Source organism: Actinomycetota bacterium, assembly GCA_028698215.1.
Lineage (GTDB): Bacteria > Actinomycetota > Humimicrobiia > Humimicrobiales > Humimicrobiaceae > Halolacustris.
On the sequence record JAQVDY010000003.1, the window covers coordinates 1 to 57,671 of the forward strand.

Consider the following 57,671-nt stretch of genomic DNA (forward strand, 5'->3'; position numbering starts at 1 on the left):
GATGGCACCGCAGCCTTGACAGCGACATAGCAAAAGAAAAGCGGACTTAATTATACCAAAGATTTTATAGTTATTATAATTTGCTTCTTGTTTTTTTGGCTAAAATTTCATATAGTATAAAAGAAATTTTATAAACCTTTAAAATAGTCCAGAGAGACTAAAAGGGAAGACGTGAAAAAAAGATTACATATAATTCAATCAGTAATACCTTCTTGCTCCTTTGGCGGGAAGGTTTTTTTATGTCTCCAGAGGTGCATATGAAGGAAAAAGCATTAATATTAGGATCCCAGGATATTGAGAGGGTACTAAAAAGAATTTCTCATGAAATCCTGGAAAGGAATAAAGGCTGCCAGAATTTAGTGCTAGTGGGGATACAAAAAAGGGGTATCCCCATAGCTTACAGGATAGCAGAAAATGTAAAAAACTTTGAAAAAACGACCATACCAGTGGGCAAATTGGATATTACTTTTTACAGGGATGATATAGGGCAAACCCTAAAACCAGATATAAGTATAACGGATATACCGTTTGACTTAAAAGATAAAGACATAATACTGGTCGACGATGTATTATTTACAGGGAGAACTATCAGGGCCGCCATGGACGCCATCATAGATTTGGGCCGGCCGCGAACCATCCAGCTGGTAGTGCTTATAGATAGGGGACACAGGGAGCTGCCTATAAGAGCTGATTATGTAGGTAAAAACATACCTACTTCTATCCATGAATTGATAGAGGTTAGGTTAGAGGAAACTGATGGCGTGGACAAAGTAACCATATGTGATAACCAATAGAAAAGGTGTTTTGTGCTAACAGGGAGAAGTTTACTCAGTATAGAAGATTTGAATAAAGGGGATATAGAGCTGGTCCTAAAAAACGCCAGCTCTTTTATGGAAGTATTGGACCGGAAAGTTAAAAAGGTACCGGCATTGAGGGGTAAAACCATAGCTACCGTCTTTTTTGAACCAAGTACCAGGACCAAGAATTCCTTTGAGATAGCAGCTAAAAGGCTGAGTGCGGACCTTATTACTTTTACTTCTTCTACCAGCAGCTTAAAAAAGGGAGAATCCATAACTGACACCATAAACACTATTACTGCTATGAAGGTAAACCTATTAATTATCAGGCATGCCCATAGCGGAGTACTTAATTTTCTGGCTCAAAAAACTGACATACCCATCATAAATGCCGGGGATGGCAAACATCAGCATCCATCACAGGCTTTGCTGGATTTATATACTATATATAAGCATTTTGACCGATACAATGGACTAAAAATAGCCATAGTGGGAGATTATCTCAATAGCAGGGTAGCCCGTTCTAATGTGTGGTTATTTAAAAAAATGGGAATGGATGTGACTATTGTGGCTCCCAGTATGTTTCTTCCGGAAGATGCATCGATTACGGAAGCTAAATTAGCCTCTACCATAGATGAGGTAATCGAAGAGGCGGATATAGTATATATGCTTAGAATGCAGGTAGAAAGACAGGGTAGAAAATTATATCCTTCCGTTAATGAATATAACCGTTTTCTGGGTTTAAATTTGGAAAGACTTGGAAGGATGAAGAAAGAATCCATAGTAATGCACCCGGGACCTGTTAACAGGGGAACAGAAATAAGTGAAGAAATTATGGAAAAATTAACGGGCTCCAAAGGAAACAGCAAAATTATGATTCAGCAGCAGGTGACCTGCGGGGTAGCAGTGAGGATGGCCTTATTATATTTAATATTAAGTTAGGCAGGTTATTATAAATTGGAAATAAAAAAGCCAGATATTCTTGTCAAAAATGCTGAAGTAATAGACCCTTACCGGAATAAGAAATTTAAATCCGATATATTTATAAGTAAGGGCCTGATAGCAGAGGTGGCTGATAGTATTGAAAGCAGTGGAAAGGTAAGGATAATTGAAGCCAAAGGCCTGACAGTAAGCCCGTCATTAATAGACATGCATGTACATTTACGGGATCCCGGGGATGACCGGGAAGAGGATATAATCAGCGGAATCAAATCAGCCTTGGCGGGAGGTTTTACCACCATAGCATGCATGCCTAATACTATGCCAGCTCTAGATTGCCCATACCTGGTAAAATATATTGCCAGTCAGGCTAAGATCAATGATTTTAACCTTTTACCGGTAGCTGCCATGACTAAAGGTCTGGAAGGTAAGGAAATAACCGAAATGGGGCTTCTCCTGGGGAGCGGAGCAGCAGCTTTCTCCGATGACGGTAAGTGCGTACAGGATTCTAGATTAATGTTTGAAATAATGCGCTATGCCCAACAATTGAAAGCGCTGCTTATACTCCATGAGGAAGATTATCAATTTTCAGCGGAAGGACTGGTTCATGAAGGCTACTATGCTAATAAATATGGCCTGGAAGGTATATCTGCTTTAAGCGAGGAGCTGGTAATAGCCAGGGATTTAATGCTGGCCGCTAAAACAGGGGCACGGATACATATAACCCATGTAAGTACAGCGGGTACAGTGGAGATGATTAGGGAGGCTAAAATGAATAAAATTCAGGTAACCTGTGACGTAACTCCACACCACCTTTATTTTGAGCATAGCAGTCTGGGCAGTTTCAACCCAAACTTAAAAGTTAAGCCTCCCCTAAGGGGTCCCGAAGACAGGGAAGCCTTAATAGAAGGGGTTAAGGATGGCACCATTGATGCTATTGCCAGTGACCATGCACCTCATTTAAATGCAGAAAAGAATACAACAATGAAAGACGCTGCCTTTGGGGTCATAGGAATGGAAACTTCGTTTAAGGCTGCTTATAGTAAATTGTGCGCTGAACAAAAAATGGATTTACTGGATTTGCTAAAACTATATACTTCCGGACCTTCCAGTATTTTAGGTTTAGACCCTGTTCCGATTGAAACCGGTATTGCTGCCAACCTGGTAGTAATAGATACAAAAAAAGAGGGAAAAGTAGGACCCAATTTTTACTCCAAAAGTAATAATTGCCCTTTTATTGGCCATAATCTTAAGGGAGAAGTCCTTTATACTATTAACAATGGCAATCTATCTTATATAAGAGAGTGATTTAATTGAGCAAAAAAGCAATTTTAATGTTGGAAGACGGAATGGTATTTGAGGGCAGGAGTTTTGGCTGCCCGGGGGAAACTATTGGCGAGGTAGTGTTTAATACCTCAATGACCGGTTACCAGGAAATATTAACTGATCCCTCATACTGCGAACAGATAGTTAATATGACTTATCCACAGATAGGAAATTATGGCGTAAATCATGAGGATGTTGAGTCTAATCGTCTGCAGGTTAAAGGTTTTATAGTTAGGGAATATATGGATGCTTACAGTAATTGGAGGGCAGAAAAAAGCCTGCAGCAGTATTTGATGGAAAATAGTATAGTGGCAATATCAGAAGTTGATACCAGGAAAATTACCCGCCATATAAGACAGCGGGGCGCCATGAAAGGCCTTATCACTACGGAGACTGAAAGTAGGACCCATTTGCAAAAAAAGCTAGATATTTTTCCTCCTATTGAGGGCAGAAACCTGGTGGATTTGGTAACCTGTAAACAACCTTATATATACCAGCCTGATAAAAAAGATTATAAATATAAGATAATTGCTGTTGATTATGGAGTGAAATTAAATATTTTAAGAGGGCTTGCCGGAGCAGGCTTTTACATAACTGTAGTTCCAGCAGACACCAAAGCTGAATACATCTTAAAACAAAAACCGGATGGGGTACTGCTTTCCAATGGTCCCGGCGATCCTGCGGCTGTAGAGTATGCCACTTCCCAGATCAAATCTTTAATAGGAAAGCTGCCTATATTTGGAATATGCCTTGGCCATCAATTGTTAGGCCTGACCTTGGGAGCTAAAACCTATAAGCTAAAATTTGGACATCATGGCGGTAATCATCCGGTCAAGAACCTAAGGACCAATAGAGTGGAAATTACGACCCAGAACCATGGTTTTGCCCTGGATGAGGCTTCTTTAAGCCAGATGAAGGGTGTTAAATATAAATTAACCCATATAAACTTAAATGATAATACCATAGAGGGGATTGAATATCCGGATCTGGCTGCCTTTAGCGTACAGCATCATCCGGAGGCGGGCCCTGGTCCTCATGATAATAGTTATATTTTTGATTGTTTTGTAAAGTTAATAGATAATTTTAGATAGGATGAATATATGCCCAAAAGGAAAGATTTAAAAAAGATATTAATAATAGGTTCCGGTCCGATAATTATTGGACAAGCTTGTGAGTTCGATTATTCCGGCACTCAGGGATGCAAGGTTTTAAAAGAAGAAGGCTATAAGGTAGTACTGATAAACAGCAATCCTGCTACTATCATGACTGACCCTGATTTTGCTGATAAGACCTACATAGAGCCTTTAACCCCAGATTTTGTTACCAAGGTTATCAAGAAGGAAAGGCCGGATGCTTTATTGCCTACCTTGGGAGGCCAAACCGGCTTGAATATAGCAGTTTCGCTGGATAATTCCGGAGTATTAAAACAATATGGGGTAGAGCTTCTGGGTGCTAATGCCGATGTTATAAACAAAGCCGAAGATAGGGAATTATTTAAACAGGCCATGAACAATATTGGTCTTTATGTACCCCCCAGCGGATATGCTCACAGCCTGGAAGAAGCTATTAGGTTTGGAGAAGAACTCAAGTATCCCTTGGTAGTGAGGCCTAGCTTTACTTTAGGCGGTTTGGGGGGAGGAGTAGCTTTTAATAAGGACGAGTTTACCGAAGTAGTGGTAAGGGGGTTAGACTTGTCTCCTGTAAACAGGGTTCTAATTGAAAAATCAGTGGCAGGCTGGAAAGAGTTTGAGCTGGAGGTAATGAGGGACAAAGCAGATAATGTAGTTATAATCTGCTCTATTGAAAACTTTGATCCCATGGGGGTCCATACCGGTGACAGCATAACCGTAGCTCCAGCCCAAACACTAACCGATAGCGAATATCAGGGTATGCGTAATGCTGCTATAAAAATAATGAGAGAAATCGGGGTGGAAACTGGAGGATCAAATATCCAGTTTGCTGTGGATCCCGAAAATGGGAAAATGGCGGTAATAGAGATGAATCCCAGGGTTTCCAGGAGCAGCGCTCTGGCTTCCAAGGCTACCGGCTTCCCTATTGCTAAAATTGCGGCCAAGTTGGCTATTGGCTATACCCTGGACGAGATACCCAATGATATAACCAGGGAAACCCCGGCTTGTTTTGAGCCAGCTATTGATTATGTCGTAGTAAAGTTTCCCCGATGGGCTTTTGAAAAATTTCCAGGCACTGATCCTACTCTAACTACTAGAATGAAATCGGTAGGGGAGGTAATGTCTATTGGAAGAACTTTTAAAGAAGCTTTACAAAAATCAATCAGGTCCCTAGAGATAGACCGCTATGGTTTGGGAGCTGATGGTTATGATTCCATAGATAAGGAATTACTTCATGATAAATTGGCGGTACCTAACCAAGACCGTATTTTCTATATAAAGTATGCTTTGGAAATTGGTAAAACGGTGGAAGAAATTTTTGATTACACCAAGATCGACCCTTGGTTTTTAAACAATATAAAACAATTGGTTGACTTTGAAAAAGATTTTAACGGTAAGAAATTAAACCAGATAAGCCAGGATCAATTAAACCAAGCCAAGAGAATGGGATACTCAGATACGCAGATTGCATATATGTGCAATTCTACCGAGGACAAGGTACGGGCTTTAAGGAAAAAATGGAACATAAACACTACCTTTAAGACTGTTGATACCTGTGCTGCAGAATTTGAAGCCTATACCCCCTATTATTACTCTACCTACGAGCAGGAAGATGAAGTAAAATCTTCTTCTAAGCAGAAAATTATAATACTGGGCAGCGGTCCCAATAGAATTGGCCAGGGAATAGAATTTGATTATTGCTGTGTACATGCATCTTTTGCCCTCCATGAAGATGGCTATGAGACTATTATGATTAATTGCAATCCGGAGACGGTGAGCACTGATTATGATACCTCGGACCGCCTCTATTTTGAGCCTTTAACCTTTGAAGACGTAATGAATATAATAGAAGCTGAAAAGCCTGTGGGAGTTATAGTACAATTTGGGGGCCAAACTCCTCTAAAGTTAGCTTTAAGGCTGCAGCAGGCAGGGGTCAATATACTGGGAACATCACCGGACAGCATAGATTTGGCTGAAGATAGAAAAAGATTTGGGGCCATGCTTTCCGAACTGGATATCCCCCAACCTGATAATGGTACTGCATTAAATATTGAGCAGGCTGTAGATATTGCCAACCGTATCGGTTATCCGGTATTGGTAAGGCCCTCTTACGTGTTGGGTGGTAGGGCTATGAGTATAGTATATGACCAGCAATCCCTAACTAATTATGTACGGGATGCAGCCCTGGTTTCCCCCGATAGGCCTATCCTGGTTGATAAATTTTTAGAAAGAGCCATTGAAGTGGATGTAGATGCTGTATATGATGGCCAGGAAATATATATAGGGGGCATCATGGAGCATATTGAAGAGGCAGGAATACATTCCGGAGATAGTGCCTGTGTAATTCCTCCTTTTACCCTAAGTGCAGATAATATTGATGCTTTACGAAAATATACCTATCAGATTGCAAAAAAGCTGAAGGTAAGGGGACTTATCAATATACAGTATGCCATAAAGAATTCCAAGGTTTTTGTACTGGAGGCTAACCCCAGGGCTTCACGCACTGTTCCCTTTATCAGTAAGTCAATAAATATACCTTTAGCCAAAATTGCTTCCAGGGTTATGACTGGTAAAAGTTTAAAAGAACAGGATTTTAACCGAAAGGACTCTACCAGGTTGAATTACTTCAGCATAAAGGAGGCAGTAATGCCTTTTAACCGTTTTCCTGGTATTGATACTATATTAGGCCCTGAGATGAAATCTACTGGTGAAGTTATGGGCATAGACCCCAGCTTTGGCATAGCATTTGCTAAATCACAAATTGCTGCTAACCAGAAATTTCCGGTTAGGGGTACAGTATTCATAAGCGTTAGCGATAAAGATAAAGAGCAGATAGCGGAAATTGCCCGTGCTTTTATGGAACTAAATTTTAAAATAATCACTACCAAGGGAACCGGGGAGTTTTTAGAGGGTCAGTCCATAAAATGTGATTCAGTACTAAAGATAAGGGAAGGAAGGCCCAATGTTTTGGACCTGATAAAGAATGGAGAGGTTGACCTGATTATCAATACTCCGGAAGGAAGTTCTGCCAGGAGTGATGGATATTATCTCCGTACGGCAGCAGTACTTCATAACGTGCCTTCCATAACTACCATATCCGGTGCGTCTGCTGTAGTGCAGGGTATCAGGGAATTAAGGAATAACAGTAATTTAAAAGTTAAAGCTATACAGGACTATGAATGAAATCATCAAGCGGCGAAATAGTAAACAATAATAAAATTGGTGAAGATTTATATAAAATTGATATTTTTTCTCCCTACCTGTGCAAAAACAGCAAATTAGGCCAGTTTATTAATATTAAATGCGCGGAACCAAAGCAATACGATCCATTACTGAGAAGGCCTTTTGCCATATATGATATGGAAAATGATTTCAATGTAGTCACCATTTTATACCAGTTAAAAGGCAAAGGTACCAAGTACCTGTCAGGCTTAGTAAAAGGGGATGTTATTGATTTTTGCGGTCCCTTAGGGCAACCTGTAGAGCTAGAAAATAACAAAGTGCTGCTTATAGGGGGAGGAATTGGAATAGCTCCCCTGTTTTTTATAGCCAGGCAATGCGTAAACCAGTCCAGGGAGGTACATATAGTTGCAGGGTTTAAAGACCAGAGCTATAGGCTGATTGAAAGGGATATAATGAGGCTTAATATAAATTACCGTATTTATTGCGAACAGGAAAATTGGGCGCATACCGGACAGGTAGTAGACGGGCTGACCGATATCGGTAATTTTGATAATTATGATATATATTGCTGTGGACCCAAGCCAATGCTTAAGGCTTTGCAGGATAAATTAAGTTTCAGGCAAGGCAAAACCGTAGCTATCCTTGAGGAATGGATGGCCTGTGGGGTAGGGGTATGTGCAGGTTGTGCGGTAAAGATAAAACAGGGTGAAGATAGGTTTACTTATAAAAAAGTATGCAGCGATGGCCCTGCCTTTAATCTAATGGAGGTAGTTTTTGACTGAGCAGAAAACCCCTAACTTAAAAGTAAGGCTGGGTAACCTGGTGTTGCAGAATCCAGTAGTAACCTGCTCCGGGACATTTGGTTCTGGCATAGAATATTCAAATTTTTACGATACAAGTGTTTTGGGGGCAGTAACTACTAAAAGTTTTTCCCTAAACCCTAAACCGGGGAATCATCCTCCCCGGATATTTGAGACCACTGGCGGAATCTTGAATTCCATAGGTCTGCAGAACCCGGGTATAAACAGTTTTCTAGAAAACGATCTCCCTGCCATTAGTAATCTTAATATAAACGCAATTCTTAGTATTTTTGGGGAAAGCAGGGAAGAATTTGAAATGATTGCAGAATTGATAGCAGGAATTCAAGATAAACTATTAGCCTTAGAGCTAAACCTTTCCTGCCCCAATGTGGATAAGGGTGGGATGGCTTTTTGTAGTTATCCCGGGGATATAAAAGATATAACCTTAAGGGTTAAAAAATTTTTGGACATTCCCCTTATAGTGAAACTAAGCCCCAATGTAGGGGATCTAAGGGAGCAGGCCCTGGCAGCCAGGCAGGGAGAGGCAGACGCTGTTTCCCTCATAAATACAATAGTAGGCACTGCTTTTGACATAGATACTTTCCGGCCGCGGCTGGGAAATATTACTGGTGGTCTTTCCGGTCCTGCCATTAAACCGATTGCCCTGGCCAAGGTGCTGGAATTATGTCGCCAGGAAATAATTCCGGTTATTGGTATGGGGGGTATTTTTGATTACAGGGATGCTTTGGAGTTTTTAATTGCAGGTGCGTCTGCTATTGGAATAGGCACTGTTAATTTTATCGATTATAATGCGGGAAAAAATATAATTAATGGTATTACCGATTATCTGGTTAATAAAAATATTGATGATATAAATTACATAATAGGAAAGGCTTTTAGATGATGAACAGGAAACTGGAGCCATATGAACGTTTAATAGTAAGCATTGATGTCCCTACCAGGCAGCAAGTTATTGAGATTTGTCAAAAAATCGATAATAAGATTAAAAAGGTTAAGATTGGATTGGAGCTTATCTATAGCCAAGGCCTGGATATTCTAGACACGGTAAGAAGTTTTGGCTACGATATTATGTTGGATGCTAAACTTATGGATATTCCCAATACTGTTTCCGGGGCCTGCAGGGCTATTGCCGGACTGGCTCCTTTTGCCGTTACTGCCCATACCCTGGGAGGTCCTAAAATGATTGCCGAGGCTAAATCAACTTTAGCAGATTCTGCTGCCAGGGCATTTCAGATGCCTCCCTTACTGCTGGGGGTGACCATATTAACCAGCCTCGATGATGATGATTTATTGAATATGGGTATTAAACGCAGCTATATGGATATGGTAGAGCATCTGGTAAAGATGTCTTTAGCTTCAGGAATTGACGGAATAGTGTGCTCGCCCCGGGAGGTAGCCAATTTGAGAAAAAAGTTTGGGCAAGATTTTTATATAGTAACTCCAGGTATCAGGCTTGACCGGGATGAAAAAGGTGACCAGAAGAGGGTTAGTACCCCTGGACAAGCCATTTTGGACGGCGCTGATTTCTTAGTAGTAGGCCGTTCCATAACTGCTAAAGATGATGTATCATCAGCAATAAATGATATTATTGAGGACATGGAAAGGGTTTTATGAAATGTTAAAAGTGGTAAGCAATAATTCCAGTATCGATATTATGGAGATGCTTAGAGAAACAGGGGCTATACTAGAAGGACATTTTAAACTCACTTCAGGTTATCACAGCCAGTACTACCTGCAGTGTGCAAAATTGCTAAGGTATCCGCGCCTTACCTCTAAATTAGCGGAGGAGGCCAAAAATATGATAGCAAAATCTGTTGATTTAAATCAAATAGATACCGTTATTTCCCCGGCTATGGGAGGTATTCTGTTTGGATATATGATGGCTTATCATATGGACAGGGAAATGATTTTTACTGAAAGAAAATCAGAGAAAATGGAGCTGAGGAGAGGTTTTAGCCTAAAAGAGGGCCAGAGGGTAATTATAGCTGAAGATGTGGTTACCACTGGCGGTTCAGTTAAAGAGGTAATTGAAATATGCCAGGAGAGAAAAGCAAAAATTTTAACAGTTACCTCGATTGTAGATCGTTCCCAAAAGGTTGATTTTGGTGTGCCCTATTACCCTCTTATCAGTCTTAGTATAGAAAATTTTTTACCACAGGATTGCCCCTTATGCCGGGAAGGTGTTAAAATTGATGCGCCAGGCAGTAGAGTATAGCGGTTTTCTCTGCGGGATATAAGCTAAAACTACAATTACTAGTTATGGAGAATTGTTTATCATGCCTTTCAATAATTTATCTAAAGAAACCAGGCAAAAGGGATTAATTAAGGCCAGGGAAATAAGAAAAAAAAGGGCTGAACTCAAGCAGAATTTAAAAAGTGAAAAAACTAGCCTCAAGGCTGTATTTGAAAACCAAGAATTCTTTCAACAAGTGATAAGCAATATGAAGGCTCTGGAGCTTATTAGCTCTTTGCCGGGGATAGGAAGGATAAGGGCGGAAAATATATTAACCAGTGAACTAAAAATAAATACCTCCAAAAAAATCGGAGGCTTGGGAAATAATCAGAAAAAACGTTTTTGTGAATATTTTAAGATTGGTGATAAATGGTAAACAGGGGTAAGGTATTTGTGATTTCCGGGCCGTCTGGAGCCGGGAAAAGCAGCCTGATAAGAGATGCTCTGATGGAATTGGATGGGTTCATTAAATCCATTTCGGTTACCACCAGGCCTATGAGAAATAATGAAGAAAAAAACAAACATTATAAATTTATAACAGAATCTCAGTTCCAGGAGTTGATACAGAAAGAACAATTGCTGGAATGGGCCCAATATTGCGGTTACCTGTACGGCACGCCTATTGATTTTGTCTATAATAATTTGGAAAAAGGGATAAACGTAATACTGGAAATAGAGGTCCAGGGAGCTATGCAGGTAAAGAAAAAAATGGAAGATGCCTATATGATATTTATTACTACAGGCAGTTTGGAGGAGTTAAGGAATAGGCTTTTGGATCGAAATACAGATGAACAGCACCAGATAGACCGTAGGCTGCTGGTTGCAGAGGAGGAATTAAAGTATGCCAGTCACTATGATTGCATAATTGTAAATAATAACTATAATGAAGCTTTATTAAATTTAAAGGATGTACTATTAAAGGAAAGAGGAGGAATAAATATTGACTGAAGTACCATATATAGATACCTATATTAAAAAAATTGATAATAAATATAATCTATGCATAGCAGTGGCCAAAAGGGCCAGAGAGCTGGGCAACTATATGTCTGCCAAGAGGAATATGGAAAGAATAAACGTAGTACCTCCTTTAGTAGATATAGAGTCTAGCGATCCGCTGGAAATAGCCTTAAATGAAATTAGAGAAGGGGCTGTCAGCTATATTAGAACTGACAAATAATCAATGGTTTCCATATTTGAAGGAAAAAAAATTATCCTTGGAGTTACGGGATCGATAGCAGCTTACAAAGCTGCCCAAATTTGCAGCCTTTTAATAAAAGAGGGGGCGATAGTTTATCCGGTTATGACTCCAAATTCCCTTTATTTTTTAGGTCCTGCCACTCTCGGTGCCATCAGCGGAAATGAAGTCAGATGCAGTCAATTTAAAAGCCAGAAAACTGACCATGTGTCTTTAGCCCAAAGCGCAGCTGCTATAGTTGTTGCTCCTGCTAGCGCTAATACTATATCCAAGTTAGCCCAGGGCATATGCGATAATTTCCTTACTACTACTGTACTTGCGTTTAATGGGCCCGTTATCATAGCTCCAGCCATGAATGAAAAAATGTATATGGAGCCCATAATACAATCTAATTTGGATATCTTAAAAAAAACAGGTAAATATTCTATAGCAGGGCCCCAGAAAGGTAGGCTGGCTTGTGGAGAAGAGGGTTGGGGAAAAATGGATAGTCCAGAGAATATAGTGGAAAACCTGGTTCAAGTGTTGAACTTTTCCCAGCAACTGAAAGGTAAAAAAGTTTTGGTTACTGCCGGTGGTACCAAAGAATATATTGATGCTGTAAGATTTATTTCCAATGCTTCCAGCGGAAAGATGGGCTACGCTATGGCCCAGGAAGCTAAAAGGAGGGGTGCAGACAGGGTTATGCTTATTACTAGTGCTGATAGGATGGCCCCTTATGGTGTCGAAGCATTTTTGGTAGAAAGCTCTGAAGATATGGCCCAAAAGGCTACGGAATTGTTTGAGGAGGCTGATATAACCATTATGTCAGCAGCAGTAAGCGATATTATCCCCGTTAAAAAATTTAACTACAAGTTAAAGAAGAAAGATGATATATTATCCAAATTGAGTTTTAAGCTAAACCAGAATATTTTGCAGCTTTTAGCCCAAAAAAAGAAACCTGGCCAGATATTGGTTGGCTTTGCAGCTGAAAGCGGTCTGGATGAAGAAGATGTTTTAGCAAAATTTAAATCTAAAAAGGTAGATTTAATAGTAGCTAATGACATATCAAGACAGGATATTGGTTTGGCCAGCGACTATAATGAAGTTATGCTGCTCAGTGAGGGAAATAGGCATAAGATATTAAAAAGAGCCAAAAAAGAGATTATTGCCCGGCGAATATGGGACCATATAATTACAAAATTTATAAGATAATTTAAGAATTCAACAGGGGGCACAAATGACAAAGAAGGGTACTTATTTATTTACTTCAGAATCTGTGACTGAAGGTCATCCAGATAAAATGGCAGACCAGATATCAGATGCCATACTAGATGCCATAATAGTAGATGATCCCAAGTGCAGGACGGCCATAGAGACCTTGCTTAAAACAGGTTTGGTAGTTGTGGCAGGAGAAGTTACAACAGAGACCTATGTAGAAATACCGGATATTGTAAGGTCAACTATTAAGGATATTGGCTATACCAGGGCCAAGTACGGTTTTGATTACGAAACATGTGGAGTAGTGGTATCTATAGGGAGACAGTCCACCAATATAGCACAAGGAGTAAACAAAGCTTATGAAGCCCGGTTAGGCAATGGTTATGAGGATGAGATTGATTACCAGGGTGCTGGAGATCAGGGAATGATGTTTGGCTATGCCTGTAATGAGACTGAAGAGTTGATGCCTTTACCCATAATGTTAGCCCATAAATTGGCTCACCGGCTCTCTGAAGTAAGAAAGGCTGGTATCCTTCCTTATCTGAGACCGGACGGAAAGTCACAGGTAACTGTCAAATATGAAGATGGAAAACCGGTTAGCGTAGAAACTATTGTGCTTTCCAGTCAGCATGCCCCCAATATTGATACTGAAACCCAGATTAAGCCAGACCTGAAAGAATTCGTAGTAAAACCTATAATACCAGAGGAACTTCTGGCCAAGGACTACCAGCTTTTGGTTAATCCTACCGGCGAATTCACTATTGGAGGACCCATGGGTGATACTGGAGTTACTGGTAGAAAAATTATAGTGGATACTTATGGGGGAGTAGCCCGGCATGGCGGTGGCGCCTTTTCCGGGAAAGACCCTTCCAAGGTAGACCGTTCTGCTGCTTATGCAGCCAGGTATGTAGCCAAGAACCTGGTAGCTGCCGGAGCAGCTGATAAACTAGAGATAGAAGTAGCATATGCTATTGGAAAATCTCATCCTGTATCCTTGATGGTGGAAACTTTTGGCACTGAAAAGGTGGAAGTAGCCAAAATTGAAAAAGCAGTACAAGAGATATTTGACTTAAGGCCGGGAGCCATTATAAGGGATCTGGATCTGTTAAGGCCAATTTATAAAAAAACTGCTTCTTATGGTCACTTTGGCCGACATGACCGTGATTTTACCTGGGAAAAACTGGACAAGGTTGAGCAGATTAAAGGTATGCTAGGAATAAAATAAAACCTAGTATTAATAAATGGTTAAGACATACCAATATGCAGAAGTTATCTTAGGGATAAAGGCACTGGATATAAATCATCCCTTTGATTATTTTATTCCCCATAATTTATCCGGCAGCCTAAAAATAGGTACCATGGTTATGGTCCCCTTTGGTTCAAGGCTGGAAGTAGGGTATGTGGTAAAGCTAAAAAATTCTACAACCGTGAGCCAAAAACAGCTAAAGGCTATTAACAGGGTAATAGAGGCAGAGCCGATATTTGACTTTCCTAGAATTAAATTAATATACTGGATGGCTTTCTATTATGTTCAGCCATTAGCTAGCGTAGCTGCTTTATTTACTCCTCCTGGAAAGAAGATAGAAATTGATAAAATATGGTCAGCAATTACCCAAGGTGAAGAATTAGCTTCTACAGGCCTAAGTTTTCCATTACAGGATAAAGAGCTTAAATCCAAGCCAAAGCTACGCAAGATGTTGCTTGATTTGGAAAAAAAAGGCTTGTTAAGGCTTGACTATGTGTTAAGCAAAAGCCCTGCTGGTTTTAAATACCAGCAAATGGTGGGGCTGGATAAAAAAAAGCTGGCTGCTTATGAACAATCTGCTAGCTGCCACCGGAATAAAGCTCAGGCAAGAATAATAGGTTACTTAAAACAAAAGGGCCGGGTAAGCAAATCGGAACTTATTCAAAATTCCAAGGCCGGTTATAGCAGCTTAAAGTCGTTACAGCAAAAGGGAATCGTGGAAATAGTCCCAGAGAGGGTCAAAAGGGATTTTAAGTATTTCACCCCTCCAGGGCTAAAACCTAATCATATTTTAAATAATTACCAGAAAGAAAGTCTAAGAAATATTTCTGAAGCTATAGATAAAAAACAATACAGGGCATTTTTGCTTCAGGGGGTAGCTGGCTCGGGTAAAACCAGGGTATATTTAGAGGCTTGCAAAAAAGTTTTGGGCCAAGGCAGGCAGGTCTTAATAATGACTCCTGAAATATCCCTCACTCCGCAGCTCTTTTCCCGGTTCAACCAAGAGCTGGGAGAAAAGGTATCTGTTTATCATTCCAATATGAGCCCGGCAGAGAGATATGAAAGGTGGATGGAGGCTGCCCAGGAGCAAATCGAAGTGGTTATTGGTACCAGGTCTGCTCTTTTTTTACCTCTTAGAAATTTAGGTTTAATAGTAGTGGATGAAGAGCATGATCCTTCTTATAAGGAAAATTCACAAGTAAGATATAATGTTCAGGATGTGGCACTAAAGCTGGCTAAAATACTTAAGATACCGATAGTTTTTGGCAGCGCCACTCCTTCTGTATCCATGCGATACAGGTCTGAACGGGATAATGAATTTAAATTGCTGCTTATGCCGGTTAAAGCTGCCACCGATCAAAAGGTAATAAAGGAAGTAGTAGATTTAAAAAGCATGGAACCTGGAAGCCACAGTAGAATTATATCCAATACTCTTCATAAATCAGCAAAAGAGGAACTAAATAAGGGCAATAAGGTAATAATTTTTTTAAATAAAAGAGGTTACAGTAATTTTTTAATATGTGGTTCCTGCGGGCATGTCCCCAAATGTCCTGCCTGTAACCTATCCTTAAAATACCATCTGGCTGATAACCTGCTAAAGTGTCATCATTGTGGCAGGGAATTTGATTTCAGTCAGCATTGTTCCCAGTGCGGCCAAAAAAATGTGATGCTAAAGGGTACAGGAATACAGAAGGTAGAAACTCAGCTGAATCTTAGATTTAAGCCAGTTCAAGTAATAAGGATGGATTCAGATGCAACCATGGGGAAAAAATCTCATCAGCAAATACTTAACCGGTTTATAAAACCGGGAGCTGCCATATTGCTAGGTACCCAGATGATTGCAAAAGGGCTGGATATAGAAGATGTGACCTTAGTGGGCATTATTAATACCGATTCAATGATGGAGCTGCCGGACTATCATATGAATGAAAGGGTATATCAATTAATAAGCCAGGTAGCAGGCAGGGCAGGGCGGAAAGATAAACCCGGCAAGGTAATTATCCAAACTTATAACCCCCAACACGAAGTTATAAAATGTTTTATGGAAAAACCCTATCACTATTTCTACCAGCAGGAATTAAAAAATAGAAAAGAGTTAGATTATCCTCCTTTTACTCATATTATAAATATTGTGATATCAGGTATCGATGCGTCCAAGGTGGAAGAAGATTGTTATGCTGTCTTTACAGAATTAAGCAAAATACTTACAATTAACAATAGCCTATTGGGACCTTCACCTGCTCCTTTCAGTAAGGTTAACGGGTATTACCGATGGCATATTATGATTAAAACCAAGTCTTTTAATCAGACCTTGGTTGGTATTAATAAAAAAATGAAGCAACTAAAGAAAGATGTGGAAAATAAAATTATAATTGATGTTGATCCGGCATGGATTTTATAAGTTAGGTGGTTAAAAGTGGCAGTAAGGAAAATTAGAACTATGGGTGACCCTGTATTAAGGGGTAAAAGTAAGGCTGTAGATAAAATAGATGATGGCATACTAACTCTAGCCCAAGATATGATAGATTCCATAAATACTGGGTATCAGGAAGGAATAGGTTTAGCAGCACCCCAAATTGGGGTATCCAAGAGAGTTATTGTAATTAATTTAGATGAAGATATTAAGGTTTATATTAACCCTGAATTGGAAACCATAGATAAAGATATAGAAATGGAAGAAGAAGGATGTTTGAGTGTGCCGCACCTGAAAGCTGAAGTTCCCAGAAAGAAAAAAATAAGGGTAAAAGCACTAAACCTTAATAGTGAAAAAATTGAGTTGGAGGCATCAGGCATTTTAGCCCGGGTTTTTCAGCATGAAGTTGATCACCTGGATGGAGTATTGTTTGTAGACAGGCTGGATAAAAAAACCAAGAGGCACCTGTTATTTGAGTATAACAGCCAACAAAAGCAGGAGGAATAAAACCGGTGAAATTGCTTTTTTTAGGTTCTTCTGAATTCTCAGTGCCTTTTTTAGAATCCCTGTACTGCTCATACCATGATGTGGTTATGGTGGTTACCTCAACAGATGCCCCTCAGGGCAGGGGCAAGAAAGTGTTACCAAATCCGGTAAAAAAAAAGGCGGCCGAGCTCGGAATAAGGGTATTGGAAGCAAACAGTATTGGAAAAAGGGAATTAGCTTTTATAAAAGGGGAAGAATTTCAAGCGGCGGTAATAGTATCCTGCGGCATTATACTGCCTCAGTCTTTTCTGGATATTTTTCCCCATAAATGTATAAATGTCCACCCTTCATTATTGCCTTTACACAGAGGACCTGCACCTATTACTGAGGCTATTAAGAAAGGGGATGATGTAACTGGCGTTTCTATTATGGAAGTAACCTTAAAGCTAGACTCAGGCCCTATTTTTACCCAGGTAAAGTTAAGGATTAATCCATTGGATAACCGTCAGAGCTTGAAGAAAAAATTAATTAAGCTGGGATGTCCTTTGCTGGAAGCTACCTTAAGTATGATAGAACAGGAAAACCTAACACCCTTTGAACAGGACGAAAGCAAAGCAACCTATACTAAAAGGTTTGAAACCCAAGATTTGAAAATAGATTGGGCTAAAAAATCCAGCCATGTTTTAAACATGATTAGGGCTTATAGCCCCTCTCCCGGGTGTTTTACTTTTTTAAAGGGTAAGCGGATAAAACTAATAGAGGCAGCACTGGCTGACAGCAAGTACAAAGACCAAACTCCCGGCAGCGTAGTCTCCATTGACGATAAACGGGGTATTTTAGTAAGCTGCGGGCAGGATACAGGACTAATAATAAAGGTGCTGAAACCTGAAAATAAAAGGGCCATGAACTTTAAGGATTTCTTAAATGGCTATGATTTAATGCCAGGTGAAAGATTTGAGTAAAAACAAAGCCAGAGATGCTGCCTATCACATACTACAGCAATACTTCGAAACGGGCAGGCCCCTTGGTTTTTTCATAGATAACCTGCTTGATCCAGGCATGCTACAAGTGGATAAAAATCTGGCCTATAATATGGTCAAGGGCACTGTTAGAAACTGGATGCTTCTAGACTATGGCTTAAGCCGGGTTTCTGACAGGGAGATAAAAAAATTGGACCTTAATGTGGCTGCCATACTACGGTTAGGCCTATACCAATTGTTTTTCCTGGAGAAAGTGCCCTCTTATTCTATAGTTGATGAGTCGGTAAAACTAGCCCGGCGGTATGTACATGTAGGAGCATCTAAGTTTGTAAATGCAGTTTTAAGGAAGGCAGCTAACTGGAAAAACCCCATTCAGTATTTATACCTTCTAATTGACCAGGAAAAAGCTGGGTTGGAATACAAGCTAAGTTTAAAGTATTCCTTTCCTCTGTGGCTGGTAGAATATTGGTTTCAATCTTATGGTACAGCTACTGCCGAAAAAATAATGCAATCTTTGAATCAAAATCCTGATACTTTTATAAGGTTTAATTCCGTATTAACAAGGGCACAAGTAATAGAGAAATTATCTTTAAGGGAACCTAGGGATAGCGTAGAAAAACAGATGCCGCCAGAACTGGCTTCCATTAATTTCAGGGTCATGACCCTGGGGCAAATAGTGGAAAGTCAATTATTCAGGGAGGGATATTTGACTGTACAGGACTTATCTTCACAGATAGCAGTAAAATATTTCCTTAATCCAAAGCCGGGTGAGAAAATATTGGATCTTTGTGCCGCCCCTGGCGGAAAATCTATTTTTGCATCAGAGCTTATGAAGCAGGATGGCAGCATAGTGGCCATAGATATAAATCAGGCTAAATTAGCTAAGATGGAAGAAAATATTGAAAGGTTAAAACTGGAAAATATTACCCTAGTAAGAGACGACGCCACCAAGCTGGATAGTTTAGGGACGCAAGTTTTTGATAAGGTTTTTGTGGATGCTCCTTGCAGCGCTTGGGGCACTATCTCTAAAAATCCAGATGCAAAATATGCCAGGGATTACGCTGAAATAAGGAGATTAGCCCAAAATTCATATAAAATTTTGTCCAAAGCTGCTCAACATGTTAAACCTGGGGGAGAGGTAATATTTTATACCTGCACTCTCTCTCCAATAGAGAACCAGCAAACTATAAACAAGTTCTTGGCTGCTTTTCCGGAATATTACATTCCACCGGATTTACCACTTTCCATGGCAAATCTAACTGTGGATGCTGGAGTGGAAATAATGCCCTATTATTTTAATAGTGAAGGCGGGTTTGTATGCAGGATGGTAAAAAGATAGGCTTATATTACTTTTTTTACCTTATTTGATTTCAGGCACCTGGAACATATGCTTACTCTTTTAACCTTACCGTCAATTTCTGCCTTTATTTTCTGTAAATTAGGTTTAAAAACTTTTCTGGTTTTTTTATGTGAATGGCTAACATTGTTACCAAACATCGGACCCTTGCCGCATATATCACATTTTCCGGACATTGATACTCCTGATATATTATTTTCAAATTTAAAACAGGTAGAAATATAGCATTATATTTTTTAATTAGCAAGATAAACTAATTTTATTTCTTTTTCCAGGAAACAATTTTAATAAAAAGTAGTCAATAGCAGTATTTGGGGATTAATATTTTTAAATATTTTTGTATACTTATTTGTTAGGATATCCCCTATAATAGGAATGTTAAATTTTATTAAAGGTGAAAAGTTATGTTTCAAAAGTTAAATCCGGAAATAGTAAAGAAAACTATCTCAATTATAATTGAAACTTTTTCAGAAAATGAGGAGCAAATAAATAACCTTAACGTATTTCCGGTTCCTGATGGGGATACTGGCACCAATATGCTATTGACTTTAAAATCCATAGATGAAGAAATCAACAAAATTAAAAACTATAATCTTAAAAATATTTCTGAATCGGTCTCCTTTGGCGGTTTAATGGGGGCCAGGGGTAACTCAGGGGTAATATTATCCCAAATACTTAAAGGTTTTTTTGACATTATAATGCAGCAGGAAGATATTGATCTAGAAGTTCTAAAACAGGCCCTGGCTTCTTCCAAGGAGATGGCTTACAGTTCAGTTCAAAATCCCACTGAAGGTACCATGCTTACTACAATTAAAGATATACACCAGGCTTTGCTGGATGTGGTAAACGGTAATAAGAATGGCCTGAATTACAAAAAACTACTTAACCAGCTAATAAAAGAAACTGAAAAATCTGTAACCAGAACTACTTATCTGTTGCCGGTTCTAAAACAAGCTGATGTAGTAGACGCGGGTGCCAAAGGTATTTTGGTCATACTACAAGGCCTAAAAAGAGCCATGGAAGAACTAAATATGGTTGATGAAAACATTAATTTAAAGGATAAAGGATCAAAGGCAGCTAAATTTAAAACCCCTGGAAAACAACCTTTACCATCCAGGGAAACCTACAAGCAGCTGGGCCAGTTAAATGTATCTGCAGATATTAAATATACCTACTGTACTGAACTTATAGTAAAGGGTGAAAACATCAATGTGGAGAGGCTTAAGGACAACATAGAAAGCTATGGAGACAGCGCCATGGTGGTAGGAAATGAAAGGGTAGTTAAAATTCATGTTCACACCAATCACCCCCACAAAGTTCTTAAGAGAGCTATCAGGGAGGGCAGCTTGCATGAAATACAGATAAATAATATGGTGGAGCAAAGCAAGCAGGCTAAAATTATAGAAGGTGAAAGTAAGCTGCCTCAAATTAAAAAAGTAGCTCTGGTGGCAGTAGCCAATGGGGAAGGGCTGGTGGAGATATTTAAAAGCATAGGAGTAGATTATATTATCAGTGGCGGCCAGACCATGAATCCTTCTACCTATGATATGGTAAAAGCTATTAATAATATGGAAGCCGAATCCATAATTATACTGCCTAATAATAAAAATATTATTGCTACTGCCAAACAGTGTAAAAGAATTGTTAAAAAAGAAGTAGAAATCATACCAACTGAAACTATAGTACAAGGAATAAGTTCCGTGCTTAGTTTCAACCAGGACCTGGATATAGATGAAAATGTATTTAATATGACAGAGGCTGTTAAGGCAGTAAAAAGCGGGGAAATTACACAGGCGGTAAGAGATGCCAATTTGCTGGTAGGAGAAATAAAGAAAGGCGAATATATTGGCTTAAATGATGGCAAGGTCAGGGTCATATCAGATAACTTGGTAGATGCTACGCTGGATTTAGTAAGGGATATGATTAAAGGCCAGGAAGAAGTAATAACTTTCTATGCAGGCCTAGATTTAAAAAAAGAAGAAATGAATGCCATAAGAGAAAAGGTAAAACAGCATTTTACAAACCTGGAGGTTGAATTTCATCAGGGCGGGCAACCTCTTTATCCAGTAATCTTCTCAATAGAATAAAGGTGATTATAAATTAGGATCATTTCGGGTAAGTTTAAAGGCAGAAAACTAAAGGTACCTTCCAGCCTGGAAATTAGGCCCACACAGGATAGGGTCAAAGAAAGCATATTTAATGTAATCGGTTCCCAAATTGAACAAAAAAAGGTTTTGGATTTGTTTGCCGGCAGCGGATCTTTAGGTCTGGAAAGCTTAAGCAGACAGGCAAAATTGGTATGTTTTGTGGACCAAAGCTGGCAGGCAGTAAAGCTTGTAAGGGAAAATATTGCCCTGTTGGGCTTGGAGCCAGACAGCTATTCCGTGGTCCAAGCTGAGGCAGAGAGTTTTTTAAAAAAATATTCGGGTCCCATATGGGATATTGTTTTTTTAGATCCTCCCTATCGTGTAGCTGAATCAAAAATGAAAAAGATTTTTGATATTCTTGCTCAAGGAAAAATGATAGACAAAAATTCTTTTTTGATTTATGAATATTTTTTTAAAAAAAACATATATCATGAAATAAAAAAACTTAATATAATAAAGGAATACCTTTATGGAGACAAAAAAGTTACTTATTTAACCATTTAAAGGATTATTTATGGAAAGAATAGCTATATGCCCTGGAACCTACGATCCTATTACGGAAGGTCACCGGGATATTATTATCAGGTGTTCAAAAATTTTTAAGAAACTAATAGTAGCGGTTTCAGAAAACCCCAAGAAAAAACCTCTTTATTCATTATCAAAAAGGATGGAATTGGTCCAAAGGACTTTGGGGGAGTGTAAAAATGTGGAAATAGTTTCCTTTAACGGTTTATTGGTGGATGTTGCTAAAAAAGCAAATGCCGGGGTTATAGTTAAGGGATTGAGGGCTATTTCAGATTTTGAGTATGAGTTCCAGATGGCACAGATTAATAAGAAGATTAATCCTGAAGTTGAAACTATGTTTTTAATGACTAATCCAAAATATGCTTACCTAAGTTCCAGTGCTGTTAAAGAGATAGCTTCCCTGGGGGGAAGCATAAAAGATTTGGTCCCGGGAGAAATTGAAGAAGAAATTACAAAAAGTTTTGAAAATAATTTATTTGAATAAATAATGGAGAGGTAAACATGGATACTTTAGAAATAGTAGACAAAATTGAAGAATTAGTGGAAAAAAGCAAAAAACTACCATTCTCATCAAATGCCATAATAAACGAAAATGAAATCTATGATTTGGTAGACGAGCTCAGAAGCCTGCTTCCTGAAGAGCTTAAGCAAGCCAGGTGGATAGTAAAAGAAAGAGAAGGCATGATAGAGGAAGCAAAGAGGCAGTCTGTTCGAATAGTAAAAGAAGCAGAAGAAAGGGCGCAAGTACTGGTAAGCGAAACTGAAGTATTGAAAAATGCCAATAAAAAAGCAGAGGAAATAATGACAATGGTAGAGGCAAAGGCCAGGACCATTAGATTGGAAGCCGAAGATTATGCAGATGAAAAATTAGCAAACCTGGAAGCAGTTCTCCATAAATTATTATCTGCAGTAGAAAAGGGTAGAGAACAGTTCAAGGCGACTTTAAAGTCCGAGCAATAACATTGAATAATTAATATTTTATGGTATAGTAATATGTTTGTTTGGGCTTATAACAAGATTGCAACATTTTATACTTAGTAGGAGGTAGTACATAATGGCGGTTCCAAAAAGGAGAACCACAAGCAGCAAGAGAGATATGCGCAGAAGCCACGATAGGCTAAAACCCTTAAATGTGGTGGATTGCCCCAGGTGCCACAGTAAAAAGTTGGCACATAGGGTATGCGGCAGCTGTGGTTATTACAATAACAAAGAAATAATAAAAATGGCAACAGAAAAAAAATAAAATTAATATTAGATGGAGGTAGATGGTGAGTCTCGATAGTTTATTTTGTCCCCGTTCAATAGCCGTGGTTGGAGCTTCTAGAGAAAGTGGCAAAGTAGGGAATACCATATTAAACAATGTTATTAATTCCAAGTATGAAGGGAAAATATTCCCCATAAATCCCAAATCAGATAAAATTCACGGCCTTAAATGCTATAAATCTATTTTGGATGTACCTCAGGATATTGACTTGGCAGTAGTAGTAATACCCGGTAAATACGTTCTTTCGACTTTAGAAGACTGTTCCAAGAAAAATGTGAAAGCAGCAATCATTATTTCTGCCGGTTTCAAGGAAGTTGGTAAAGAAGGCGCCAAACTGGAAATGGATATGGTAAAAAAGGCTAAAGAGTATGGAATAAGGATATTAGGCCCCAATTGTTTGGGAATGATTGATACCACCTGTCCGCTGGATGCTTCTTTTTCACCGACCCTGCCTGATCAAGGAGGCATAAGCTTTATATCACAATCGGGAGCATTGGGAACCTCTGTGTTGGACTGGGCAAAATTTTCTGATATAGGAATGTCTAAGTTTGTTTCCCTGGGTAATAAAGCAGATATTTCTGAAGACGACTGCATACAGTATTTGGAAAAAGACGACAGTTGCAAAGTAATTACTGCTTACCTGGAAGGAGTAAGGGATGGAAGGAAATTTATTGATATAAGCAGACAAGTGTCCAAGAAGAAACCTATAATAGTAGTAAAGTCTGGCAATACCAGCGCCGGTGCCAAGGCAGTTTCGTCCCATACAGGAACTCTGGCCGGTTCAGGTAAAGCTTATGAAGCAGCTTTCAAACAATCTGGAATCATAAGGGCCCATACTATTAAGAATCTTTTTGAATATGCCAACACATTAGCCAATCAGCCTCTACCTAAAGGTAAGAATGTAGTAATAATCACCAATGCTGGTGGGCCAGGTATTATGGCTACGGACGCTTGTGAAGAAATAGGCATACCTTTAGCTTCTCTGGAAAAAAAGACCATAGAAAAGTTAAAAGAATTCTTGCCAGCAGCGGCAAACTTCTATAATCCGGTAGATGTGTTGGGAGATGCTGGAGCAGACCGTTACCAGCAAACCATGGAGGTAGTGCTTAAGGATAAAAGCGTGGATGCAGTTTTAGTTATCTTAACTCCCCAAACCACCACCCAACCTTTTAAAACCGCGCAGGCCATAGTGGAAGAGATTAATAATAGTGGTACTAAAGTTCCGGTTATTACCTGTTTTATGGGTGGCGGACAGGTGCAAAAAGGTATTAAGTACCTGCGCGATCATGGAATACCTAATTATGAAATACCTGAAACTGCAGCGGAAACTCTGAAAATAATGATGGATTACAGTGATTGGAAAAAGAAAAAAACACCAAAGATTCAAAAAATTAAAGCGGATACCAAGAAAGTAAAAGACCTTTTTTTAGCCAGTAAGAAAGCAGGCAGGCTGGAGCTGGGAGAAATGGAAGCCAGAACAGTATTGGAAGCATATGGAATTGATATACCTCAGGCTAAGCTGGCTACAGACGTAAATGAAGCAAAAATGATAGCTAAAAAGATTGGCTATCCTCTAGTATTAAAAATAGTTTCTCCTGACATACTGCATAAAACAGATGTAGGAGGCATAAAAGTTGGAATCAGTGACCAGAAGGAGCTGGAAAAAGAATTTGAACTGATGCTAGAGAATGTAAAGAAATATATGCCGGATGCTGATATTAAAGGTGTTTTAATACAGGAAATGGTACAATCAAAAAAGGAAACTATAATTGGAATCAATAAAGATCCTCAGTTCGGGCCCATGATAATGTTTGGTCTAGGAGGAATATATGTGGAAGTGCTAAAAGATGTATCTTTTAGGATTGCCCCTATTTCCAGAGATGATGCTCAAGAAATGATAAATGAAATAAAAACCATTAAATTATTAAAGGGAGCCAGAGGAGAAACTCCTTCAGATATTAACAGCATCGTAGAGGTGCTGCTAAAGATATCTCAACTGGTAATGGATTTTCCGGAAATAATGGAGATGGATATTAATCCTCTATTTGTTAAGAGCGAAGGCCAGGGCTCCATTGCCGGGGATGTGAGAATTAGAATAGAATAGGCGAGAATAAAAAACGGAGAGGAGGCAGATATGTACCCTTTGTTTTTCATTTCAAATAAGCCTTATTCAGGAAAGAGCTCCATCTGCGTGGGGGTAGGCAAGAAACTAATAGATGACGGATTTAAGGTGGGTTATATGAAGCCTGTAGGCACACTTCCGGTAAAGGAAGGCAATATAACCACGGATGAAGACGCCAGGTATATTGCCGGAATACTGAACCTTAAAGATGATTTGCAGTCTATTACCCCTATTGTCATGACCCAGCAATCCATAATTGAAAGTTTGAGAGACATTGCTTTTTCCCAAGGTTTTCTAAATCTGGTAGGGAAAGCTTACCAGAAGATTAAGCAGGATAAAAACCTGGTAATAGTAGAAGGTGCAAAGAGCGTAGAAGACGGCTATTTTATGGGGGTCTCTTCTCGGGAGATTTGCCGCAGGATAGGGGCAAAAGCAGTTATGGTAATGAGGTTTTGTCCAGAAATAGTGGATCAAATTCTTTATGCCCGGGAATTTTTGGATGACTGTTTTGGGGGAGTAATCATAAATTGGGTGCCCAAAGACCAGGTGGGATTTTTAGAAGAAATGGTTCTGCCCTTTCTAAACAGCAAACAGGTCAAAGTGTTTGGCTATATTCAATCCAATAAAATACTTTCTTCAGTTAGTGTTAAGGAAATGGCCCGGCAACTGGAAGGAAAAATTATTTGTGCTGAAGATAAGACCGATGAACTGGTGGAATCTTTTATGGTAGGGGCAATGGGTCAGGAACAGGCTTTGAAATTTTTCAGGAAAAAAGCAAATAAGGCAGTAATAACTGGCGGAGATAGGGCAGATGTACAGTTAGCTGCCCTGGAAACACCTACCAAATGTTTGATACTGACCGGTAATTTCCAGCCTTCTACCATAGTTCTGGGGAGAGCAGAGGAATTGGGGATTCCCATGATTCTGGTTAACTATGATACCCTGACTGCGGTGGAGAAGGTAGAAAAGATTATTGGTCATGTAAGATTTCATGATGTGAAAAAAATTGACAAGATGGTGGAAGTAGCAGAAGAGTGCATTGATACTGAAGCTTTGATAAATCTGGCAAAAGGCTAAAATTGAAAGGGCAACAGAGGGGTGGAATCTAAAAAATACAGGGTATTTATAGATGCCATGGGTGGAGATTATGCTCCGGCAGAAGTAGTAAAAGGTGCGGTTAGGGCATTAGGCTTAGAAGATATTGAGCTTATTTTAACCGGTAATCAAAAAAAAATAGATTATTCGGCCAGGGAAGCTGGTTTAGATTTGAGCCAGATTCAAGTTATTGAGGCTAAAACCGAAGTATCAATGGACCAGTCGCCATCGGAAGTAATAAAACATTACCAGGATTCATCTCTTTATGTTGCTGCCAGCAAAGCTTCACAAATAAAAAATGGAGCTTTTTTGTCAGCGGGCAATACTGGGGCAGCTATGGCTTGTGCCTTATTTAATCTTAAAAGAATTCCTGGGGTACTAAGGCCGGCTATAGCGGTAGTGATACCTTTGGGTAACCAGAGAATGGTATTGCTGGATGCTGGAGCAAATGTAGACTGTAAACCGCAATACCTGAAGCAATTTGCCATAATGGGTAAAGTTTATGCCCAGAATATATTAAATATTAGTAATCCAAAAATTGGATTACTGAATATCGGCGGAGAAGAAAAGAAAGGCAATGAGCTTACCTTAAACACTTATCCTTTATTGAAGGAATCAAATATTAATTTTTTTGGCAATGTTGAAGCAAGAGAATTATTTGGCGGTGTGGTAGATGTAGCAGTTTGTGATGGATTTATTGGAAATATTTTATTAAAATCAGTAGAAGGATTAGCCAGCCTGTTGCTGGGAGAGGTAAAAAGAGCCTTAACAGCAAATATATTTAATAAAATATTGGCATTAGGTTTAAAAAACTCATTAGGGTCCCTAAAAAAGAAATTTGATTATGAAGAGTATGGGGGAGCATACTTGTTAGGTCTAAATGGGGTAACCGTAATTTCCCACGGCAGTTCCAGGGAAAAAGCAATATTCAATGCCATAAGGGTTGCCTATGAGGGCATTAAGACCAATTTGGTGGAAAAAATCAGGCAAGAAATAAATAGCAACCAATAATCAGGAGGAATAATGGAGAATTTTGAAAAGGTAAAAGAGATTTTAGTAGATGTTCTGGGAGCAAAAGAAGAGGAAATTGCCCCTGAAAGTAAATTTGTAGAAGACCTTGGTGCAGATTCTCTGGATCTGGTAGAGCTAATTATGTCTTTAGAGGACAAATTTGGTATTGAAATCAGTGATGAAGAAGCCGAAAAATTGGAAACAGTGCAAGATGCATTAAATTATATAGACGAGCATATAAAATAATGAAAGCCCTGCTATAGTTCATGGAAGAAGGTATTTTAGGAAAGAGAATCAGTACTTGGCTTGAAAGCATAGGGGTAGTATCCCAAGACCCAAATATATATATACAAAGCTTAACCCATAGGTCTTTTGCCAGGGAATTAAATGTTGAATCCAGGGGAAACGAACAGCTTGAGTTTTTAGGAGACAGCATCATTTCTTTTATATTAACCTCTTACCTTTATAAGCAATACGGCAGCTATAGTGAGGGAAAGCTGGCTAAAACCAGGGCTATACTAATAAATATGAAAACATTAGCTCAGGTATCCAGGGAAATTGGTATTGATAAACAAATCTTATTGAGTGAAAATGAAGAAAGTTGCCAGGGCAGGGAGAAGGAATCTATTCTGGCTGATAGCTTTGAAGCCTTTGTAGGTGCATTATATTTGGACCAGGGCATTAAATTTGCCAGAGAATGGTTATTAAAAAGGTTTAAGGACAGGATAGAAGAAAGGGTATTAAGGCCTAAGATTACAGACTATAAAACTTATTTACAGGAAGCGGTACAAGCTGATTACGGCAAGTTGGTTAAATATAAATTGGTGAAATCAGATGGGCCTGACCATGATAAGCTTTTTTATTCGGTATCCATGATGGATGAACAGATAATCGGCAGAGGGAAGGGCAAAAGTAAAAAGGAATCGGAACAGAAAGCAGCGAAGGATGCCATATCATCCCTTTATAATTTGGAAAAATAGAAATATTACAGGAAATTGTATCTAAAAACTATCACTCTTCGAGGATTTAAATCATTTAAAACTAAAAATACTTTGGTTTTTGAACCTGGAGTAAGCGTAGTCGTTGGCCCTAACGGCAGCGGCAAAAGCAATATTGCTGATGCCATATCCTGGGTTTTGGGCGAACAAAGCCCAAAATCATTAAGGGGAGCCAGCATGGGTGACGTAATTTTCAGGAATAAAGAAGAAGAGATGGGGATAGCAGAAGTATCTCTCATTTTTGATAATAAGGACAAGGCCATAGATCTTGATTTCAGTGAAGTTAAATTTACCAGGAGGGTATATTCCGAGGGAGGAAGTGATTATTTTGTAAATAGCTCTCCCTGCAGGCTGATGGATATACAAGAGCTTCTGGCAGATAGCGGAATCGGCAAGGGTCTATATACCATTATAAATCAAGGCCAAATCAACGAAATGGCTATTTTAAAACCCCAAGAAAGAAAACAAATAATTGATGAGGTAGTAGGGATTTCCAAGCACAAGATAAGAAGAGAAAAATCAGAGCAAAAGTTGAAGGACGTAGAAGAGGACATGGGGAGAATCAATGACTTGATGGGAGAGATAAAAAGAACCATGGACCCCTTGGAGATTGAAGCGGCCAAGGCCAGGGAGTATTCAGAGGTGGCCAATCAATTAAAGAATCTGGAGTTATCCCTATTTATTACCCAAATTAATCAATTAAACCAGGCTTGGAATAATAAAAATAAGTTAGGGCATGGCCTTGAACAAAAATTAAAGGAATCAAAGCTTAAACTAGCACAGCAAACTAAAAGATATAATCAATACCAAGAGGAAATTGGCAGTGAACTTAATGAATACCGGTATTGGGAAAATACAGTAAACCAAATAGAAGTGCAGTCCGGCAGGCTATCTAATATTAAAGAATTATGCTCCAGCAAAGTAAACGTTTTTTCTACTTTGGCCAGTATGTTTGAATTTAGGATGGAGCCGGTGAAAGAAAAGGAGGAGGATACCTGGTATCAAAAATTGGAGAGGGTACAGATTTTGTTTGAGGATTTTTTTGAGAAAGTGGAGAAAAGTTTGGACAGTAGCCCTCAGGCCCAAAAATTAAGCAACCTGGGCAAAAATATAAAATTAAAAATAATAGAAATATTAAAACTATACGGGCAGGAAAAGAAAAAAATAGAGAGGCTGGAAGAAAAAAGAAAAATAGGACAAGCCTTAAGGAAGGCCTGCCTTACCTATTCCCAGGAATCCAAAAGGCTGCTGCTGGCGGTAAAGGGTTTACAGCAGGGGGCAAAATCCTTGAAGGGTAAAGCTTATCCTGAATATGACAAAATAAAAAGGGAGGTCCAACAGGAAAGATCAGCCATTGAAAGCCTGAACCAGGAATTGAATCAAATTAAAAATGAAAACAGCCAAATGGAAAACCAGATTTATAAAAACAACTTAGATATTGAACAAATAAAGGAAAAAACAGAGAATTTGACCAGGTATATAGTAGACAATTATAACCTGTCCATCGATTATATTGTTAAGAATTACCAACCAGCAGACGAAATGGTCCGCACCAGGGAAATAATTAGTAAACTAAAAGCAAGAATGAGAAACTTTGGGAACATCAATCCCAATGCTTCAGTGGAGTTCGAAAGGATTAAAAAAAGATTTGATTTCCTGAACAGCCAGAAAGAGGATTTGCTGGGAAGCAAAGAGAAACTGGAAAAGCTTATAATGGATATGAATACGCAGATAAAAGATATGTTTCTGCAAAAATATGAGCGAATAAATGAGAGCTTTAATTATTACTTCAAGGTCTTGTTTCCGCTGGGAAATGGTGAGCTTATTCTAGCTACTGATGGGAATGAAAAGGATATGGGAGTGGATCTTAAAGTGGACATCGGTAACAATAAATTTGTTCCTTTATCATTGCTTTCCGGAGGAGAAAAAACCCTGGTATCCATGGCTTTTCTGTTTTCAATATTTGCCACTAACCTTTCTCCTTTTTACATTTTAGACGAAGCTGATGCTGCCTTGGATGATGTAAACATTGACCGGTTTTTGTCATTATTAAAAAAATTTGCCGAAACCCAGCAAATAATATTGATAACCCATCAGAAAAAAACCATGGAAATAGCGGATACCATATATGGGGTAAGCATGCAATCGGATGGAGTATCCAAAATAGTGTCAGAAAAAATAGAAAGAAGCGATGAGAAAGTTAATTAAGAATTTCAATTATTTTGTAAATAAATTAAAAAATAATGACCAGGATGTATGGGAAGAGCTGGAAGAAGAGCTTATATTGGGAGATATAAATGCTGCTACTGCCGCTTTCTTGCTGGAAGAAATAAAGACTGCAGTGCTAAGCGAAAAGATAATCAGTCCGGATAGAGTAAAAGAATTGTTGAAACAAAAAATTGAAGATATCCTAAATGCGCAGAGTGTTGAAGGCTTAAAGGACCCAGACTACATTCCGGCAGTTTATTTGATAATAGGGGTAAACGGGGTGGGTAAAACCACTACCTTGGCAAAAATAGCACGGTTGCTTCAGAGAGATGGTAAAACGGTTCTTATTGCTGCTGCTGACACTTACCGGGCAGCTGCTGTAGAGCAAATAGAGCACCATGCCCAGGCAATAGGAATACCAGTAGTTAGCCACCAAAGGAATTCAGATCCGGGGGCAGTGGTATATGATAGTATAGAGAAAGCTATAGCTAACCAAATAGATGTAGTACTAATAGATACAGCAGGAAGGATGCAGACCTCCTATAACCTTATGGAAGAATTAAAAAAGGTAAGCAGGGTAGTAAACAAGAAGCTGGGCAGGGATCCGGATGAAGTACTGCTGGTATTAGACTCCACTACCGGGCAGAATGCAAAAACACAAGCTGAAATATTTAACCAGGCCTTAAAAGTAACCGGATTGGTACTAACTAAAACTGATGGTACTTCTAAGGGAGGAATAGCGGTTACCATAAAGCATGAATTGGGATTAGGGGTAAAACTTATTGGTAGTGGTGAAAAATTAGACGATCTATCATATTTTGACCCTAAAAAATATGTTGATTTATTGATATCCTAAAAGGGGTAGTAAAATGTTTGAATTCTTATCAGATAAATTTGAAAATCTTTTTTTTAAAATAAAAAATAAGGGGAAACTTTCCCCCCAAGACCTCGATGCTGCATTAAAAGAAATAAAATATGCCTTACTGGAAGCCGATGTAAATTTTAAGGTGGTCAAAAAACTCTTAGAGGAGATAAAAGAAAAAGCAATCGGGGAAAAAATCACAGAAAGCCTAACCCCCTATCAACAGGTGGTTAAAATTGTAAATGACCAGATTGTAAATATACTGGGTGGCTCTACGGGGACCATTAATCTTACCAATAAGCCGCCTACCATTATCATGACTGTAGGTCTTCAGGGTACCGGTAAAACCTCTTCAGTGGTAAAAATGGCTAATTATTTTAAAAATGAACATCAAAAAAAAGTATCAGTGATAGCATCAGACGTATATCGGCCGGCAGCTATACTGCAATTAAGGGATATGGCGGAGACCATAGGAGTAGAGGTTTATTCAGAAAAAGGGGATGACCCGGTAAGCATATCAGCCAATGGTGTGGCTAAATTTAAAAAAGAAGGCAGTGATATTGTGATAATCGATACTGCAGGACGACTGCAGATTGATCAAAAAATGATGACAGAGATTACTAATATTAAACATAAGGTCAAACCGCATCAGGTATTATTGGTATTGGATGCCATGACTGGCCAGGAAGCAGTAAATATTGCTACCGCCTTTAATGCTGAGGTTGACTATGACGGATTAATTATGACCAAAATAGATAGTGATTCTAGGGGAGGGGCAGCCTTATCAGTTCATTATGTAACCAAGAAGCCTATTAAGTTTATGTCCACCGGAGAAAAAGTGGATGACTTTGAGCTGTTCCATCCTGACCGCATAGCTTCAAGGATCTTGGGTATGGGGGATGTATTAACCCTGATTGAAAATGCAGAAAAAGCTATTGACCAGAAGTCTGCCCAGAGATTTGAACAAAAAATAAGGAAAAATGAACTTAATTTTGAGGATTTTATAGAGCAGCTGAAAAGTGTGAGGAAGATGGGTTCCATGGATAAGATTTTTTCCATGTTGCCGATAGGTGGTAAAAACAAGATTCTTAAAAACATTAACCTGGATGATTCTCAGCTAAAACCCATTGAAGCGATGATTGGGTCTATGACCGTGGAGGAAAGAAGAAATCCCATGATTATAAATGGGAGCAGAAAAAGAAGGATTGCCAATGGAAGTGGCACATCAGTGGCAGAAGTAAACAGGCTGATAAAACAATTTGCAGCTACACGGCAGATGCTCAAACAGTTTTCTGGAAACATGTCAGGAATGGATTTGCCATTTGGAAAAATGAGATAATAAAAAAATTTTGCAAGATGTTGATAAAAATATATAATAATTAGACAATGGCTATATATTTAGTAATTTAGGAGGTTAAGGTATTGAGCGTAAAGATTAGATTGACCAGGATGGGTTTTAAGAAAAAGCCATTCTACAGGATTGTAGTAGCAGATAGTAGATCTCCCAGAGATGGTAAGTTCATTGATAATATCGGAACTTATGATCCCAAGAGCGAGCCTTCCAAGATAGAAGTTGATAAGGAGAAAGCTCTGGAATGGATTAAAAAGGGGGCCAAGCCCAGCAATACAGTGCAGAAGCTTTTCGAAAAAATTAATTTAATCAGTAGTGACAACAAATAAGAACTGGAGGTCAATTGTGAAAGAACTACTAGAGTACATGGTAAAAGAACTGGTTGATAATCCTGAGGAGGTTCAAATTACCGAAGAAGAGGAGGATGAAAAGACAGTAATTTTTAAGTTAAAAGTAGCTGAAGACGACCTTGGCAAAGTAATTGGCAAGAAGGGAAGAACAGCCAATGCGCTTAGAGTGGTTATGAGAGCAGCTTCTGCAAAAAGAGGAAAATCATCTATTGTTAAAATATTGGATTGATGCCTCAAGTTTTTTAAAATATATAATTTTAGACATCTTATGTCTTTAAGAATTATTGGGATAATCGGTAAACCACACGGGGTTAAGGGGTATATAACTTTAAGACTCTATACCGATTATCCCAAATCTATTAAAGAGGGAGAGATACTGTCAGTTTCTAAAACAGGTTCCAAAACCCTTACTGTTGGCAGCATTAAAGCAGGGGGCAGAAGCGATTGCCTGCTGGTAAAGTTTTTGGAGCTGGATAGCCGTGATGCAGCAGAATCCTATAGGGGCTGCCCCCTATACCGGCTTGACCAGCATAAGCACCAATTGGATCCAGGGTCTTATTGGGCTGATGATTTGCCAGGGTGCAAAATTTATTTTAAAAAAAAGTATGTAGGAATGGTGGCAGAGGCCTGGGATATGCCCGCAAATTATGTTTTATCAGTAGATATTGACAATGAAGATCTGCAGAAGAAGTTAGGCGGAAACATATTAATACCTTTTACAGAAACCTATATTGATGAAGTTGATTCTAATAGGGGTATAATCACTTTAAAGCTGCTGCCGGAATATATCTGATTTTATAATTATGTTACACATAAGCATTATAACCATTTTTCCTGATATATTTAATGATTTTTTTAAACATGGAATCATAAGAGAGGCTCTTGCCCAGAGTCTCTGTAAGGTGGATATCCATAATCTTAGGGATTTTACCAGTGATAAACATAAAAAAGTAGATGACCGCCCTTATGGTGGAGGGGCAGGGATGGTATTTATGCCCCAGCCGTTAGATGATGCTATTAATCATATCCGGTCTAAAACAGCTAGGGGGCAGGTAATGCCAAAAACCATTCTGCTTACCCCGAAAGGGCAGACTCTTACCCAAAACTTATTATACCGCATGCTTGAATTTGAAAACATGATTCTGGTATGCGGTAGGTATGAGGGAGTGGACCAAAGGGTAATAGACCTGGATATAGATATGGAAATATCCATAGGGGATTATGTATTATCTGGAGGCGAGGTTCCTGCTATGGTGGTTATGGATGGTTTAATAAGGCTTCTTCCAGGTGCGGTGGGGAAAAAGGAGTCTGTGGAGCAGGAGTCTTTCCAAACAAACCTGCTGGATTATCCCCAATATACCAGGCCTCCGGTTTTCAGGGGGTTAAAAGTGCCAGAGGTGTTGTTAAGCGGAAACCATCAGGAAATAAAAGCATGGCGAAATATCCAGTCTATAAATCTTACTAGAAACAGAAGGCCTGATTTATTTGACAAAAAAAGTTAAATTTCTTATATTTGTTTAGTTTTGAAAAAGTTAATAAATTAATATACAGGTTGGTGAAAAATGAATACGCTGGATAAGGTAGAAAATAAATATATCAGATCAGACATTCCCGAGTTTAAGCCAGGGGATAAAGTCAAGGTCAATATCAAGATCAGTGAAGAAAACAAGGACCGGGTACAGACTTTTGAGGGCATAGTCATAAAGAAACAGGGAAGCGGCTTGAATGAGACTTTCACTGTTAGAAAAATATCCTTTAACAATATAGGAGTAGAAAGAACATTCTTGGTTAACTCTCCGGTAATACAGTCTATCCAGAGAATGGAACAGGGCTTGGTGAGGCGGGCTAAGCTGTATTACCTCAGGGATAAGATTGGTAAAAAGTCTAAAGTGAAATTTAAAAAATAGCACGCCTGCTAAATGACAAAAAAAAATAAATTAAAAGAATTCTTAGGCTACCTGATAGTAGTAGTTATTGCGGTAGCCTTTTCTTTAACTCTAAGGACTTTTATATTTGAGCCTTTTATTGTTCCCACCCCTTCTATGGAGCCCACTTTGCTGGTAGGAGATAAGGTTATAGTAAACAAACTTTCTTACAGGTGGGGAAAAATAGGGAGAGGGGATCTGGTAGTTTTCTATTCGCCTACAGAGCCAGGCAAGGAATTGGTAAAAAGGGCTATCGGCCTTCCCGGGGAAGAAATAACTTTGACTACCGAGGGCCAGATATTGATAAATGGCCAAAATATGGAAGAAAACTATTTTACACCACCATCTAATACCAGTTACCAGAACCAGACCATAATTTTGGGCCAAGAAGAATATTTCGTGATGGGGGATAACCGCCAGAATAGTTTGGACAGCAGATATTTTGGTCCTATTCCCAAATCCACCATATTTGGTAAACTGGTATTTATATACTGGCCTCCTAATAGGCTAAGGGCCATATAGGCCTTTATTTATCATTAGGCATGGCTGCAGTAAAACTACCTAGAATTTTGTTCCGCTATGGATATAAAGGAAACCAACAGATTACTTAATTACTGTGTTTTTGAAAATAGCCTGTATGAGTGCGGTTTTAAAAACATAGCAGGTGTAGATGAGGCAGGCAGGGGATGTTTAGCCGGCCCTTTGGTAGCGGCAGCAGTAATTATGGATCAAAAAAGCTTACTTATAGAGAGACTCAATGATTCCAAAAAGCTGACGCCATTACAACGGACAATTTTGTTTGATGAAATTATTAGCCGCAGCATCTGCTGGTCGGCCGCAGCGGTAAGGCCGAACCAGATAGACGAAATTAATATTGGCAGGGCAAACCTTTTGGCGCTTAAGCGGGCCTCAGAAAAGTTAAAGGTACAGCCTGATATTATATTATCAGATTTTTTTCAATTTGAGTCTTCGGTAGATGTGATACCATTAACTGGAGGTGACCGTCTTAGTATTTCCATTGCCGCAGCTTCAGTGGTAGCCAAAGTGATAAGGGATACTATAATGGTAAAGATGGACCAGCTTTATCCCGAATATGATTTTAAAAAAAATAAGGGTTATGCTACCAGGGATCATCTATTAAGGCTTCAGAAGTATGGGCCGTGCCCCATACACAGAATGAGCTTTTCCGGGGTATTAACTTAAATACATATTTGACTATATGTACATAATAATATAACCTGTAGGGGTGGTAATTTCAGAAACAACCCAGAAATTAATCTACCTGATTTATGTCTTGGGAATCAGGAAAGAAAGATTGATGGCTGTATACCGCAAATTTAGCGATAATATGGATAAAACTTTCCGTTATTTTAATGTCAGACCTTCCTTTAAAAATAGTACCAAACTGTATAATATCCTTAAATCAATAAAAAATAATGGCATTGGGGCCATTGATATAACTGATGTAGATTACCCCTGGCTTTTAAAAAATATTATTACAGCCCCGCCCATACTGTTTATAAAAGGCAGGCCTTTACTGCAAAACCTTAAAATAGCAGTTGTGGGTACCAGAAAGGCTTCCAGTTACGGTCTTAAAGCTGCCGCTTATTGGGGAGCAAGGCTATCGAAAGCGGGGTTAACCGTCGTTAGCGGCTTGGCCCACGGTATTGATAGCAGCGCCCAGGAGGCAGCACTAAATCATAAGGGAGGAAGCATTGGCGTACTGGGTTGCGGCATAGGTTACGTTTATCCTATCCAAAATAATTATTTATTTAAAAGAATAGTCCAAAACGGAACTTTAATATCTGAATATCTTCCCTATAGTACTCCCAAAAAAATAAATTTTATACAAAGGAATAGAATAATAAGCGGCTTGTGCGGCGGCACCTTGGTGGTAGAGAGCGCGGAGCGGGGAGGTTCATTGATTACTGCTAATTTTGCTTTAGAGCAGGGAAGAGAAGTATTTGCGGTGCCGGGAAGCATATTCAGTCCGGTAAGCCAGGGCACCCATAATCTTATACAGAACGGGGCCAAACTTGTTTACCGGCTGGAGCATGTTTTGGATGAATTAATAGAAGCCGGTAATAAGTTGTCATAAAACCTGTTTATATATGCTCAATATGATTATAATAAAAGCAATATATTTACCAAATTAGTAAAGGTTATATTATGGGTTGGTTTAGAAAAAAGAGGGTGGAAAGGCCCAAGAATCCCTTAGGGGCAGCTTTGTATGATTACGACCATACCTGGGGAGCAATTAAAAAGATTACTGCTAATGTGCAGGCAGGTAAACCAGTAAAGGTAGACCGGGTAAAAAAATTACTTATACAGAATAAAGCTAAATTAAACCAGATACTGAAAGACATCTCCAAAGAGAACCTTAAAGTTGATTACCGGTCCGATAAAATAAGATATAAAATCAGCGATATGGTCATACAATTAATAGATTTTTTGGATATGGGCCAAAAACATAATTTTGATGATCAATTCGTGGATGCCAGCAGGCTAGATAATCTAATGGATAGAAGGGAAAGCCTAAAAAAAGATATGAAAGATATTGAAAGTGATTACCTATAATGCTGGATTTAAAAAAAGGTTTAAATCAATATTTGGATTTTTTGCGGTTTCAGAAAAATTTATCTCCCCACACTATAGATTCCTATAAAAGAGATATAGTCCACCTGTTACAATATTTACAGAAAACGGGGGTTAAATCCATAGAGGAGATAAATGTGGAAAATTTCCGCCGGTATATAAGATTTTTAGATAATTTTAGCTATGCCAACCGTACTATTATCAGGAAGTACTCTTCATTTATAAATTATTTTAAATTTCTGGAAAAAAAAGGCATAATGGCCAACAATTTAAGCCAGCAGCTAATTCCGCCCCAAAAGAATCAGAGATTCTTCAGTTTTTTATCCATAGCAGAGGCAGAAAAGCTGATGGCCAGCATTGATTTGGACAGCGATGCTGGAAAAAGGGATAAAGCTTTGTTGGAATTGATGTATTCTACTGGGGCCAGGATAAATGAAATAGAAAGTATAAAGCTTAATGATATAGATTTATCAAACCAGGAGATAAAGGTTATAGGAAAGGGCAACAAACAAAGAATAGTATACATTAACCGCAGTGCTTATGATAGTTTGCAAAATTATTTAAAAATAAGGAATAATTTCCTATTCCAGCACCAGTCCTACAAGCAAAGCAAATTCCTTTTTTTAAATTTTAGGGGAGGGCCTCTTTCGGCCAGGGGCATCAGAAACATAATAAAGAAGTATGTTTTAAAATCAGACATCAAAAAGAATATTACCCCCCACAGCTTAAGGCATAGTTTTGCCAGCCATATGCTGCAGAGGGGGGCAAATATTAGGGAAATTCAAGAACTGCTGGGACATGAAAATATCTCTACTACCCAAATATATACCCATTTAAACATTAAAAAACTGAAACAGGATTATCAAAATTTCCATCCCCGGGCAAAATAGGTTGAAAATTCTGTAAAAAAGTATAGAATCTTGGGAGTTTATGTATTTGCTCATTGAAATGTATTGTGATAAACTTTGACATTAAGTAAATACACACACCACTTGTAGTATTATGGTGTCACCCTAAAAAGTTAAAGTGGTGGAGGAAAAACCATAAAAACGGAGGTACTATTTTGAGCATTGTAACCATGAAACAATTGCTGGAGGTGGGGGTACATTTCGGCCACCAAACCAGAAAGTGGAATCCCAAAATGAAAAAATATATATATGCTGCCAAGAATGGCATATATATCATAGACTTGCAGCAAACTATGCAGTTGCTGATGGATGCATATGACTACATCAAGAACCTGGCCAGTGAAGGAGGCATAGTTCTATTTGTAGGAACCAAGAAACAGACCCAGGACACTATAGAAAAATATGCCCAGGAATGCGGCATGCCTTATGTAAAGAACCGTTGGCTGGGAGGCACTCTCACTAATTTTGAGACTATCAGCAAAAGAACCAAGAGGCTGGCCGAGATCGAAGATATGGAGGCCAGTGGTGTTTTTGACAAACTTCCCAAAAAGGAAGTGCTGGGTATAAAAAAAGAATATGAGAAACTGCTATATAATATAGGCGGGATAAGAGACATGAAAAGAATTCCAGATGCTTTGTATATAGTAGATCCCCATAAAGAGGTTATTGCCTTAAATGAAGCAAAAAAATTGGGCATACCTATCGTGGCTATAACCGATACTAACTGTGATCCTGATAATATTGATTTCGTCATTCCCGGCAACGATGATGCTATAAGGTCTTGTAGTTTGATAACCAGCGTAATCGCGGATGCAGTAAAGAAAGGTGCCCAGGAAAGAGTAAAAATTAAAGAAAGCCCAGAACAGGAAGAGGCAAAAGAGGATGAACTGGAATTAACAGAGGATGAACTGGAAGATAAGCCTGAAGATGATGTATGGGTTTAAATTTAGGAGGAATTTAAATGGAAATAAAAGCGGAATTAGTTAAACAACTTAGGGAAAAATCTGGCGTAGGCATGATGGATTGCAAAAAGGCATTAACCGAGACCCAGGGAGATATGAATAAGGCAGAAAAGCTGTTAAGGGAGAAGGGCTTAGCTGCAGCTTCCAAAAAAGCAGCCAGGGTAACCAAAGAGGGCATAATTGACAGCTATATCCACCCGGGAGCAAGGGTAGGGGTAATGCTGGAAGTAAACTGTGAAACAGATTTTGTAGCTAAAAATGAATTGTTCCAGTCTTTTGTGCATGATGTAGCTTTGCATATAGCTGCTTCTGGGCCAACATATGTATCCAGGGAAGAAGTACCGGAAGAAATAATTGCACAGGAGAAGGAAATTTATAAGAAACAGGCTTTAAATGAAGGTAAGCCTGAAAAGATAGTGGAAAAGATTGCTGAAGGCAAGCTCAATAAATTTTTTGCAGAAATTTGTCTTTTGGAACAGCCTTTTGTAAAAGACAATGATATGACGGTAGAAGAATTAGTAAAGCATACCATAGCTAAAATAGGTGAAAATATAAATATCAAAAGGTTTGCCCGATTTGTGTTGGGTGAAGAATCATAAACAGCAATGCCCAAACCAAAATATAAAAGAGTGCTTTTAAAAATAAGCGGAGAAGCTTTGCTGGGCAATGTTTCTTATGGAATTGATACCAAAGTCATTAATGATATTGCAGACCAGATTAAGGAAGTAACCCAGCTGGGAGTAGAAATAGCCATAGTAATTGGCGGTGGTAATTTTTGGAGGGGGGAACCGGCCAGTGTCAATGGCATGGATAGGACAACCGCAGATTATATTGGCATGCTGGCTACCATCATGAATGCTTTGGGACTTCAGAATGCTTTAGAAAATAAGGGAGTGTGGACCAGGGTGCAAACTGCCATATCCATGCAGGAGGTAGCTGAACCTTTTATACGCCGGCGGGCAGTACGGCACCTGGAAAAAAAGAGAGTAGTGATATTTGCGGGAGGAACCGGTAATCCTTTTTTTACTACAGATACTGCAGCTGCCCTTAGGGCTTTAGAGATAAATGCAGAAATAATCTTTAAGGCCACCAAGGTGGATGGAGTTTACGACAAGGATCCCAAACACCATGAAGATGCTAAAAAATTTGAAACCCTCAGTTATCTGGAGGTCTTAAAGAAAAACCTAAGAGTTATGGATTCTACCGCCACTTCGCTTTGTATGGAAAATAATTTACCTATAGTTATTTTTAACATAAATAAACCCGGTAACATAAAAGGGGTAATAATGGGTGAAAAAATAGGCACCATAGTAACGAAAGGGTAAACAATGAAAGATGAAATTTTTAAAGAATCGGAACAAAGAATGCAGCAATCTGTGGAAAAGACCCAGCATGAGTTCAATACTATTAGAACCGGCAGAGCCACTATAGCCTTGTTAGATGAAATATATATTGATTATTATGGAGCAAAGACGCCTTTAAAACATATTTCAAACATAAGCATACCAGAGGCAAGGACTATGGTTATTGCACCTTACGAGCCAAAATTTTTAAAGGAAGTTGAAAAGCAGATACTGGCCTCCGATCTGGGTATTACACCTAATAATGATGGTAAATCAATAAGGCTAAATATACCGGCATTAAACGAGGAAAGGCGTAGGGAGCTGGTTAAATTAGTGAAAAAGATTGCGGAAGATGGAAGAATCGCTGTTAGAAATATAAGGCGCGATCTAAATGATGGCTTAAAGAAGATGGAAACAGATGGGGATATTACTGAAGATGACCATACCCGTATGCAGAAAGAAGCCCAAGAATTAACTGATACATATATAGAAAAGATCAATGAAGCCTTATCCAATAAAGAAAAGGAAATTATGGAAGTGTAGGTAAAAATATTGAATTTTATTTCCAATTTTCTTTCCTCAATACTGACCCCGCAGGTTAGTGACCTGCAAAAAGGTAATATACCTCAGCATGTGGGAATAATCATGGATGGTAATGGAAGGTGGGCAGCTAAGAGGCATTTGCCCAGAATAGCAGGTCACCGTGCTGGAGTTGAAGTTATGAGGCAAGTAATAACTACATCAGTAGAAGTTGGTATAAAATACCTTACCGTATTTGCTTTTTCCAGTGAGAATTGGGACAGGCCGGAGCATGAGGTTAATTTTTTAATGGATTTATTTGTAGATACATTAAACCGGGAACTGGGTTCCTTAAATAGTAATGGTGTAAACGTAAAACTGATAGGAAGCAGGAAAAAAACTCCGGATAAAGTGTTGGATTGTTTTAAAAATGCAGAGCATATTACTGCCGGCAATAAAACCATGGTATTCAATATTGCTATTAATTACGGTTCCAGAGGGGAAATTATTGAAGCTGTTAAAAAAATAGGTACTGAATGCAAAGCAGGCCAAGTAGAGGTTGAAAATATTAATGAAGACTTATTTTCAAAGTACCTTTATACCAGTCATTGTCCGGATCCTGATCTAATAATAAGAACCAGTGGGGAATACAGGATGAGCAATTTTCTGTTATGGCAGAGTGCTTATGCTGAGTTATATATAACTAAAACCTTATGGCCCGATTTCAGTAAAAAACATTACTTAAAGGCTATACAGAATTATCAAAAAAGAAACCGGCGGTTCGGTAAGGTCTAGTAAAACATTATGGATTTTTTACTAATGCTGGGCCAATACGTATTGGCCATATTAGGCTTCTCCTTTATAATAATGGTGCATGAATTCGGTCATTTTGTTATGGCTAAATTAAGCGGTATGCACGTGGAAGAATTTTTTTTAGGATTCGGCCCCAAATTATTAAAATTTAAATCCCGCTCTGGTACCCTTTGGGGTATCAATGCCATACCTGTAGGTGGATATAATAAGATTTTAGGTATGGAAAGAGAGGCCGCAATTCCTGAAGACTTGAAGCATAGATCCTATTCCCATAAACCTTATTACAAAAAGTTCCTGGTAATTATAGGGGGCGTACTGTTTAATGCTGTAGCGGCAATATTGATGATTATGCTGTTTCTAAGTATGGGAGTATACGAGGCCAATACCACTATAGATTACATAGATCCGCAAGCTCCTGCCTATCAATATGGGTTTGAGGTGGGAGATAAGGTTATAGCTATCGATGGAAAACCAATAGACAGCTGGGATGAATTTTCCAGTTCTACTCAAAAACATCAGGGTTCTGATGCCATCTATACTATTGTTAGGGAAGAAAAACAGCTAGATATTGCAGTTGTTTTGGAGCAAAAGGATGAAGGCTATTACCTGGGTATTGGGCCCCAAGTGGTAAAAAAGAACCTATCTTTTTTACAGGTGATAAAGCAATCTTTAAATATGGTCTGGGATATTATTAAAACCTATGTAGGGCTGATAGGCATGCTTTTTAAGGGCCAGTTATCTTTTAACCAGGCCAGGCCGGTGTCACCGGTAGGCGTAATAAGTATTTTCCAGCAGTCTGCAGCTATGGGTATGCAGAACTTTATTTTATTTATAGCCTTAATATCCCTAATTGTAGGAATTGGAAACCTTATACCTATTTTACCACTGGATGGGGGGCATGTAGTAATATTGGCCATAGAAAGTATCCGTAGAAAGCCGGTGCCTAAAAAAGTTTTGGAAGTGTTAAATGCCATAGGTATAATTATGCTGGTCTCTCTTTTAGTTATAGGTTTTGTTTATGATATAATAAGTCCGTTTAATATTCAGAATATGTAAAATGAATATAACCAGGAAAAAAACCAAGCAGATTAAATTAGGAAATCTAGCCATTGGCGGGTTTAGTCCTATTGTAGTGCAATCCATGACCAAGTCCAAACTTCATCAGCTTAGGGCAATAAGGAAAGAAATCGACCTGCTTACCAAAGGGGGTTGTGAAGTAATAAGGATAGCTGTACCTGATATAAATAGCTTGGACTATCTTAAGGTCCTTAAACAGGAAAACATATTTAAGGTTCCGGTAGTAGCAGACATACAGTTTGATTACAGGCTGGCTTTGGGCTGCCTGGATTTAGGTATTGAGTGCATCAGGATTAACCCTGGAAATATTGGTGGAAAAGAACGTTTGGCTAAGGTTATCAATAAAGCTATAGGTAAAGGTGCGGCCATAAGAATAGGAGTAAACTCTGGCTCTTTGGAAAAAAGTATACTTAGGAAAAATAAGGGAGACATAGTGGATTCCATGGTGGAAAGCGTATTGGAGAGTGTTAAGTTTTTTGAAAGACTCCATTTTTACAACTTCAAGATTTCAGCTAAGGCTTCTTCTGTACTGGATACCATAAATGTATATGAAAAAATTTCATCCAAGGTGGATTACCCTTTACACCTGGGGGTAACTGAAGCCGGCCCATTATTGGGGGGAAGCATCAAATCCTCTCTGGGTTTAGGCATACTTCTTTCTAAAGGTATCGGGGACACTATAAGGGTTTCACTTACCGATTCTTCCTTGCAGGAAGTAAAGGCAGCTTACCTTATATTAAATAATTTGGGATTAAGGAGTTTTGGCGTTGATATAATTTCTTGTCCTACCTGTGGTAGAACCAGGGCAGATTTACTGAGTATTGTTAAAGAAGTGGAGGCCATAACAAGGGGAATTAAAAAACCGCTAAAGATTGCAGTCATGGGTTGCATTGTTAATGGGCCTGGGGAAGCAAAGGATGCAGATTTGGGAGTTGCTTTCGGAAAAGAGAAAGCAGCTATTTTTATTAAAGGCAAGATTAAAAGAAGAGTGGAAGAAAAGTCGGTTTTAGACGAATTTGAAAAGGAATTACAAATACTATTGGATAGGTGACCTATGAGATTTACACAATATTACATACCTACTTTAAAGGAAAATCCTAGTGAATCTGAGCTAAAAAGCCATGCTTTAAGTTTGAGGGCAGGTTTGATAAGGAAAGTGGCTTCAGGAATATATACCTACCTGCCCCTAGGATTGAGGGTACTAAGAAAGATAGAGAACATAGTGAGGGAAGAAATGGACCGGGCCGGAGCTATTGAACTTTTGCTTTCGGTAATACAACCATCTGATTTATGGCAAAAATCAGAAAGATGGGATCAATACGGTCCAGAAATGTTTAGATTAAAAGACCGCAGCCAAAGAGATTTCTGTCTTGGCCCCACCCATGAAGAATTAATCACTTATCTGGCTTACCTGGATATAAAATCCTACAAAGACCTCCCGGTAAACCTTTACCAGATTCAAACCAAATTCCGGGATGAAATAAGGCCAAGATACGGCCTGTTAAGGGCCAGGGAATTTATAATGAAAGATGCTTATAGCTTTGGCAAAGATCAAAAAGATTTAGATCAGGCATATCAGGCCATGTATGAAGCTTACAGCAAAATAACAGAGAGGCTGGGGCTTGAATATCTGGTAGTAGAAGCTGATACAGGCCTGATTGGGGGAAACTTTTCCCATGAATTTATAATCCTGGCCGAGCAAGGTGAAGAGGTCCTAATCTTATGTCCCAGCTGCCATTATTCAGCTAAAATGGAAGAGGCTCAATTTTCATTTCCTGATCCTGGTTCGGAAGCTCAGAAAGACTTGAAGAAAGTTCATACCCCTGGGGCATCAACCATAGAGGAGCTGGCGCAACAGTTAAAAGTAAGTAAACAAAGAATAGTAAAATCATTACTATTGGAAGGAAAGGACGGCCAGCTGTATTCATTTCTGGTAAGCGGGGAAAGAGAGCTGGACACTGATCTTGCTTCAAAGCTGGTTGATAGCCGGTTAACACTGGTAAACCAGGATAAAGTTAAAGACATACCATTAGGTTATTTGGGCCCCGTAGGTGCTAAAGAAGGGATTAAATTTTATGCAGACCGTTCTCTGCAGGAAAAAAGCAATTTTATAATAGGCGCCAATATTAAGGACTACCATTATATTAATGCCAACCTGGAACGTGATTTTAAGGTTGATGGTTGGGGGAATTTTACCTATCCGGTAGAAGGTGACCTTTGCTATAAATGCGGCACCCCATTGGAATTTAAAAAGGGAATTGAAATTGGCCATATATTTAAGCTGGGAACTAAATACAGTAAAAAACTCGATGCTAATTTTTTAGACGAACAGGGCCAGAGGATACCTTTTCAGATGGGCTGTTACGGAATAGGAGTAAGCAGGATAATGTCGGCTGCCATAGAGCAATTAAGCGATGAGGATGGAATAATATGGCCAGATTCCATAGCCCCGTTTGAAGTAGAAATTATAACTATTAATATGGATGACCCCCAGATGGTAGAGGTGGCAGAAAACCTGTATAGCCAGCTGGACGGTATAGGTATTGATGTTATATATGATGACCGCAATATAAGGGCTGGGATTAAATTCAAGGATGCAGCCCTAATAGGTATACCAATAGTTATCATAGTGGGTAAAAAAAGCATTCAAGAACATAAGGTGGAAGTAGAATTTAGGGGCAGCAGGCAAAAACAGGAAATACCCATATCAGACCTGCCACCATTTATAGACCAATATAAAAAAACAAATTAAATCCTAATGGTTTCTCCACAGACAGAAATAATAGTGGGAGTTTTAGAAAGAATTTTATTCAATAACCCCGAAACTGGTTTTTTAGTGGGTAAAGTTCGGCTTGATGCCAATCATCAATTAGTGACCATCGTGGGAAGCTGCCCTGACATGGAATGCGGGCAACACTTGGAGATTAAAGGGCAATGGAGCCAGGATCCCAAATATGGCCGCCAGTTTAAAATAGATAACACTAAGATGATAGCACCCCAGACCTGTGAAGGCATAGAAAAATACCTGGGTTCAGGCCTTATAAAAGGAATAGGCCCCGCTATGGCCAAAAAAATTGTAAACAAGTTTCAAATGGAAACTTTAAACATACTGGAAAAAGATCCCGGAAAGCTTTCCCTGATAGAAGGTTTTGGGCCCCAGCGGATAAAAAATATTAAAAAAGCATGGGATAAACACCGGGACCTCAGGGAAGCTATGGTATTTTTAAGGACCTATGGTTTAGGGCACGCTTTATCAATTAAAGTATATAGGCACTATGGTAAAAAGTGCATAGATATTATCAAAAAGAATCCCTACCGTTTATGTGAAGATATATTTGGAATCGGGTTTAAAACGGCAGACCTGATTGCTGTAAATATGGGAATAGAAAAGGATTCTATCTTTAGGGCCAAGGCAGGTATTATTTATTTATTGGAAAACATGGAGAGTGCCGGCCATTGTTATCTACCATATCAACAGCTAATAGACAGTGCTGCTGATTTTTTACAGGTTGAGGTTAGCCTGGCCCATAAAGCGGCAGGGCAACTTAAGCAAGAGAAAAAAGTAGTTATAATACAGGACTATGAACCAAGGATTTATCTAAAAGATATATATGAGTCAGAAATTTATGTTTCCAAAAAATTACGCCAAATTCAAGATAAGGGTTTAAAAGAAAGCAAGGCAAAGATAATAAATTTAACTGAAACCATGGAGAAGCTAGCCGGACAAAATAATATTTTTTTAGATACTGAACAGACACAGGCTATTATTGCCGCCAACATTGAAAAGGTGCTGGTTATCACTGGCAGCCCGGGTACAGGCAAAAGTACTATCATGAACTTTGTATTAGCTACATTGAGGTTGAATAAAAAAAAGGTAATGCTGGCGGCACCTACCGGCAGGGCGTCCAAAAGGCTTTCCCAAACTACGGGCAAAGAAGCTAAGACCATTCACCGGATGTTAAAATATAATCCTAAAACCAATAGTTTTATCATGAATGAAAAGGATAGGTTAAATGCTGATGTGCTGGTAATAGATGAAGCTTCCATGATAGATATCAGGCTTTTTTATGCCTTGCTGAAAGCAGTTAAAGAAGAATCCCAGCTGATACTGGTAGGGGATGCTGACCAGTTACCATCAGTAGGTCCTGGCAATATATTAAAGGATATAATTGACAGCCGGAGGTTTCCGGTAATCACCTTAAAAAAAATATACAGGCAGGAAGGACAAAGCTTAATTATACAAAATGCCCACAAAATAAGGGATGGAATTTTCCCTTATACTGGGAAACCTAAGAATGACGACTTCTTTTTCATAGAAAAAAATGATCCCCAGCAGGTGGTAGACCTTATAATGGATCTGGTTCTGCAGAAGCTTCCAAAACGGTTTGGGTTTGATCCCTTGAGCGATATACAGGTATTGGTGCCCACTAATAAGGGTATTGTAGGAGTTGAGAATTTGAACCGGTCCCTTCAGGACCATATAAATACCAGCAGCTTAAAAATTAATGGAAACGGTATAGAATACAGGCTAAATGATAAGGTGATACAGTTAAAAAATAATTATGAAAAGGATATTTATAACGGGGATATCGGGTTTATAAAATATATTGAGCCAAAACTAAAGGAAATAACCGTTAATTTTGAAGGCAGGAATATTCTATATAATTTTTATGAACTAGATGAAATAAGCTTATCTTATGCCATATCTATTCACAAGTCCCAGGGATCTGAATTTCCCTGTATTATTGTACCTATCCTTACTTCACATTATATGCTGCTGCAAAGGAATTTATTGTATACTGCTATCACCAGGGCTCAGCAGGTAGCAGTGCTTATTGGTTCAAAAAAAGCAATGGGGATAGCCATAAACCGTAATATTGTGGGAGACAGATTTACCGGGCTAAAAGAAATGCTGGTTTAGGTTTTACTACTGTCACTATGTTGAATTTTTTTTATTTTATGTTATACTAAAAACAAATTTCAGTAGCAATAATGTTTAAGGATAGTGGGCATGCCCCACTATTTTTATTGTTTATCTAATTTTAAAGGTGATGAGATTTGAATAGAGAATTAATAGTGGCTTTAAGGGAGCTGGAAAAAGAGAAAGGTATCAAAATGGATACCATAATAGAGGCGTTAAATGTTGCCCTTAATTCTGCTTATAAGAAAAATTATAAAATTGATTATGACAGCAGGGTTGATGTAGATACAGAGACTGGTGAAATAAAGGTATTTAAAGTTTTGACCGAGGAAGAGAAAGCTGACAGTAATGAAGACGAACTGGAAGTTACCCCTGATAATTTCGGCAGGATTGCTGCCCAGACAGCTATGCAGGTTATAAAGCAGAGGATTAAAGAAGCTGAACGGGAAATTATGTATGATGAGTTTAAGGACAGGGTTGGTGATTTGGTCACAGGGATTATACAGCAAAGCGATACCAGGTTTACTTTAGTGGATCTTGGAAAGGTAGAAGCTTTGTTGCCCCAGCATGAACAGGTTGCCAATGAAAGATATAAACATGGGGAGAGAATAAAAGCTTATATCTCGGAAGTAAGAAAGACTACCAAGGGACCCCAGGTAATAGTATCCCGGACCCATACAGGTCTTATTAAAAAATTATTTGAACTTGAAGTGCCTGAAATCGGGGAAGGTATTGTAGAAATAGTAAATATCGCCAGAGAGCCTGGTTATAGGACCAAGATTGCAGTTAAGTCAAATGATAAAAACGTTGACCCGGTAGGTGCTTGCGTGGGACCCAAAGGCTCCAGGGTAAGAATGGTGGTAGATGAACTGGGTGGAGAAAAAATAGATATCGTATGCTACAGCGAAGATGTAGTAGACTTTATAAAGAATTCCTTGTCACCGGCCAGGGTAACCAAAGTGCTGACTGAAGAGGAAAGAAAGTTTGCCCTGGTAGTAGTTCCGAATGACCAGTTGTCGTTAGCCATAGGAAGAGAAGGTCAAAATGCCAGGCTGGCAGCCAAGCTTACTGGATGGAAGATTGATATTAAGAGCCAAAAACAATTTGATGAAGAGCTAGAGGAAGCCCGGAGAGAAAGATTGAAGACCAGGCAACATTCGGAGGAGCAAGAGCAATAAATCTGTGGATGGGAAGTGATCTAAAATTAGAGTATATGAAATAGCTAAGCAAAATAAAATATCGTCTAAGAAATTAATGACGCTTCTAAAAGAAGCAGGCATAGAAGTAAAAAGCCATATGTCTTCATTGGATGAAGACCAGGAACAAAAGCTGCAAAAACTGCTGGCAGGCAAAACACCTGAAAAAAAAGATACCCAAAATTGGGAGGAAGAAAAAAGGCGAAATATCAGGAGTGTTTTGGATAAAGAGCTGGATAAAGAAGAAAAGAACGGAAGAATCAGGTTAAAGAGTACTACCAGGCGTAAGAAACCTACTGCAGCTAAGACGGATAAATCCAAAGAGAACGGTACGCCCACTATTGAAAAGAAGCCTGTCCGACCCCAAATAAAGAAAATATTGGAGTTGCCTGATGGCATAACTGCCAAACAGCTTTCTGAGAGAATAGGTATTTCTTCCAGTGATATTGTTCAGGCTTTATTTAATTTAGGAGAAATAGTAAATATTAACCAACCACTGGATAAGGATTCGGTTGAATTGTTATCTAATGAGTATGGTTTTAAATACAGTATTATTGGTTTTGAAGAAAGACTGGATGAAGTCTATGATGATTCTGACCAGGATTTGGTAGTAAGGCCTCCCATAGTTACAGTTATGGGCCATGTTGACCATGGTAAAACTACCTTGCTGGATTCCATCAGGAATACCAAGGTGGCTACCCGGGAGGCGGGAGGCATTACCCAGGATATAGGAGCTTATCAAATAAAACATAAAGGTAAAAAAATTACTTTTATTGATACCCCTGGCCATGAAGCATTTACTACCATGAGGGCAAGGGGTGCCCAGGTAACAGATATAGCAGTAATTGTAGTGGCTGCTGATGACGGAGTCATGCCCCAGACAGTGGAAGCTATTAATCACGCCAAAGCTGCAAAAGTCCCTATTATAGTAGCTATTAATAAAATTGACCTGCCCAATGCTAACTCCAATAAAGTAAAGCAGGATCTTACGGAATATGAACTGGTACCAGAAGAATGGGGAGGCGATACCATTTGTGTAGAGCTTTCTGCAGAAAAGAAGATAAATATTGAAGAATTACTGGAAATGATCCTACTGGTGGCAGAGATGAATGAAATCAAAGGAAACCCCAATGCTGAGGGAAGCGGCATTATAATTGAATCCAGGCTGGATAAGAGCATGGGGCCGGTGGCTACAGTGATTATTAAAAGAGGAAAAATTGAAGTAGGCGACTCTTTTGTAACCGGAAGCTCTACAGGCAGGGTAAGATCTATAATTGATGAAAAAGGAAAAAGAATTAAAAAAGCCCTGTTATCCCAGCCTATAGAAATAATGGGATTTTCTACAGTGCCCCAGGCCGGGGATAAATTATTTGTGGTTAAAAATGAAAAAGTAGCAAAGGAAATAGCCAGCAGAAAAGATTATGATCTTAAGATGTCAAAGATGGCTGAAACAAAAAAGAGCATGACCCTGGAAGAGCTTTCCAGGATTTCAGAGGAAGAAGAAGTAAAGAAATTGGCCATTGTATTGAAGGCAGACTCCAACGGTTCCCTAGATGCTGTAGCCAAGGCTTTAAATAAAATAGAAGAGGAGGATATCATCATTGATATCATTCACAGAGGAGTTGGGGCCATAACTGATACCGATATAATTTTAGCGGCTGCTTCCAATTCCATAGTTATAGGTTTTGGAGTAGTTCCCACTAATAGTGCTAAGCAGGCTGCCAAAAAAGAAGATATTGAAATTAGGACTTATAATATAATATATAAATTAATAGATGATTTGAGCCTGGCTTTCAAGGGATTGTTAGAACCTAAAATAGAGATAATTGAAAAAGGCAAAGTGGAAGTAAGGGAACTTTTTAAATTACCTAAAATAGGTTCAGTAGCTGGCTGCTATGTTCTGGAAGGTGAAGCGGAAAGAGGAAATCCTGTGAGGGTAATAAGGGATGGAAAAATAATCTATGAGAGTAAAATTGGGACTATCCACCGATTTAAAGAAGATGTGAAAAAGGTATCAGCTGGATATGAATGCGGTATAAGAGTTGAAAACTTCCAGGATTTGAATAAGGGCGACATCATTGAAGTTTTTCAAGAACAAGAGGTTGAACCGTAAAGTGATAACCATGGACCGTACCAGAAAATTAGAAATTGATTTAAAAAGGGAATTAGGATTTATTATAAATAATCTCATAAAAGATCCAAGGCTTGGTTTTGTAACCATAACCGGATTAAACTTATCCCCTGATTTTCAATACCTGGATATATATATAAGTATTATGGGTAGCCCGGACGAAATACAAGAAAGTTTAAACACTCTAAAGAGAGGCTCTGGATTTATCAAAAAGAAGCTCGGCCAAAGAATTAAATTAAGAACTATACCTGCTCTGCGGTTTCAGTATGACCAGTCCATTGATAGAGGTATGAAGATTACTGAGATTCTAGAAACCCTTAAAAAAAATAACCAACTATAACAGGTAGTATTAACTTGGACACGGCTAAGGAAATAGAGTCAATTTCAAACATAATTAAAGGCCACGATCTTTTTTTAATATTTTCCCATATTTTTCCAGATGGAGACTCCCTGGGCTCCCAGGCAGCCGCTTACTGCCTGTTAAGGGAATTGGGTAAGAAGGCTTATATGGTTTGCAGCGATGAAATACCTTACCAGTATAGATATTTGCCAAATTTAGGCCAGGTTATAAAAGATTATAAAGATATCCCGCTTCCCAGCCGCCCGGTAATCTTATGTCTGGATTGTGCAGACGAAGCCAGGATGGGAATTGATTTTGAAAGTCTTAAGCAGCAGTCAAAGGTTATTGTCAATATTGATCACCATACTATAAATTCCAGGTATGGGGATATAAACTTAATAGATTCCCGAAAGTGTGCTACAGCACAGATCCTGTTTGAAATTATGGATAAAAACTTTGGCCGGCATATTAACCGTGATATTGCTATAAGTATATATACCGGCATTTTAACTGATACCGGGAAGTTTCAGTATGAGAATACTACAGCTACGGTGCATAAGATTGTAAGCAGGCTTTTGGAGTTTGATATAATACCTGCCGAAATTTTTTCCAATATTTATGAAAACGAGCCATTTAACCGCATCAAATTATTGGAGCTGGTATTTAAAAGGATTAAACTTATAAACGACCAGGGGATAATCTACTCCTATACACTTCAGGAAGATTTCAAGAAACTAGACTTACCTTTTTCTGCCCAAGACGGAATAATAGAGATACTTAGGGGCATTGAAAAAATTAAAATAGCAGCTTTAATAAAACAGGTAGAGGGTAATAGATTTAAGGTTAGCCTAAGGACTTCGCGAAAAAATTTAAATGTGGCAGAGCTGGCAGCTAGATTTGGAGGGGGAGGCCACCAAATGGCAGCAGCCTATTCCCAAGAAGGCAGTATTGAAGCTATAGTCAAAGATTTGCTAGAAAGCGTTAAAAATCATGGAAAAAATAGATTTTAGGCATAATAGCGGGCTTTTCCTGATAAAAAAACCAAGTGATGTAAGTTCATATGACATAATTAGGGAAATAAAAAAGGTTTTTTTTTAAACAAAATTGGGCATGCGGGAACACTGGATCCTTTAGCGGAGGGCTTGCTACTAGTATTAATTAATAAAGCTACCAAGCTTTCTTCCTATTTTTTGGGTTTGGATAAGGAATATAAGGCTACCATCAAGCTTGGAATAACTACTGATACCTGGGACGTGACTGGAAGAATAATAAAAGAGGCTATTCCCGCTTTTTATTCCCGGAAGGATTTAGAAGCATTATTGAAAAAATTTGAAGGGGAACAGTACCAAACTCCGCCTATGTTTTCAGCTTTGAAATATAAAGGCAGGCCTTTATATTCTTATGCCAGGGAAGGCAAGTCGGTAAAGGTTGAGAAGAAAAAAATAAATATCAGCTCTATAGATTTTTTAAACTTTAAAAACAATCAGTTAACTTTAAACATTAACTGTAGTTCTGGAACTTATATAAGATGGTTGGCGCAGGAGTTAGGCTCAAACCTGGGCTGTGGCGCAGCTTTACAGAAATTAATAAGGACCAGGATTGGGAATTTTTATTTAAAAGATTCGGTAGAAGTTAGCCAAGTCAGGGAACATGGCAAAGACAGCTTGTTAGGGATAGATAAAGCACTTAAAGGTTGTCCCCAGGTTATTATAAAACCCGAGTTTGAGTTTAAGTTTGAAGATGGCCACTGGTTAAGAGAAGCTATGCTGGTGAGACAGGATTATTTCGATCTTCATCTTAAAGAAGATAGCATGGTTATGGTTAAAGATAGTAAAAATAATTTGAGGGCAGTTTATAAGGTTTCAGCAGATTCCCAAAGAAATAAAGGTATATTAAGGCCGGTATTGATTTTAACTTAGGCAAGGAGTACAAACTTTGACAGAAATAATTGAGTTAAGCCGTATAGGACAGGATTATTTTGCTGATAAAAAAATAGCAGTAGTAATAGGGTTTTTTGACGGGCTTCATCTCGGGCATCAGCAGATCATAACCTTGTGTAAAAACGAAGCTGATAAAATCAATGGGTGCAGCCTGGTCTTTACTTTTGATAAACCTCCCCTAAATGTTATACAAGGCTCCTTACACAAGAAACTTATTATTTCTTTTGAGGAAAAATTAGAAAGAATTAGCTCTTTAGGGGTTGACTATATCATAACCCAAAATTTTAATTCCGAATTTTCAAAAATTAGTCCATTAAAATTTTGCCGAGATATCTTGGTAAATAAATTCAATCTGCTGCAAATATTTGTAGGCAAAGGTTTTAAGTTCGGCTATAAGGGTCAAGGAGATGAACAATTTCTCCAGCATTTTTTTAAACCTATGCAAATTAAGGTAAACATAATTCCTTTGCATAAGATAGAAGGAATCACAGTTTCCAGCACTAATATAAGGAAATATTACAGCCAAGGTAATATAGATAAAATAAAGCTTTTACTGGGCAGACAACCTTGTACCTCCGGGATAGTGCAAACGGGAGCAAAAAGGGGGAGACAGTTGGGGTTTCCAACCGCTAACATTTCTCTACCTGACCAGTTTATAGCACCGGGGGATGGAGTTTACCTGGGAGAGGCTGAACTAAATCTTAACCAAAAACTTCCATGTGTAATAAATATTGGCAGCAATCCAACCTTTAACAATAAGCATACTCAAATAGAGGTATTTATTATGAATTTTAATAAAAACATTTATGGTGCTAAAATAAAGATATGTTTTTTAAAAAAACTTAGAAGTGAAATCTGTTTTGAAAATGCACAGCAGCTCAAATTACAGATAGAAAAAGATATAAAAGCTGCCCGGCAGTTCTTTAAGTTAAACTAGGAGACATTTATTTTAATTGTAATAATAAAATAGTTATGATAAATTATTGAGCGATATAAATACAAAAGGAGAGGGATAAGTTGGGTTTAGAGAAAGAAAGTAAAAGTAAAATTATTGATGAATATAAGGTAAATGAAAATGATACCGGTTCATCTGAAGTTCAGGTTGCATTGTTGACCGAAAAAATTAATAAATTAAATGAACATTTAAAAATGAATAAAAAGGACCATCATTCCAGGAGAGGATTGGTAATGATGGTAGGCAAGAGAAAAAGGTTGCTAAGGTACATGCAGGATAATGAATTAGAGAGATATAAGAAGTTAATTAAAAAGCTAGGTTTAAGGAAATAGTAAATAGTAAGGAGATGTTAGGTAGTTTGGATAATAATTTTATACAAGAGGAAAAGTGTGAGTTAAAGGTTGGGGAAAGCACCATAGTATTTTCTACCGGCAAAATAGCTAAACAGGCCAACGGTGCAGTTTTAGCAAATTGTGGCGGCAATGGCGTTTTGGTTACGGCAGTTATGGGGGAGACTCCTAGAGAAGGAACTGATTTTTTTCCATTAGTAGTAGATGTGGAAGAAAGAATGTATGCTGCGGGTAAAATACCTGGAGGTTTTTTTAAGAGGGAAGGCAGATCATCAGAAAAAGCGATACTTACTGCTCGACTGGTAGACAGGCCCCTACGGCCATTATTTGATAAAAACATCAGAAATGAGATTCAGATAATAGCCACGGTTATGTCCGTGGATCAGATATTCCCCTATGATATTTTAGTATTAAATGGTGCTTCGATGGCTTTATATATATCGGATATACCTTTTTATGAGCCCATAGGAGCAGTAAGGGTAGGAAAAATAGAAGAAGAATGGATTGTAAATCCTACCTATAGCCAGCTGGAACAAAGCGAAATTGACATTGTAGTAGCAGGTACGGAAAAGGCCATAATCATGGTAGAAGCTAGTTCCAGGGAAGCAGATGAAGAAGTGGTATTAAAAGCTATAGATTTAGCCCATCAGGAAATAAAGAAAATAATAGAGCTGCAGCATTATTTTAAGGAAAAAGTAGGCAGGGAAAAAGTAGAAGTAGAAAAATTCGGTACACCTGAAGAAATAAATCAGAGAGTAAGAGAAATAAGCTATCCCAAGATTAAGTCTTTAATGGATACTATTGTAGGCTATTCAGAAAGGCCAGACAGGGAACAATTACTGGATAATACAAAAAAAGGCTTTTTCCAGGATGAACTTAAAATACTTCAGCAGCAGGTTCTGGAAGATCTCTCTGAAGAATTTCCCGAAGATACTGATTTTATTAAAACCAGCTTGAAAGAAATAGAACGGGAGCTGGTTAGGGATACAATACTAAACAGGCAGATAAGGCCTGATGGCAGAAAACCACAAGATATAAGAAGAATAACCTGTGAAGTAGGGTTATTTCCAGAAACGCATGGTTCCGGGCTTTTTACCAGGGGGAAAACCCAAGCTTTAACCATATTGGCTTTAGGGTCTATAAAAGAAGCACAAAGAATAGACAGCCTGGGCGTGGAAGAGTTTAAGAGATATATGCATCATTACAATTTCCCTCCTTTCAGTACAGGTGAAGTGTGGATGCTTAGAGGGCCCAAAAGAAGGGAAATTGGGCATGGCGCTTTGGCTGAAAGGGCATTGTTTCCCATGGTCCCCTCTGATGAAGAATTCCCTTATTCCTTAAGGCTGGTATCTGAAATATTGGAGTCAAACGGGTCTACTTCCATGGCCAGTGTATGTGGAAGCACCCTGGCTTTAATGGATGCAGGAGTTCCTATCAAGAATCCAGTTTCCGGTATAGCAATGGGGCTTATTAAAGGTGAAGATGACCAGTTTGTAGTCCTGTCTGACATACAGGGAATTGAGGATTTTTATGGGGATATGGATTTCAAGGTTGCAGGTACTGCAGAAGGCATAACTGCGCTTCAAATGGATATAAAGGTGAAAGGCATAAATCCTGAAATCTTAAGGCAGGCCTTGGAACAGGCTAAACAAGGCAGGCTTTACATACTGGAGAAAATGTTAGATACCATAGCTAAGCCCAGGGAACAACTTTCCAAAACTGCCCCCAAAATAATATCTTTTAAGATTCCTAAAGATAAAATAGGGGAAGTAATTGGTCCTGGAGGAAAAAATATAAAGATGGTAAAAGAACAGTTTGGGCTGGAAGAGATTGAAATTACCGATTCAAACGGGGAAGGTTTCGTTTCTATCGTGGGCTATGATCAGGAATCTATAGTTAATGCCAAATCAATGATTAAAACCATGCTAAAAGGTATTGAAGATATTGAAGAGGGTGAAGAGTTCTCAGGAACAGTGGTTGGTATTACCAATTATGGGGCTTTTATAAACATTATTCCCAATATTGATGGTTTGCTTCATATTTCCAAGATTGCTAATAAACGGATTGAAAATGTTGAAGATTATTTAAAGCTGGGAGATAAAATAAAGGTAAGGGTTTCCAATATAGATCCTAAAACCAAGAAAATTGGGCTGGAGCGGGCTGATCTTTAATACGCTGGTCCATAGAAGGATTTTTAGCAGGATTGAAATTTGATGATTACCATATAACAGAATTAGACAATGGGCTTAAGGTTATTAGTGAAACTATACCCCACTTTAGGTCCATTTCTTTAGGTTTATGGATATCTGCAGGTTCCCGTAATGAAAATAAGTCTAATAATGGTATAACTCATCTAATTGAACATCTATTGTTTAAGGGTACCAAGAAAAGGGGTTACAGGGATATTGCCATAGCCTTTGATTCCATTGGTGCTGAATACAATGCTTTTACCGATAAGGA

At 38.6% G+C, this 57,671-nt stretch carries 59 protein-coding genes and 1 pseudogene (1 of these 60 running past the window's edge); 59 read left to right on the forward strand and 1 reads right to left on the reverse strand.

Features of this window, described 5'->3' with window-relative positions; translation table 11 throughout:
• The first annotated feature begins 239 nt into the window (after window positions 1–239).
• From pyrR to rsmB, 18 genes are all read left to right on the forward strand, one after another.
• Window positions 240–794 carry a bifunctional pyr operon transcriptional regulator/uracil phosphoribosyltransferase PyrR gene (pyrR, locus tag PHN32_01530; GenBank protein ID MDD3776278.1) on the forward strand — a complete coding sequence of 185 codons (555 nt, stop codon included), beginning with the start codon at window positions 240–242 and terminating at the stop codon, window positions 792–794.
• 12 nt (window positions 795–806) lie between these two features.
• Window positions 807–1,739, forward strand: coding sequence for an aspartate carbamoyltransferase catalytic subunit (locus PHN32_01535; GenBank protein ID MDD3776279.1), 933 nt, complete (start codon window positions 807–809; stop codon window positions 1,737–1,739).
• 15 nt (window positions 1,740–1,754) lie between these two features.
• Window positions 1,755–3,044: a dihydroorotase gene (locus tag PHN32_01540; GenBank protein MDD3776280.1), complete on the forward strand. Its 1,290-nt coding sequence runs from the start codon at window positions 1,755–1,757 to the stop codon at window positions 3,042–3,044.
• Between the two features lie 26 nt (window positions 3,045–3,070).
• Entirely contained in the window at window positions 3,071–4,153 is a 1,083-nt protein-coding gene (carA, locus tag PHN32_01545) for a glutamine-hydrolyzing carbamoyl-phosphate synthase small subunit (protein MDD3776281.1), read from the forward strand.
• 9 nt (window positions 4,154–4,162) lie between these two features.
• Window positions 4,163–7,375 (forward strand): carbamoyl-phosphate synthase large subunit, encoded by a 3,213-nt coding sequence (gene carB, locus PHN32_01550; GenBank protein ID MDD3776282.1) that lies wholly within the window; start codon window positions 4,163–4,165, stop codon window positions 7,373–7,375.
• Window positions 7,372–8,157, forward strand: a complete 786-nt coding sequence (locus tag PHN32_01555) for a dihydroorotate dehydrogenase electron transfer subunit (GenBank protein ID MDD3776283.1) — start codon at window positions 7,372–7,374, stop codon at window positions 8,155–8,157. Before carB ends, PHN32_01555 begins: the two co-directional genes overlap by 4 nt.
• Window positions 8,150–9,079 carry a dihydroorotate dehydrogenase gene (locus PHN32_01560; GenBank protein MDD3776284.1) on the forward strand — a complete coding sequence of 310 codons (930 nt, stop codon included), beginning with the start codon at window positions 8,150–8,152 and terminating at the stop codon, window positions 9,077–9,079. Before PHN32_01555 ends, PHN32_01560 begins: the two co-directional genes overlap by 8 nt.
• Entirely contained in the window at window positions 9,076–9,810 is a 735-nt protein-coding gene (gene pyrF, locus PHN32_01565; GenBank protein MDD3776285.1) for an orotidine-5'-phosphate decarboxylase, read from the forward strand. The genes PHN32_01560 and pyrF overlap by 4 nt, the downstream gene beginning before the upstream one ends.
• Before the next feature lies 1 nt (window position 9,811).
• Window positions 9,812–10,411: an orotate phosphoribosyltransferase gene (pyrE, locus tag PHN32_01570; GenBank protein ID MDD3776286.1), complete on the forward strand. Its 600-nt coding sequence runs from the start codon at window positions 9,812–9,814 to the stop codon at window positions 10,409–10,411.
• 61 nt (window positions 10,412–10,472) lie between these two features.
• Window positions 10,473–10,805: an integration host factor, actinobacterial type gene (gene mihF, locus PHN32_01575; GenBank protein MDD3776287.1), complete on the forward strand. Its 333-nt coding sequence runs from the start codon at window positions 10,473–10,475 to the stop codon at window positions 10,803–10,805.
• A complete protein-coding gene (gmk, locus tag PHN32_01580) occupies window positions 10,799–11,377 on the forward strand; it encodes a guanylate kinase (protein MDD3776288.1) in 579 nt (192 codons plus the stop codon). Before mihF ends, gmk begins: the two co-directional genes overlap by 7 nt.
• Entirely contained in the window at window positions 11,370–11,606 is a 237-nt protein-coding gene (rpoZ, locus tag PHN32_01585; protein ID MDD3776289.1) for a DNA-directed RNA polymerase subunit omega, read from the forward strand. Before gmk ends, rpoZ begins: the two co-directional genes overlap by 8 nt.
• Before the next feature lie 3 nt (window positions 11,607–11,609).
• Complete coding sequence (gene coaBC / locus PHN32_01590; protein ID MDD3776290.1) at window positions 11,610–12,815, forward strand: bifunctional phosphopantothenoylcysteine decarboxylase/phosphopantothenate--cysteine ligase CoaBC; 1,206 nt, start codon at window positions 11,610–11,612, stop codon at window positions 12,813–12,815.
• Window positions 12,816–12,840: 25 nt separating this feature from the next.
• Complete coding sequence (gene metK / locus PHN32_01595; protein MDD3776291.1) at window positions 12,841–14,046, forward strand: methionine adenosyltransferase; 1,206 nt, start codon at window positions 12,841–12,843, stop codon at window positions 14,044–14,046.
• Between the two features lie 16 nt (window positions 14,047–14,062).
• The gene (gene priA / locus PHN32_01600) at window positions 14,063–16,468 is read left to right on the forward strand and encodes a primosomal protein N' (GenBank protein ID MDD3776292.1); all 2,406 of its coding nucleotides are present in this window, start codon (window positions 14,063–14,065) and stop codon (window positions 16,466–16,468) included.
• 15 nt (window positions 16,469–16,483) lie between these two features.
• The gene (def, locus tag PHN32_01605; protein MDD3776293.1) at window positions 16,484–16,987 is read left to right on the forward strand and encodes a peptide deformylase; all 504 of its coding nucleotides are present in this window, start codon (window positions 16,484–16,486) and stop codon (window positions 16,985–16,987) included.
• A gap of 5 nt (window positions 16,988–16,992) precedes the next feature.
• Window positions 16,993–17,928, forward strand: coding sequence for a methionyl-tRNA formyltransferase (gene fmt, locus PHN32_01610; protein ID MDD3776294.1), 936 nt, complete (start codon window positions 16,993–16,995; stop codon window positions 17,926–17,928).
• Window positions 17,921–19,285: a 16S rRNA (cytosine(967)-C(5))-methyltransferase RsmB gene (gene rsmB / locus PHN32_01615; protein ID MDD3776295.1), complete on the forward strand. Its 1,365-nt coding sequence runs from the start codon at window positions 17,921–17,923 to the stop codon at window positions 19,283–19,285. The genes fmt and rsmB overlap by 8 nt, the downstream gene beginning before the upstream one ends.
• A gap of 2 nt (window positions 19,286–19,287) precedes the next feature.
• Here the strand turns inward: rsmB and rpmB are convergent, their stop codons facing one another.
• Window positions 19,288–19,479 carry a 50S ribosomal protein L28 gene (gene rpmB, locus PHN32_01620; protein ID MDD3776296.1) on the reverse strand — a complete coding sequence of 64 codons (192 nt, stop codon included), beginning with the start codon at window positions 19,477–19,479 and terminating at the stop codon, window positions 19,288–19,290.
• Window positions 19,480–19,707: 228 nt separating this feature from the next.
• Here rpmB and PHN32_01625 point away from each other — a divergent pair, with 228 nt between their 5' ends.
• The 41 genes and pseudogenes from PHN32_01625 to PHN32_01825 form a co-directional block, all read left to right on the forward strand.
• Window positions 19,708–21,390 carry a DAK2 domain-containing protein gene (locus PHN32_01625; protein ID MDD3776297.1) on the forward strand — a complete coding sequence of 561 codons (1,683 nt, stop codon included), beginning with the start codon at window positions 19,708–19,710 and terminating at the stop codon, window positions 21,388–21,390.
• 21 nt (window positions 21,391–21,411) lie between these two features.
• Window positions 21,412–21,954 carry a 16S rRNA (guanine(966)-N(2))-methyltransferase RsmD gene (gene rsmD / locus PHN32_01630; protein MDD3776298.1) on the forward strand — a complete coding sequence of 181 codons (543 nt, stop codon included), beginning with the start codon at window positions 21,412–21,414 and terminating at the stop codon, window positions 21,952–21,954.
• 10 nt (window positions 21,955–21,964) lie between these two features.
• The gene (gene coaD / locus PHN32_01635) at window positions 21,965–22,459 is read left to right on the forward strand and encodes a pantetheine-phosphate adenylyltransferase (protein ID MDD3776299.1); all 495 of its coding nucleotides are present in this window, start codon (window positions 21,965–21,967) and stop codon (window positions 22,457–22,459) included.
• Between the two features lie 17 nt (window positions 22,460–22,476).
• A complete protein-coding gene (locus tag PHN32_01640; GenBank protein ID MDD3776300.1) occupies window positions 22,477–22,935 on the forward strand; it encodes an ATPase in 459 nt (152 codons plus the stop codon).
• Between the two features lie 94 nt (window positions 22,936–23,029).
• Window positions 23,030–23,218 carry a 50S ribosomal protein L32 gene (gene rpmF, locus PHN32_01645; GenBank protein MDD3776301.1) on the forward strand — a complete coding sequence of 63 codons (189 nt, stop codon included), beginning with the start codon at window positions 23,030–23,032 and terminating at the stop codon, window positions 23,216–23,218.
• A 22-nt stretch (window positions 23,219–23,240) separates the two neighbouring features.
• The gene (locus PHN32_01650; GenBank protein MDD3776302.1) at window positions 23,241–25,343 is read left to right on the forward strand and encodes an acetate--CoA ligase; all 2,103 of its coding nucleotides are present in this window, start codon (window positions 23,241–23,243) and stop codon (window positions 25,341–25,343) included.
• A gap of 30 nt (window positions 25,344–25,373) precedes the next feature.
• A complete protein-coding gene (locus tag PHN32_01655; GenBank protein ID MDD3776303.1) occupies window positions 25,374–26,438 on the forward strand; it encodes a phosphotransacetylase family protein in 1,065 nt (354 codons plus the stop codon).
• Window positions 26,439–26,459: 21 nt separating this feature from the next.
• Window positions 26,460–27,467 (forward strand): phosphate acyltransferase PlsX, encoded by a 1,008-nt coding sequence (plsX, locus tag PHN32_01660; protein MDD3776304.1) that lies wholly within the window; start codon window positions 26,460–26,462, stop codon window positions 27,465–27,467.
• A 12-nt stretch (window positions 27,468–27,479) separates the two neighbouring features.
• Window positions 27,480–27,713, forward strand: coding sequence for an acyl carrier protein (acpP, locus tag PHN32_01665; GenBank protein MDD3776305.1), 234 nt, complete (start codon window positions 27,480–27,482; stop codon window positions 27,711–27,713).
• 20 nt (window positions 27,714–27,733) lie between these two features.
• Entirely contained in the window at window positions 27,734–28,447 is a 714-nt protein-coding gene (rnc, locus tag PHN32_01670) for a ribonuclease III (GenBank protein MDD3776306.1), read from the forward strand.
• A 15-nt stretch (window positions 28,448–28,462) separates the two neighbouring features.
• Window positions 28,463–30,673 (forward strand): chromosome segregation SMC family protein, encoded by a 2,211-nt coding sequence (locus PHN32_01675; protein MDD3776307.1) that lies wholly within the window; start codon window positions 28,463–28,465, stop codon window positions 30,671–30,673.
• A complete protein-coding gene (ftsY, locus tag PHN32_01680; GenBank protein ID MDD3776308.1) occupies window positions 30,657–31,529 on the forward strand; it encodes a signal recognition particle-docking protein FtsY in 873 nt (290 codons plus the stop codon). The genes PHN32_01675 and ftsY overlap by 17 nt, the downstream gene beginning before the upstream one ends.
• A 13-nt stretch (window positions 31,530–31,542) precedes the next feature.
• Window positions 31,543–32,874 carry a signal recognition particle protein gene (gene ffh, locus PHN32_01685; GenBank protein MDD3776309.1) on the forward strand — a complete coding sequence of 444 codons (1,332 nt, stop codon included), beginning with the start codon at window positions 31,543–31,545 and terminating at the stop codon, window positions 32,872–32,874.
• Between the two features lie 83 nt (window positions 32,875–32,957).
• Window positions 32,958–33,215, forward strand: coding sequence for a 30S ribosomal protein S16 (gene rpsP / locus PHN32_01690; GenBank protein MDD3776310.1), 258 nt, complete (start codon window positions 32,958–32,960; stop codon window positions 33,213–33,215).
• Between the two features lie 13 nt (window positions 33,216–33,228).
• Window positions 33,229–33,465, forward strand: a complete 237-nt coding sequence (locus PHN32_01695; GenBank protein MDD3776311.1) for a KH domain-containing protein — start codon at window positions 33,229–33,231, stop codon at window positions 33,463–33,465.
• Between the two features lie 39 nt (window positions 33,466–33,504).
• Window positions 33,505–34,029 carry a ribosome maturation factor RimM gene (gene rimM / locus PHN32_01700; GenBank protein MDD3776312.1) on the forward strand — a complete coding sequence of 175 codons (525 nt, stop codon included), beginning with the start codon at window positions 33,505–33,507 and terminating at the stop codon, window positions 34,027–34,029.
• Between the two features lie 10 nt (window positions 34,030–34,039).
• The gene (trmD, locus tag PHN32_01705; GenBank protein MDD3776313.1) at window positions 34,040–34,738 is read left to right on the forward strand and encodes a tRNA (guanosine(37)-N1)-methyltransferase TrmD; all 699 of its coding nucleotides are present in this window, start codon (window positions 34,040–34,042) and stop codon (window positions 34,736–34,738) included.
• A 60-nt stretch (window positions 34,739–34,798) separates the two neighbouring features.
• Window positions 34,799–35,143 (forward strand): 50S ribosomal protein L19, encoded by a 345-nt coding sequence (gene rplS, locus PHN32_01710; protein ID MDD3776314.1) that lies wholly within the window; start codon window positions 34,799–34,801, stop codon window positions 35,141–35,143.
• 12 nt (window positions 35,144–35,155) lie between these two features.
• A complete protein-coding gene (gene lepB / locus PHN32_01715; GenBank protein MDD3776315.1) occupies window positions 35,156–35,683 on the forward strand; it encodes a signal peptidase I in 528 nt (175 codons plus the stop codon).
• Between the two features lie 57 nt (window positions 35,684–35,740).
• A complete protein-coding gene (locus PHN32_01720) occupies window positions 35,741–36,364 on the forward strand; it encodes a ribonuclease HII (GenBank protein MDD3776316.1) in 624 nt (207 codons plus the stop codon).
• A 43-nt stretch (window positions 36,365–36,407) separates the two neighbouring features.
• A complete protein-coding gene (gene dprA / locus PHN32_01725) occupies window positions 36,408–37,259 on the forward strand; it encodes a DNA-processing protein DprA (protein MDD3776317.1) in 852 nt (283 codons plus the stop codon).
• Window positions 37,260–37,330: 71 nt separating this feature from the next.
• On the forward strand, window positions 37,331–37,738 hold the full coding sequence (locus tag PHN32_01730) for a hypothetical protein (protein MDD3776318.1): 408 nt from the start codon (window positions 37,331–37,333) through the stop codon (window positions 37,736–37,738).
• On the forward strand, window positions 37,738–38,646 hold the full coding sequence (locus tag PHN32_01735) for a tyrosine recombinase XerC (protein ID MDD3776319.1): 909 nt from the start codon (window positions 37,738–37,740) through the stop codon (window positions 38,644–38,646). Before PHN32_01730 ends, PHN32_01735 begins: the two co-directional genes overlap by 1 nt.
• A 173-nt stretch (window positions 38,647–38,819) precedes the next feature.
• Window positions 38,820–39,608: a 30S ribosomal protein S2 gene (gene rpsB, locus PHN32_01740; protein ID MDD3776320.1), complete on the forward strand. Its 789-nt coding sequence runs from the start codon at window positions 38,820–38,822 to the stop codon at window positions 39,606–39,608.
• Window positions 39,609–39,625: 17 nt separating this feature from the next.
• Complete coding sequence (gene tsf / locus PHN32_01745; protein MDD3776321.1) at window positions 39,626–40,225, forward strand: translation elongation factor Ts; 600 nt, start codon at window positions 39,626–39,628, stop codon at window positions 40,223–40,225.
• Window positions 40,226–40,231: 6 nt separating this feature from the next.
• Window positions 40,232–40,951 carry a UMP kinase gene (gene pyrH / locus PHN32_01750; protein MDD3776322.1) on the forward strand — a complete coding sequence of 240 codons (720 nt, stop codon included), beginning with the start codon at window positions 40,232–40,234 and terminating at the stop codon, window positions 40,949–40,951.
• Between the two features lie 3 nt (window positions 40,952–40,954).
• Entirely contained in the window at window positions 40,955–41,512 is a 558-nt protein-coding gene (frr, locus tag PHN32_01755; GenBank protein MDD3776323.1) for a ribosome recycling factor, read from the forward strand.
• A 39-nt stretch (window positions 41,513–41,551) separates the two neighbouring features.
• Window positions 41,552–42,283, forward strand: coding sequence for an isoprenyl transferase (locus tag PHN32_01760; protein MDD3776324.1), 732 nt, complete (start codon window positions 41,552–41,554; stop codon window positions 42,281–42,283).
• Window positions 42,284–42,292: 9 nt separating this feature from the next.
• Window positions 42,293–43,357: a M50 family metallopeptidase gene (locus PHN32_01765; GenBank protein MDD3776325.1), complete on the forward strand. Its 1,065-nt coding sequence runs from the start codon at window positions 42,293–42,295 to the stop codon at window positions 43,355–43,357.
• Between the two features lies 1 nt (window position 43,358).
• The gene (gene ispG, locus PHN32_01770; protein ID MDD3776326.1) at window positions 43,359–44,429 is read left to right on the forward strand and encodes a flavodoxin-dependent (E)-4-hydroxy-3-methylbut-2-enyl-diphosphate synthase; all 1,071 of its coding nucleotides are present in this window, start codon (window positions 43,359–43,361) and stop codon (window positions 44,427–44,429) included.
• Window positions 44,430–44,432: 3 nt separating this feature from the next.
• Window positions 44,433–46,130: a proline--tRNA ligase gene (locus PHN32_01775; protein MDD3776327.1), complete on the forward strand. Its 1,698-nt coding sequence runs from the start codon at window positions 44,433–44,435 to the stop codon at window positions 46,128–46,130.
• Window positions 46,131–46,163: 33 nt separating this feature from the next.
• Complete coding sequence (locus tag PHN32_01780; GenBank protein MDD3776328.1) at window positions 46,164–48,299, forward strand: ATP-dependent RecD-like DNA helicase; 2,136 nt, start codon at window positions 46,164–46,166, stop codon at window positions 48,297–48,299.
• A 137-nt stretch (window positions 48,300–48,436) separates the two neighbouring features.
• On the forward strand, window positions 48,437–49,477 hold the full coding sequence (gene nusA, locus PHN32_01785; GenBank protein MDD3776329.1) for a transcription termination factor NusA: 1,041 nt from the start codon (window positions 48,437–48,439) through the stop codon (window positions 49,475–49,477).
• Window positions 49,478–49,502: 25 nt separating this feature from the next.
• Window positions 49,503–51,608, forward strand: a complete 2,106-nt coding sequence (infB, locus tag PHN32_01790) for a translation initiation factor IF-2 (protein ID MDD3776330.1) — start codon at window positions 49,503–49,505, stop codon at window positions 51,606–51,608.
• A gap of 10 nt (window positions 51,609–51,618) precedes the next feature.
• Entirely contained in the window at window positions 51,619–51,966 is a 348-nt protein-coding gene (gene rbfA, locus PHN32_01795; GenBank protein MDD3776331.1) for a 30S ribosome-binding factor RbfA, read from the forward strand.
• Window positions 51,967–51,980: 14 nt separating this feature from the next.
• Window positions 51,981–52,976: a bifunctional oligoribonuclease/PAP phosphatase NrnA gene (locus PHN32_01800; protein MDD3776332.1), complete on the forward strand. Its 996-nt coding sequence runs from the start codon at window positions 51,981–51,983 to the stop codon at window positions 52,974–52,976.
• 87 nt (window positions 52,977–53,063) lie between these two features.
• Window positions 53,064–53,885: pseudogene (gene truB, locus PHN32_01805) on the forward strand (tRNA pseudouridine(55) synthase TruB).
• A 16-nt stretch (window positions 53,886–53,901) separates the two neighbouring features.
• Window positions 53,902–54,843, forward strand: coding sequence for a bifunctional riboflavin kinase/FAD synthetase (locus tag PHN32_01810; protein MDD3776333.1), 942 nt, complete (start codon window positions 53,902–53,904; stop codon window positions 54,841–54,843).
• Between the two features lie 80 nt (window positions 54,844–54,923).
• Window positions 54,924–55,193, forward strand: a complete 270-nt coding sequence (rpsO, locus tag PHN32_01815) for a 30S ribosomal protein S15 (GenBank protein MDD3776334.1) — start codon at window positions 54,924–54,926, stop codon at window positions 55,191–55,193.
• 26 nt (window positions 55,194–55,219) lie between these two features.
• A complete protein-coding gene (locus PHN32_01820) occupies window positions 55,220–57,382 on the forward strand; it encodes a polyribonucleotide nucleotidyltransferase (protein MDD3776335.1) in 2,163 nt (720 codons plus the stop codon).
• 32 nt (window positions 57,383–57,414) lie between these two features.
• Window positions 57,415–57,671, forward strand: the start of a protein-coding gene (locus PHN32_01825) for a pitrilysin family protein (protein ID MDD3776336.1). 994 nt of this gene lie beyond the right edge of the window; only the first 257 of its 1,251 coding nucleotides appear in the window; the start codon lies at window positions 57,415–57,417; the stop codon falls past the right edge of the window.

Bases quoted from the DNA above. Each gene is read 5' to 3' on its own strand.
- pyrR (MDD3776278.1), top strand. From the start codon at position 240: ATGTCTCCAGAGGTGCATATGAAGGAAAAAGCATTAATATTAGGATCC.
- carA (MDD3776281.1), top strand. From the start codon at position 3,071: ATGTTGGAAGACGGAATGGTATTTGAGGGCAGGAGTTTTGGCTGCCCG.
- carB (MDD3776282.1), top strand. From the start codon at position 4,163: ATGCCCAAAAGGAAAGATTTAAAAAAGATATTAATAATAGGTTCCGGT.
- PHN32_01555 (MDD3776283.1), top strand. From the start codon at position 7,372: ATGAAATCATCAAGCGGCGAAATAGTAAACAATAATAAAATTGGTGAA.
- pyrF (MDD3776285.1), top strand. From the start codon at position 9,076: ATGATGAACAGGAAACTGGAGCCATATGAACGTTTAATAGTAAGCATT.
- pyrE (MDD3776286.1), top strand. From the start codon at position 9,812: ATGTTAAAAGTGGTAAGCAATAATTCCAGTATCGATATTATGGAGATG.
- mihF (MDD3776287.1), top strand. From the start codon at position 10,473: ATGCCTTTCAATAATTTATCTAAAGAAACCAGGCAAAAGGGATTAATT.
- gmk (MDD3776288.1), top strand. From the start codon at position 10,799: ATGGTAAACAGGGGTAAGGTATTTGTGATTTCCGGGCCGTCTGGAGCC.
- coaBC (MDD3776290.1), top strand. From the start codon at position 11,610: ATGGTTTCCATATTTGAAGGAAAAAAAATTATCCTTGGAGTTACGGGA.
- metK (MDD3776291.1), top strand. From the start codon at position 12,841: ATGACAAAGAAGGGTACTTATTTATTTACTTCAGAATCTGTGACTGAA.
- priA (MDD3776292.1), top strand. From the start codon at position 14,063: ATGGTTAAGACATACCAATATGCAGAAGTTATCTTAGGGATAAAGGCA.
- rpmB (MDD3776296.1), bottom strand. From the start codon at position 19,479: ATGTCCGGAAAATGTGATATATGCGGCAAGGGTCCGATGTTTGGTAAC.
- PHN32_01625 (MDD3776297.1), top strand. From the start codon at position 19,708: ATGTTTCAAAAGTTAAATCCGGAAATAGTAAAGAAAACTATCTCAATT.
- coaD (MDD3776299.1), top strand. From the start codon at position 21,965: ATGGAAAGAATAGCTATATGCCCTGGAACCTACGATCCTATTACGGAA.
- PHN32_01640 (MDD3776300.1), top strand. From the start codon at position 22,477: ATGGATACTTTAGAAATAGTAGACAAAATTGAAGAATTAGTGGAAAAA.
- rpmF (MDD3776301.1), top strand. From the start codon at position 23,030: ATGGCGGTTCCAAAAAGGAGAACCACAAGCAGCAAGAGAGATATGCGC.
- PHN32_01650 (MDD3776302.1), top strand. From the start codon at position 23,241: ATGGTGAGTCTCGATAGTTTATTTTGTCCCCGTTCAATAGCCGTGGTT.
- PHN32_01655 (MDD3776303.1), top strand. From the start codon at position 25,374: ATGTACCCTTTGTTTTTCATTTCAAATAAGCCTTATTCAGGAAAGAGC.
- acpP (MDD3776305.1), top strand. From the start codon at position 27,480: ATGGAGAATTTTGAAAAGGTAAAAGAGATTTTAGTAGATGTTCTGGGA.
- rnc (MDD3776306.1), top strand. From the start codon at position 27,734: ATGGAAGAAGGTATTTTAGGAAAGAGAATCAGTACTTGGCTTGAAAGC.
- ftsY (MDD3776308.1), top strand. From the start codon at position 30,657: ATGAGAAAGTTAATTAAGAATTTCAATTATTTTGTAAATAAATTAAAA.
- ffh (MDD3776309.1), top strand. From the start codon at position 31,543: ATGTTTGAATTCTTATCAGATAAATTTGAAAATCTTTTTTTTAAAATA.
- rimM (MDD3776312.1), top strand. From the start codon at position 33,505: ATGTCTTTAAGAATTATTGGGATAATCGGTAAACCACACGGGGTTAAG.
- trmD (MDD3776313.1), top strand. From the start codon at position 34,040: ATGTTACACATAAGCATTATAACCATTTTTCCTGATATATTTAATGAT.
- rplS (MDD3776314.1), top strand. From the start codon at position 34,799: ATGAATACGCTGGATAAGGTAGAAAATAAATATATCAGATCAGACATT.
- lepB (MDD3776315.1), top strand. From the start codon at position 35,156: ATGACAAAAAAAAATAAATTAAAAGAATTCTTAGGCTACCTGATAGTA.
- PHN32_01720 (MDD3776316.1), top strand. From the start codon at position 35,741: ATGGATATAAAGGAAACCAACAGATTACTTAATTACTGTGTTTTTGAA.
- PHN32_01730 (MDD3776318.1), top strand. From the start codon at position 37,331: ATGGGTTGGTTTAGAAAAAAGAGGGTGGAAAGGCCCAAGAATCCCTTA.
- PHN32_01735 (MDD3776319.1), top strand. From the start codon at position 37,738: ATGCTGGATTTAAAAAAAGGTTTAAATCAATATTTGGATTTTTTGCGG.
- tsf (MDD3776321.1), top strand. From the start codon at position 39,626: ATGGAAATAAAAGCGGAATTAGTTAAACAACTTAGGGAAAAATCTGGC.
- pyrH (MDD3776322.1), top strand. From the start codon at position 40,232: ATGCCCAAACCAAAATATAAAAGAGTGCTTTTAAAAATAAGCGGAGAA.
- frr (MDD3776323.1), top strand. From the start codon at position 40,955: ATGAAAGATGAAATTTTTAAAGAATCGGAACAAAGAATGCAGCAATCT.
- PHN32_01765 (MDD3776325.1), top strand. From the start codon at position 42,293: ATGGATTTTTTACTAATGCTGGGCCAATACGTATTGGCCATATTAGGC.
- ispG (MDD3776326.1), top strand. From the start codon at position 43,359: ATGAATATAACCAGGAAAAAAACCAAGCAGATTAAATTAGGAAATCTA.
- PHN32_01775 (MDD3776327.1), top strand. From the start codon at position 44,433: ATGAGATTTACACAATATTACATACCTACTTTAAAGGAAAATCCTAGT.
- rbfA (MDD3776331.1), top strand. From the start codon at position 51,619: ATGGACCGTACCAGAAAATTAGAAATTGATTTAAAAAGGGAATTAGGA.